At 70.1% G+C, this 57,671-nt stretch carries 46 protein-coding genes and 1 riboswitch (1 of these 47 running past the window's edge); of the genes, 31 read left to right on the top strand and 15 right to left on the bottom strand.

Annotation, left to right across the window (positions count from 1 at the left end; all coding sequences use genetic code 11):
• A protein-coding gene (locus AB0O76_RS09650) for a PspC domain-containing protein (protein ID WP_365487204.1) crosses the window boundary here: on the bottom strand, positions 1 to 1,143 show its 5' portion. The gene continues 198 nt to the left of window position 1, outside the view; 1,143 of the gene's 1,341 nt are visible here — the first part of the coding sequence; the start codon lies at positions 1,141 to 1,143; its stop codon lies beyond the left edge, outside the window.
• 184 nt (positions 1,144 to 1,327) lie between these two features.
• Here AB0O76_RS09650 and AB0O76_RS09645 point away from each other — a divergent pair, with 184 nt between their 5' ends.
• The 11 genes from AB0O76_RS09645 to AB0O76_RS09595 all read left to right on the top strand — a co-directional run bounded on the left by AB0O76_RS09645 (position 1,328) and on the right by AB0O76_RS09595 (position 17,086).
• The gene (locus AB0O76_RS09645) at positions 1,328 to 2,617 is read left to right on the top strand and encodes a PspC domain-containing protein (RefSeq protein WP_365487202.1); all 1,290 of its coding nucleotides are present in this window, start codon (positions 1,328 to 1,330) and stop codon (positions 2,615 to 2,617) included.
• Positions 2,614 to 3,444: a response regulator transcription factor gene (locus tag AB0O76_RS09640; RefSeq protein ID WP_365487200.1), complete on the top strand. Its 831-nt coding sequence runs from the start codon at positions 2,614 to 2,616 to the stop codon at positions 3,442 to 3,444. Before AB0O76_RS09645 ends, AB0O76_RS09640 begins: the two co-directional genes overlap by 4 nt.
• Before the next feature lie 66 nt (positions 3,445 to 3,510).
• A complete protein-coding gene (locus tag AB0O76_RS09635) occupies positions 3,511 to 4,770 on the top strand; it encodes an ATP-binding protein (protein ID WP_365487198.1) in 1,260 nt (419 codons plus the stop codon).
• A complete protein-coding gene (locus AB0O76_RS09630; RefSeq protein ID WP_365487196.1) occupies positions 4,770 to 5,480 on the top strand; it encodes an RloB family protein in 711 nt (236 codons plus the stop codon). Before AB0O76_RS09635 ends, AB0O76_RS09630 begins: the two co-directional genes overlap by 1 nt.
• A 98-nt stretch (positions 5,481 to 5,578) precedes the next feature.
• Positions 5,579 to 8,413 carry a class I SAM-dependent DNA methyltransferase gene (locus AB0O76_RS09625; protein ID WP_365487194.1) on the top strand — a complete coding sequence of 945 codons (2,835 nt, stop codon included), beginning with the start codon at positions 5,579 to 5,581 and terminating at the stop codon, positions 8,411 to 8,413.
• Complete coding sequence (locus AB0O76_RS09620) at positions 8,406 to 9,605, top strand: restriction endonuclease subunit S (protein WP_365487192.1); 1,200 nt, start codon at positions 8,406 to 8,408, stop codon at positions 9,603 to 9,605. Before AB0O76_RS09625 ends, AB0O76_RS09620 begins: the two co-directional genes overlap by 8 nt.
• A 592-nt stretch (positions 9,606 to 10,197) precedes the next feature.
• The gene (locus tag AB0O76_RS09615; protein WP_365487190.1) at positions 10,198 to 11,013 is read left to right on the top strand and encodes a helix-turn-helix transcriptional regulator; all 816 of its coding nucleotides are present in this window, start codon (positions 10,198 to 10,200) and stop codon (positions 11,011 to 11,013) included.
• Entirely contained in the window at positions 11,010 to 11,258 is a 249-nt protein-coding gene (locus AB0O76_RS09610; protein ID WP_365487188.1) for a DUF397 domain-containing protein, read from the top strand. The genes AB0O76_RS09615 and AB0O76_RS09610 overlap by 4 nt, the downstream gene beginning before the upstream one ends.
• A gap of 314 nt (positions 11,259 to 11,572) precedes the next feature.
• On the top strand, positions 11,573 to 12,505 hold the full coding sequence (locus tag AB0O76_RS09605; RefSeq protein ID WP_365487186.1) for a MarR family transcriptional regulator: 933 nt from the start codon (positions 11,573 to 11,575) through the stop codon (positions 12,503 to 12,505).
• 122 nt (positions 12,506 to 12,627) lie between these two features.
• A complete protein-coding gene (locus AB0O76_RS09600) occupies positions 12,628 to 16,284 on the top strand; it encodes a type I restriction endonuclease (protein WP_365487184.1) in 3,657 nt (1,218 codons plus the stop codon).
• A 4-nt stretch (positions 16,285 to 16,288) separates the two neighbouring features.
• The gene (locus tag AB0O76_RS09595; RefSeq protein WP_365487182.1) at positions 16,289 to 17,086 is read left to right on the top strand and encodes a SprT family zinc-dependent metalloprotease; all 798 of its coding nucleotides are present in this window, start codon (positions 16,289 to 16,291) and stop codon (positions 17,084 to 17,086) included.
• 33 nt (positions 17,087 to 17,119) lie between these two features.
• Here AB0O76_RS09595 and AB0O76_RS09590 read toward each other — a convergent pair whose 3' ends face one another.
• Positions 17,120 to 17,758 carry a hypothetical protein gene (locus AB0O76_RS09590; protein ID WP_365487180.1) on the bottom strand — a complete coding sequence of 213 codons (639 nt, stop codon included), beginning with the start codon at positions 17,756 to 17,758 and terminating at the stop codon, positions 17,120 to 17,122.
• Positions 17,759 to 17,805: 47 nt separating this feature from the next.
• Complete coding sequence (locus tag AB0O76_RS09585) at positions 17,806 to 18,858, bottom strand: NlpC/P60 family protein (RefSeq protein WP_365487178.1); 1,053 nt, start codon at positions 18,856 to 18,858, stop codon at positions 17,806 to 17,808.
• 317 nt (positions 18,859 to 19,175) lie between these two features.
• On the opposite strand from AB0O76_RS09585, the gene AB0O76_RS09580 reads away from it, so the two are divergent.
• Complete coding sequence (locus AB0O76_RS09580) at positions 19,176 to 19,529, top strand: hypothetical protein (RefSeq protein ID WP_360768696.1); 354 nt, start codon at positions 19,176 to 19,178, stop codon at positions 19,527 to 19,529.
• Positions 19,530 to 19,611: 82 nt separating this feature from the next.
• On the opposite strand, the gene AB0O76_RS09575 is transcribed toward AB0O76_RS09580, so the two are convergent.
• Positions 19,612 to 20,823 carry a C40 family peptidase gene (locus tag AB0O76_RS09575; RefSeq protein ID WP_365487176.1) on the bottom strand — a complete coding sequence of 404 codons (1,212 nt, stop codon included), beginning with the start codon at positions 20,821 to 20,823 and terminating at the stop codon, positions 19,612 to 19,614.
• A 7-nt stretch (positions 20,824 to 20,830) separates the two neighbouring features.
• Positions 20,831 to 20,987, bottom strand: a riboswitch (cyclic di-AMP (ydaO/yuaA leader).
• A gap of 243 nt (positions 20,988 to 21,230) precedes the next feature.
• Here AB0O76_RS09575 and pcrA point away from each other — a divergent pair.
• The gene (gene pcrA, locus AB0O76_RS09570; protein WP_365487174.1) at positions 21,231 to 23,714 is read left to right on the top strand and encodes a DNA helicase PcrA; all 2,484 of its coding nucleotides are present in this window, start codon (positions 21,231 to 21,233) and stop codon (positions 23,712 to 23,714) included.
• A 90-nt stretch (positions 23,715 to 23,804) separates the two neighbouring features.
• Here the strand turns inward: pcrA and AB0O76_RS09565 are convergent, their stop codons facing one another.
• Positions 23,805 to 25,391 (bottom strand): M23 family metallopeptidase, encoded by a 1,587-nt coding sequence (locus AB0O76_RS09565; RefSeq protein WP_365487172.1) that lies wholly within the window; start codon positions 25,389 to 25,391, stop codon positions 23,805 to 23,807.
• Between the two features lie 229 nt (positions 25,392 to 25,620).
• Positions 25,621 to 26,475 carry an alpha/beta fold hydrolase gene (locus AB0O76_RS09560; RefSeq protein WP_365487170.1) on the bottom strand — a complete coding sequence of 285 codons (855 nt, stop codon included), beginning with the start codon at positions 26,473 to 26,475 and terminating at the stop codon, positions 25,621 to 25,623.
• Between the two features lie 404 nt (positions 26,476 to 26,879).
• On the opposite strand from AB0O76_RS09560, the gene AB0O76_RS09555 reads away from it, so the two are divergent.
• A complete protein-coding gene (locus tag AB0O76_RS09555; RefSeq protein WP_365487168.1) occupies positions 26,880 to 27,296 on the top strand; it encodes a cobalamin B12-binding domain-containing protein in 417 nt (138 codons plus the stop codon).
• Positions 27,297 to 27,337: 41 nt separating this feature from the next.
• On the opposite strand, the gene AB0O76_RS09550 is transcribed toward AB0O76_RS09555, so the two are convergent.
• On the bottom strand, positions 27,338 to 29,098 hold the full coding sequence (locus AB0O76_RS09550) for a DUF5691 domain-containing protein (RefSeq protein ID WP_365487166.1): 1,761 nt from the start codon (positions 29,096 to 29,098) through the stop codon (positions 27,338 to 27,340).
• Between the two features lie 145 nt (positions 29,099 to 29,243).
• Positions 29,244 to 30,608: an SWIM zinc finger family protein gene (locus AB0O76_RS09545; RefSeq protein ID WP_365487164.1), complete on the bottom strand. Its 1,365-nt coding sequence runs from the start codon at positions 30,606 to 30,608 to the stop codon at positions 29,244 to 29,246.
• 155 nt (positions 30,609 to 30,763) lie between these two features.
• Between AB0O76_RS09545 and AB0O76_RS09540 the strand changes: the two genes are divergently transcribed.
• The 7 genes from AB0O76_RS09540 to sucD all read left to right on the top strand — a co-directional run bounded on the left by AB0O76_RS09540 (position 30,764) and on the right by sucD (position 40,613).
• Positions 30,764 to 31,888 carry an AAA family ATPase gene (locus AB0O76_RS09540; RefSeq protein ID WP_365487162.1) on the top strand — a complete coding sequence of 375 codons (1,125 nt, stop codon included), beginning with the start codon at positions 30,764 to 30,766 and terminating at the stop codon, positions 31,886 to 31,888.
• Between the two features lie 38 nt (positions 31,889 to 31,926).
• Positions 31,927 to 34,581 carry a DUF5682 family protein gene (locus AB0O76_RS09535; protein WP_365487160.1) on the top strand — a complete coding sequence of 885 codons (2,655 nt, stop codon included), beginning with the start codon at positions 31,927 to 31,929 and terminating at the stop codon, positions 34,579 to 34,581.
• Complete coding sequence (locus tag AB0O76_RS09530; protein WP_365487158.1) at positions 34,578 to 35,777, top strand: VWA domain-containing protein; 1,200 nt, start codon at positions 34,578 to 34,580, stop codon at positions 35,775 to 35,777. Before AB0O76_RS09535 ends, AB0O76_RS09530 begins: the two co-directional genes overlap by 4 nt.
• A gap of 137 nt (positions 35,778 to 35,914) precedes the next feature.
• A complete protein-coding gene (locus AB0O76_RS09525; protein WP_365487156.1) occupies positions 35,915 to 36,853 on the top strand; it encodes a hypothetical protein in 939 nt (312 codons plus the stop codon).
• A gap of 131 nt (positions 36,854 to 36,984) precedes the next feature.
• Complete coding sequence (locus AB0O76_RS09520; protein WP_365487154.1) at positions 36,985 to 38,064, top strand: hypothetical protein; 1,080 nt, start codon at positions 36,985 to 36,987, stop codon at positions 38,062 to 38,064.
• A 463-nt stretch (positions 38,065 to 38,527) separates the two neighbouring features.
• A complete protein-coding gene (sucC, locus tag AB0O76_RS09515) occupies positions 38,528 to 39,706 on the top strand; it encodes an ADP-forming succinate--CoA ligase subunit beta (RefSeq protein ID WP_365487152.1) in 1,179 nt (392 codons plus the stop codon).
• Positions 39,707 to 39,728: 22 nt separating this feature from the next.
• Positions 39,729 to 40,613: a succinate--CoA ligase subunit alpha gene (gene sucD / locus AB0O76_RS09510; protein ID WP_360768732.1), complete on the top strand. Its 885-nt coding sequence runs from the start codon at positions 39,729 to 39,731 to the stop codon at positions 40,611 to 40,613.
• Between the two features lie 92 nt (positions 40,614 to 40,705).
• Here the strand turns inward: sucD and AB0O76_RS09505 are convergent, their stop codons facing one another.
• Positions 40,706 to 41,857, bottom strand: a complete 1,152-nt coding sequence (locus tag AB0O76_RS09505) for a helix-turn-helix domain-containing protein (protein ID WP_365487150.1) — start codon at positions 41,855 to 41,857, stop codon at positions 40,706 to 40,708.
• A 158-nt stretch (positions 41,858 to 42,015) separates the two neighbouring features.
• Between AB0O76_RS09505 and AB0O76_RS09500 the strand changes: the two genes are divergently transcribed.
• On the top strand, positions 42,016 to 43,518 hold the full coding sequence (locus tag AB0O76_RS09500) for a DUF6350 family protein (RefSeq protein ID WP_365487148.1): 1,503 nt from the start codon (positions 42,016 to 42,018) through the stop codon (positions 43,516 to 43,518).
• A 106-nt stretch (positions 43,519 to 43,624) separates the two neighbouring features.
• Here the strand turns inward: AB0O76_RS09500 and AB0O76_RS09495 are convergent, their stop codons facing one another.
• Positions 43,625 to 44,482: a hypothetical protein gene (locus tag AB0O76_RS09495; RefSeq protein ID WP_365487146.1), complete on the bottom strand. Its 858-nt coding sequence runs from the start codon at positions 44,480 to 44,482 to the stop codon at positions 43,625 to 43,627.
• A gap of 269 nt (positions 44,483 to 44,751) precedes the next feature.
• Here AB0O76_RS09495 and purN point away from each other — a divergent pair, with 269 nt between their 5' ends.
• Together purN and purH are read left to right on the top strand one after the other, a co-directional pair.
• Complete coding sequence (purN, locus tag AB0O76_RS09490; protein ID WP_365487144.1) at positions 44,752 to 45,381, top strand: phosphoribosylglycinamide formyltransferase; 630 nt, start codon at positions 44,752 to 44,754, stop codon at positions 45,379 to 45,381.
• Positions 45,378 to 46,946: a bifunctional phosphoribosylaminoimidazolecarboxamide formyltransferase/IMP cyclohydrolase gene (gene purH / locus AB0O76_RS09485; protein ID WP_365487142.1), complete on the top strand. Its 1,569-nt coding sequence runs from the start codon at positions 45,378 to 45,380 to the stop codon at positions 46,944 to 46,946. The genes purN and purH overlap by 4 nt, the downstream gene beginning before the upstream one ends.
• Here the strand turns inward: purH and AB0O76_RS09480 are convergent.
• The 4 genes from AB0O76_RS09480 to AB0O76_RS09465 all read right to left on the bottom strand — a co-directional run bounded on the left by AB0O76_RS09480 (position 46,918) and on the right by AB0O76_RS09465 (position 50,274).
• Entirely contained in the window at positions 46,918 to 47,301 is a 384-nt protein-coding gene (locus AB0O76_RS09480) for a hypothetical protein (RefSeq protein ID WP_365487140.1), read from the bottom strand. The two genes, purH and AB0O76_RS09480, sit on opposite strands and share 29 nt — an antisense overlap.
• A 78-nt stretch (positions 47,302 to 47,379) precedes the next feature.
• Entirely contained in the window at positions 47,380 to 48,777 is a 1,398-nt protein-coding gene (locus tag AB0O76_RS09475) for a protein kinase (RefSeq protein ID WP_365487138.1), read from the bottom strand.
• Positions 48,774 to 49,529, bottom strand: a complete 756-nt coding sequence (locus AB0O76_RS09470) for an FHA domain-containing protein (RefSeq protein ID WP_365487136.1) — start codon at positions 49,527 to 49,529, stop codon at positions 48,774 to 48,776. Before AB0O76_RS09470 ends, AB0O76_RS09475 begins: the two co-directional genes overlap by 4 nt.
• Before the next feature lie 118 nt (positions 49,530 to 49,647).
• Positions 49,648 to 50,274: a hypothetical protein gene (locus AB0O76_RS09465; protein ID WP_365487134.1), complete on the bottom strand. Its 627-nt coding sequence runs from the start codon at positions 50,272 to 50,274 to the stop codon at positions 49,648 to 49,650.
• A gap of 265 nt (positions 50,275 to 50,539) precedes the next feature.
• On the opposite strand from AB0O76_RS09465, the gene AB0O76_RS09460 reads away from it, so the two are divergent.
• From AB0O76_RS09460 to AB0O76_RS09445, 4 genes are all read left to right on the top strand, one after another.
• Entirely contained in the window at positions 50,540 to 51,403 is an 864-nt protein-coding gene (locus tag AB0O76_RS09460) for a bifunctional methylenetetrahydrofolate dehydrogenase/methenyltetrahydrofolate cyclohydrolase (protein WP_365487132.1), read from the top strand.
• Between the two features lie 379 nt (positions 51,404 to 51,782).
• Entirely contained in the window at positions 51,783 to 52,262 is a 480-nt protein-coding gene (locus AB0O76_RS09455; protein WP_365488047.1) for a DUF3017 domain-containing protein, read from the top strand.
• Between the two features lie 255 nt (positions 52,263 to 52,517).
• Entirely contained in the window at positions 52,518 to 53,675 is a 1,158-nt protein-coding gene (locus tag AB0O76_RS09450) for a sensor histidine kinase (protein WP_365487130.1), read from the top strand.
• Entirely contained in the window at positions 53,676 to 54,353 is a 678-nt protein-coding gene (locus AB0O76_RS09445; RefSeq protein ID WP_365487128.1) for a response regulator transcription factor, read from the top strand.
• 99 nt (positions 54,354 to 54,452) lie between these two features.
• On the opposite strand, the gene AB0O76_RS09440 is transcribed toward AB0O76_RS09445, so the two are convergent.
• Positions 54,453 to 54,863, bottom strand: a complete 411-nt coding sequence (locus tag AB0O76_RS09440; protein WP_365487126.1) for a peptidase inhibitor family I36 protein — start codon at positions 54,861 to 54,863, stop codon at positions 54,453 to 54,455.
• 291 nt (positions 54,864 to 55,154) lie between these two features.
• Here AB0O76_RS09440 and AB0O76_RS09435 point away from each other — a divergent pair, with 291 nt between their 5' ends.
• From AB0O76_RS09435 to AB0O76_RS09425, 3 genes are all read left to right on the top strand, one after another.
• Complete coding sequence (locus AB0O76_RS09435) at positions 55,155 to 55,934, top strand: helix-turn-helix domain-containing protein (RefSeq protein WP_365487124.1); 780 nt, start codon at positions 55,155 to 55,157, stop codon at positions 55,932 to 55,934.
• Positions 55,931 to 56,803, top strand: a complete 873-nt coding sequence (locus tag AB0O76_RS09430; protein WP_365487122.1) for a helix-turn-helix domain-containing protein — start codon at positions 55,931 to 55,933, stop codon at positions 56,801 to 56,803. Before AB0O76_RS09435 ends, AB0O76_RS09430 begins: the two co-directional genes overlap by 4 nt.
• A 282-nt stretch (positions 56,804 to 57,085) precedes the next feature.
• Complete coding sequence (locus tag AB0O76_RS09425) at positions 57,086 to 57,580, top strand: helix-turn-helix transcriptional regulator (protein WP_365487120.1); 495 nt, start codon at positions 57,086 to 57,088, stop codon at positions 57,578 to 57,580.
• The last annotated feature ends 91 nt before the right edge of the window (positions 57,581 to 57,671 follow it).

The following is a 57,671-nucleotide window of genomic DNA, read 5'->3' as shown; positions in this document are numbered from 1 at the left end:
GCTGTCCTTCGGCAGGATCACCTTCAGCTGTCCGGCCCCCACCTCGGCACTCGTCGTCACCGTCCGGTCCTTGCCGGGGCCTGCGCGGCTCAGGTCGAGGGTGCCGATGCCCGTACCCAGTTCGTACATGGGCCGGACCTGCTCCGACGTGGCCGGTTTCCAGTCCGTGCGCGCCCAGGTGGTGCTGATGTCCTTGGGCAGCGCGGCCGCGCCCGCGAGCAGCGTGGCCGTGATCACCGCGAGGATGATCGAGCCCACCCCCGTGCGCCCGGCGAAGGCGCTGACGGCGATGCCGATCGCGAAGACGGCGAGCGCGCACGCGAGGCCGGTCTGCAGGCTGGTGCCGAGCGCTTGCTCCTCCCACGTCAGGCCCGTGCCGAGGCCGCCGGCGACCAGTGCCGTCAGGAAGACCGAGCCGCCGATCCAGCGCGGGCCGCGCGGCTTGGGCCGAGGGGCGGGAGCGGCGGGCTCGCCCTGCCGTATCCGACCGTGCGGGGGATCCGGCTGGTACTCGACGGTGACGCCCTCCGGCCCCCAGAAGTAGCCCGAGATCCCGTCGTGCGTGCCGTCCTTGACGATCGGGTCCCGCCACCACGAAGGGGCCCCGGCCACTGGCGGTGCCTTCGCCTCGGGCGGTGCGTCCGCGACGGTCTGCGCCGCCACCGGGTCGGGATCGGTCAGGCCGCGCTGCTGCGACCAGTACCCCGCACCCGCGAGGAGCAGGGCGAGCACGGCGGCGAAGGTCAGCGCACCGCCGTTGTTCAGCAGGGACAGGAAGACGCCGCAGCCGACGAGCGCGAAGAGCACGGCCGTCAGTGCCTGGCCGTCGACCCGGCCGGAGAGCAGCCTGCGCGCCTCGTTCTCCTCCTCGTCGTCGAAGGGGACGAACAGCCACGCGAAGCCGTAGAAGACAAGGCCGAGCCCGCTCGTGATGGAGAGGACCGCGAGACCGATCCGGAAGATCACCGGATCCATGTCGCAGTGCCGCCCGAGCCCCGCGCACACGCCGCCCAGCTTCTTCTGCCGCCGGTCACGGCGGAAGTTCCGCACGCCTGCGGGCCCGCCCGGCTCCTGCGCCGTGGCGGACAGCGGATCGCGCTGCGCGGCCTGCGGGCCCGTCGCGGCGGGCTGCTCGTCTGTCATGTGTCCATGGTGACGGGCGGGAGGCCGCGACGGCAGTCGGGACAACCCTGGCCGAACCCTGATATCACCCCTGACGCGCCCCTGCCCCGACCCGCTTCCACCGTCCGTCCGGGTCGGAGATCAGGGGAGTCTCGGGGGTCGACCCTGATGCCCGCACCCGCGTACGCGTGTGAATATCGGAGACATGCCGGAAGCCGCAGCAGTATCCATCGAAGACGAGCGGCCGCTGCGAAAGCTCTACCGCAGCGGTGACGGCCGTTGGCTCGGCGGAGTCGCGCGCGGCCTCGCCGGGCACCTCGGGCTGCCCGTCGTCTGGGTGCGGCTGATCTTCGTCGGCCTGTTCATGGCGGACGGGCTCGGCGCGCTGTTGTATGCGGCCTTCTGGTTCTTCGTGCCGCTGGGCGTCGGCGGTGTCGATGCACAGCGAGCGCCCTCCGCGGTCACCACCGAGACGACGGCCGACGGCCGCCGCAAGCTCGTGGCCCGCAAGCCGGACAAGGGTCAGCTCGTAGCGCTGCTCGCGATGGTCATCGTCGCCATGGTCTTCGTCGGCAATGTGGACCTGGGCAGTTCCACCAAGGCCTATCTCGTCCCGACCCTGCTCGTTGCCGCCGGTGTCGCCCTCGTCTGGCGCCAGGCCGACAACGCACGCCGGGCCCGCTGGATGGCGGTCGGCCGCCGTCGGCGCACGCTGACCATCGCCCGTGCGGCCGCCGGTGTGCTGCTCGTCGGTGCCGGTGTCTCCGGCATCGTCGTGCTGCAGGGCTCGACCTCGCACCTCAGCTCCGTGCTGCAGGCGGCGCTCGCCGTGCTCGTCGGCGTCGCCCTGCTCGCCGGCCCCTATCTCGTACGCATGATGCAGGACCTCTCCGAGGAGCGCCTGATGCGGATCCGCGCGCAGGAGCGGGCGGAGGTCGCCGCCCATGTGCACGATTCGGTGCTGCACACCCTGACCCTGATCCAGCGCAACGCGGAGAACGCCTCGGAGGTGCGCAGGCTGGCCCGCGCCCAGGAGCGCGACCTGCGGCAATGGCTCTACAAACCGGAGGGCACGGGCAAGGACGAGGACGACGAGCCCGACACCCTCGCCGAGGCGGTCCGGCGCAACGCCGCGGAGGTCGAGGACAAGCACGGTGTCCCCATCGAGGTCGTCATAGTCGGCGACTGCCCGCTCGACGACAGGTTGTCCGCGCAGATGCAGGCCGCGCGGGAAGCGATGGTGAACGCCGCCAAGTACGGTGGCGAGGGCGGTGCGGTGCAGGTCTTCGCCGAAGTGGAGGGGGAGACGGTGTTCGTGTCCGTCCGGGACCGTGGCCCCGGGTTCGATCTGGATTCCGTGCCGGACGACCGCATGGGCGTACGAGAATCGATCATCGGCCGTATGCAGCGCAACGGCGGCACGGCGCGGCTGCGCGCGGTGCCGGGGGGCGGCACGGAAGTCGAGCTGGAGATGGAGAGGACGGCGACGACATGAGCGACGCGAGTGAGCCCGTGGGGCCCAGGGGCGGATCAGAGGGTGCGGCCGAGCCGTCCGCGGCTCGACCGGACACGTCGGCCGTGCCGACCGCACCAGCCGGGGCGACCGAATCGGCTCAGCCCGCCGATGCGGCCGGTGCCGCCGTCGGTGGTGGCCAGGAGGGCCGCCGTGTGCGCGTTGTGCTCGTCGACGACCACCGGATGTTCCGTACGGGTGTGCAGGCGGAGATCGGCAGGACCACGATCACGGGCGTCGAGGTCGTCGGTGAGGCCGCCGATGTCGACCAGGCGGTCACGGTCATCACGACGACGCGTCCGGAGGTCGTGCTCCTCGATGTGCACCTTCCGGGCGGGGGCGGGGTCGAAGTGCTGCGCCGTTGCGCGCCGTTGATGTCCGACGCCGAGAACCCGGTGCGGTTCCTCGCGCTCTCCGTGTCGGACGCCGCCGAGGACGTCATCGGAGTCATCCGCGGCGGCGCCCGCGGCTATGTCACCAAGACCATCACCGGCACCGATCTGGTCGACTCCGTCTTCCGTGTGCAGGACGGTGACGCGGTGTTCTCGCCGCGGCTCGCCGGGTTCGTCCTCGACGCCTTCGCGTCGACCGACGCGCCTCCGGTCGACGAGGACCTGGACCGCCTCACCCAGCGCGAGCGCGAGGTGCTGCGGCTCATCGCGCGCGGGTACGCGTACAAGGAGATCGCCAAGCAGCTCTTCATCTCCGTGAAGACGGTGGAGTCGCATGTGTCGGCGGTGCTGAGGAAACTGCAGCTGTCCAACCGGCACGAGCTGACGCGGTGGGCGACGGCGCGGCGGCTCGTCTGATGTGACCGTCCGGTAGGCGCGTACGCGATCACGCGGTTACCCTGTGCGCGACGAGAGGAGGACGGTGTGCTGCTGAAGTTCCGCACGGCTAACGTACGGTCGCTGCGCGAGGAGCAGGAGCTGTCCTTTGTCGTCCCGCAGGGCGAGGAGTCGGACGCGGCGCGTGCGCTGGAGTTGTCCGACGGGAAATCGCTCCAGGTCTACCCGGTCCTCGGTGTCTTCGGTGCCAACGCATCCGGCAAGTCCAATGTCGTCACGGCGCTGAAGAAGATGAGGGAAGCGGTCCTTAGTTCCTACGGGCCTTGGACGTCATACACCGGAATTCCCCACCGCGAGCCGTTCGCCCTCGACCCAAAGACCGCCGCCGAAAGCACCTTCTACGAAGTCGATTTCGTGCTGGATGACGGTGTGCGATGGACGTACGGCTTCGAACTGGGTGACAAGCGCGTCGAGTCGGAGTGGCTCCACGCCTATCCCAAGGGGCGTCGGCAGGTGTGGCTCGACCGGGACGCGTCCCGCCAGAGCGTGTACGAGTTCCCCGGCGACCGGGTACAGGACCGTGCGCGCCTCGCCCGCACCACGCGCGCGAACGCCCTTCTCGTCAGCCGGGCGGCCAGCGACAATCACCCTCAACTGTCCAGGATCTACGGCTGGTTCAGGTCGAACCTCTGGGACATCACACCCGAGACCGAGCTGAGACAGCGCGAGGCGTACACCGCGGAGAGATTGCTCGACGAGACGACGCGGGATCGTGTCCAGGAACTCCTTCGGGTCGCCGACCTGGGGATCCAGGGTGCTGAAGTCAAGCGGCAGCCCGGAGACAACGCCCCGACCGTGAAGCTGCTTCACGGAGGCAGCGGCGACGAGCCGGTCGCCTTCGACTGGGCCAATGAGTCATTCGGTACGCGTTCGTGGTTCGCGCTGATCGGACCTCTGCTGCTGGCCCTGGACAGTGGAGCCGTGCTGCTGATCGACGAGTTGGACGCCAGCCTCCACCCGCGTTTCGCGGCCGAGGTAGTACGCCTTTTCCAGGCCCCATGGTCCAACACCAACCAAGCACAGCTGCTGTTCACGTCTCACGACGCGTCGCTGTTGAAGACTCCCAGGGGTGGCCGCTCGCTGGATCCGGGGCAGATCTGGCTCACGGAGAAGGACAAGAGCGGCGCCACGGAGCTGTATCCGCTGAGCGACATCGATCCCGGTCCAGATGAGGACCTTGCGGATTCCTACCTGGCGGGTGCTTTCGGCGGGGTGCCGAACGTCACCCAGGGGCAGATCGGACGAAAAGTGCTGACCGTACTGGCGGGGGAGGCAGAGCGTTCCTGATGGCGAGGGACAAGGGGCGGGACAATCCGGGGCGGAGCCGGAAGCCGAAGGTGCTGCGGCGTGAGGTGTTCGTCTTCACTGAAGGCGAGGTCACCGAGCCGGAGTTCATCACCTTCGTGACCGAGAACGGCACGCGCGCGGAGCCAGGACGAGAGCTCGTCTGCACGGTCGAGAACCGGAGCGCCCCGACCAAGCGCCGCAAGCCTCTGCCGCTGGTGGAAGAGGCAATCGACAAGTGGGTCGAGGTCGAGCGGGCCGCGAAGAAGGCGAAGCTGAAGCCGACGGACTGGAACTGGCCTCAGGTGTGGTGCCTCTTCGACCGCGATGAGCACAAGGACATCCCCACCGCCTTCTCGCGGGCGAAGCAGGCGAAGCTGCACGTCGCGTACTCCCACCCCTGCTTCGAGCTGTGGCGCCTGCTCCACTACAAGAACCACACGAGCTCCTTCGGCGGGGTCTGTGAAAGCGCTGCGGGCATTCTTCGGCAGCAGTCAGGCTTCCCCCAGACCTACGGCCCCACCATCCAGTCGGTTTCCAAGGAGCAGGCGAAGCGGGTCATGCCGGGCCAGCTCCGCGGGAAGTACGAGAAGGCGCGGCAGTACGCCAAAGCGCTCTCCCCCGAGTACACGGGCCCGGACCAGAATCGGTGGGATCCGTTCACGGACGTATGGCGCTTCGTCGAGGACGGCCTGGACGTCGTCGACTACTGACGGTGACTATCCGTGCGCGGTGATTCCTGACGTGCCGGAAGCCTTAGGCTTCCCGGTGCAACCGGACGAATCGCCAGTCATCTCAGGGAGTGCCGTACGTGGCCAAGCTCACGCTCGCGCAGCTGGAACGCCATCTCTTCGCGGCGGCGGACATTCTGCGCGGCACGATGGACGCCGCCGAATACCGCGACTTCATCTTCGTGCTCCTCTTCCTCAAGCGCGTCAATGACGAGTTCGAGGCGGCGCGCGAGGTCGTCATTCAGCAGCGTCTGGCCGCAGGCGAGAGTCAGGAAGATGCTGAGGACGACGCGGAGTCGTACGAGGAGTACGGGCCGCTCGGCGCCATCTTCGTCCCCGAGGAGGCCCGCTGGGAGAAGCTGGCCGGTGCCGTGGACAACGTGGCCACGGAGGCCCTACAGCCCGCCCTCGACGCCCTGGAACGACAGAAGGGCAACAGCGAGCTGCGCGGCCTGTTCGCGCACGTGAACTTCAACCGCATCGGTGGCGGTGGCAGCGGCAAGGGCTCGGCCGCGGCGCTGGCCGACAAGCGGCTCGCCGCGCTCATCGACCACTTCGGGAGCATCCGGCTGCGCGGTGAGGACTTCGAGTTCCCCGACATGATCGGTGCCGCGTACGAGTACCTGATCAAGGACTTCGCCGACTCGGCCGGCAGCAAGGGCGGCGAGTTCTACACCCCGCGTGCGGTCGTCCGGATGATGGTGGAGTTGGCCCGCCCGCACGGTGGCATGCGCGTGTACGACCCGTGCGTGGGCTCCGGCGGCATGCTTATCCACGCCATGGAGTACGTGGACGAGCACGGCGGCGACTCCCGCAATCTGGGCCTCGCCGGGCAGGACGCCAACAGCGGTTCCTGGGTCATGGCCACGATGAACATGCTCTTTCACGGGGCCAAGAAGTTCTCGCTGCGGACCGGCGACACCCTCACGAACCCGCTCCATCCGGAGAGCGACTTCGATCTGGTTCTCAGTAATCCGCCCTTCTCCATGGACTACAAGATGGAGGAGGTGCCGCGGCTGACTGAGCGCATGCCATACGGCCAGACGTCCGAGCGGGGCAAGGCCGACCTGATGTTCCTCCAGCACATGCTGGACATGGTGAAGCTGAAGGCCGGAGCGGTCTTCACCGTCATGCCGCACGGTGTGCTGTTCCGTGGCGGTCAGGAACAGAAGATCCGGGCGGAGCTGCTGAAGCACGACGTCGTCGAGGCGGTGATCGGACTCGCCCCGAACCTCTTTTACGGGACCGGTATCCCGGCCTGTGTGATCGTGCTGCGTCCGGCGAGCGAGAGGCGTCGGGATCGACGCGGGCAGGTCCTCTTCATCAACGCCGACCGCGAGTACCACGCGGAGCGTGCCCAGAATGTGCTCCTCCCCGAGCACATTGAGAAGATCGTCTCCACGTTCCATGCGTTCCAGGACGACGAGGTCTTCGAAGACGTGGATGGCTTCGCGCGGGCTGTGGGGCGGGAGGAGCTGGAGGGCAACGACTTCAACTTCAACATCCGCCGGTACGTCGACAACACTCCGCCGCCGGAGCCGCAGGATGTGCGGGCGCATCTGGTGGGTGGCGTACCTGTCGCCGAGATCGAGGCGAAGAAGCTCCTTCTGGACGCGTACGACATCGGGGTGGGCGACCTCTTCGCGGTGCGGGAGAACGACTCCCAGTACGTCGACTTCCTGCCGGAGGGGGAGCGGCCGGACGCGCCGCGTCTCGCTGCGTTGGCGAGTGGGCGTGAGCGGGAGCTGTGGGACGCCTTCGATGAGTGGTGGGCTTCCGAGACGGAGCAGATCGCTTCGCTGGAGCCGGTCGAGGGCGACGACCGTACGGAGCAGGAACGTAAGGCCCAACTGGCGCGGCTGAGGGGTGACTTGATCGGATCGTTCCGGGAGCGGCTGCTGGCTGTGGGCTTGCTGGACAGGTACGCGCTCGCGGGCGCGGTCGCCGGGTGGTGGCACGACGCGAAGAACGAACTCAAGGCGTTGTCGGTCAACGGCTTCGCGGGAGTCGTGGACGGCTGGGTCGAGACGGTGGAGACGTTGCTGGCGCCGGAGCCGGATCCGCGTACGGGTGGGGCGCGGGACCGTACGGCGGCGGAGCGGCGGCAGGCGTACGACCACAAGGTGGTCGCGGCGATCGCCCCCGACTTCCTGGAGGAGCTGGCCTCTGCGGACCGGACGTACGCGGAGCTGGACGCGAAGGTGAAGGCGGCGCAGGAGGCGGAGGCGGCGGTTGCCGCTGCGGCCGCGCTGGCTACGGGGGACGACTCGGATGGGGCTGATGGTTCGGACTCCGGTTCGGAGGCGGGGGTGGCTCCGGAGGTTGACCCCGAGCTGGTCAAGGCGGTGCTCAGCAAGGCTCAGATGCGGGACCTGACGAAGAAGCGGGCCGAGGCGAAGAAGGCCATCGAAGAGCTTGAGGACGACTTCTGGCCGGTGCCGGCGGTTCAGCGGAAGCGGGATGCGGAGCGGGAGAAGGCGGCGAAGGAGGCGGCTGCCGGTGCCGCTGGGGCCAAGGGGGGCTCGGCTTCGGGGAAGGGGCGGGCTCGGGCTGCGGAGCAAGTCGCTTCGGGGCAGGGGGCGTTGATGGAGCATCCGGGTGTGGAGTCGGTGCCTGTTGAGGATGACGCTCCTGTGGCTGACGGCCGAGCCGGTGCGGTGAAGAAGGCGCGACTCACTCGGGCTCGGGAGGAGCTGGCCGAGGCGAGTGGGGAGCGGGACGTGGTGCTCGGCATCCTGCGGGAGGACTTGTCCGGGAAGCTGGGTGGTCATGTGGTGCGGCGTCAGCGGGAGTTGGGCGAGTCGTATCGGGTTTGGGAGGGGAAGTACCGGGTTTCTTTGCGGGAGATTGAGGGGCGGCGGGCTACTGCGGCGGAACAGTTGGGTACCTTTCTTGGGGAACTGGGCTATGCGTAACTCGCAAGTGCCGCCGGGGTGGTCGGAATCAAAGGTTGGCGAGCACTTTGATATGACGCTCGGAAAGATGCTCAGCAAGGCGGCTGGGGAAGGACGCAAGCAGTTCAAATATCTGACAAATAGAAATGTCCAATGGGGGCGTTTCGACCTTCGCGATCTTGAGAGCATGCACTTCTCCGAGAGTGAGCAGAGGCTCTATTCCTTGCGGCCTGGAGATCTCCTGGTTACGGAAGGTGGGGAGATTGGGCGCACCGCCATGTGGGAGGGGATTAATGCGGAACTCTTCTTTCAGAAGTCACTGCACAGGCTAAGGGCTACTGGGGCAATTGATCCTTGCTACCTGCTGCACTACATGAGTTTCGCCGCAAGGCGGGGTCTATTTAGTCACTTGGCTGGTCAGACGAGTATCGCCCATTTGACTAAAGAGAAGCTAGCTAACTGGACCATTCTGCATCCAGATGATCTCGGAGAGCAGCGGCGTATCGTCGAAGTCCTCGCGGCGCTGGCTGAGGAAGAGAAGTCGATTGAGGCGCTGATCAAGAAGAGCCATCTTGTTCGCGGCGAGATCGCGCGCGACGCGCTGTTCGGGCAGCAAGTAGCGAGCGTTGCTATCCGAGACATGGCTGCCGTCTCGTCAGGCAGTACGCCGTCGCGCTCACGCGGAGAGTATTGGTCTGGTGGCACCGTTCCTTGGGTGCGGACCGCAGAGATCAACTTCAACGTGATTACAGCGACTGGCGAATGCGTAACGCCGAAGGCGGTCGCTGATACAGGATTGCGCGTTTATCCGCGTGGGACTGTACTGCTTGCCATGTATGGCGAGGGAGTCACTCGCGGTCGTAGTGCTGTCCTGGGGGTCGAAGCAACCGTCAATCAGGCCGCAGCAGCTATTGTTTGTGACCCTCAGCAGCTCGATCACCAGTACCTCCACTATTGGCTTGAGAGCAGTTACGGCGAGATCCGGAAGATTGGTCAAGGGTCTAACCAGACCAACTTGAACGGTTCGCTCGTCGGGGCGATTCGGGTGCCGCTCCCTTCGCTGGACGAGCAGCGTCGTCTCGTGGCCCCCATTGAGGCATTCGACCGCAAGTTGGCGGCCGATGCTTTGGAACTGAGCAAGCTCAGAACGTTCAAGCAGGGGCTGACCGATGACCTGCTGTCTGGGAAAGTGCGGATGCGTGGGGTCGCCTAAAGCTATGTCGGAGGCATGAGGTGTAGTTCGAACCACACCGTCTTGCCGATGCCGCCGCCCCCGCGTGGCTCCGTGCCCCAGTCATCTGCCACTAGTGCCACCAGTGCCAGGCCCCGGCCCGTCTCGTCATCGAGCGAAGCCTGGCGCGGCACCGGGAGTGTGGCGTTCGCGTCTGTCACCGAGATGCGGAGGCAGTCCTCCCTCGTACGCAGCGGGCCCAGAGCTCGCGGCCCGGGGAGGTCTTCGCGTGGCGGTACGCGTTTGTCATCAGTTCGCTGAGGAGGAGTACCGCCGTTTCCGTCAGGTCGTCAGGGAGTTTCCATGAAGTGGCCTGTTCCGTGAGGAGAGTTCGGGCCCTGCTCACGCTTCGGGCGTGACGCGGCAGGCGCCACTCGATGTCCTGCGGGAGCGTGGGTGGGGTGAGCTGCTGCTGGGTGGAGCCGGGCGGCGTCGGCATGCGTGGTTCGGTCCTTGCGTGTGAGCTTTCGTCGTTTGCCGAGTTCACCGTCGTGGCTCGCGCGTAGTCTCAGGAGGAGCGGCGCGGGTACAGAGGGTGGTTGTACCCGGCTTGGACCCCGGGGAGGTGAATGCGGTGGGCACCACAGGCTCTGAGCCGCCTATGACGTGGCGTTACTGCGGCAATCAGGTCAAGCTCTGGCGCACGCGCGCCGGTTTCACTCGCGAGGCGCTGGCTGTCGAGTCCGGGTACGACTACGAGTACGTGAAATCCATGGAGCAGGGGAGGCGGAAGCCGACGCTGAGGTTGCTTCAGGTTGCTGACGAGATGTGTGAAGCCCACGGACTTCTGCTGGCGGCACAGGATTACCTCAAGCCGGACAGGTTCCCCTCGTACTCCAAGGACTACGCCGAGGCCGAGTCCCGAGCCTCGGCTCTGCACTCGTACCAACCACTCTTCGTTCCAGGACAGTTGCAGACCGAGGGCTACATGCGGGCACTGCTTGGTGCGAACTGTCCTCCCCTGGACGACGAGACGATCGAGGCTCGGGTGGCCGGTCGGCTCCAGCGGCAGGAGAGGTTGGTGCGCTGCCCCACGGTCCTCTTCGGGTTCGTGATCTACGAGGCCGCTTTGCATGAGCCTGTTGGCGGACGCGACTGCATGCGTGAGCAGTTGAACTACCTGCTCAAGATGGGAGCACTCCGCAACATTTCCGTCCAAGTGCTGCCCGTTGGTCAGGGCGCGCACACGGGACTCAATGGTCCTCTCGTGCTGTTGGAGACGCCTGACCACGAAACTCTTGCGTACGAGGAGGGGCAGTCGACTGGAGTTCTCCATTCCGAGCCGGACAAGGTCACCCTGCTTGCCCAGCGCCATGGCATGATCCGCATGCAAGCCCTCAATGCCGAGCAATCGGCACAGTTCATTAGGAAGGTGGCGGGGGAGTTATGAGCGAGGGGCTGGCGTGGTTCAAGTCCAGCTACAGCAATACCGAGGGTGGCGATTGCCTCGAAGTCGCCCTCGACTGGCGCAAGTCCACCTACAGCAACGACTCCTACAACGCCTGTGTTGAAGTCGCCCCCTGCCCCCACTCCATCCACGTCCGAGACTCGAAGCTCGGGCCCCGAAGCCCTCGCTTCGCCGTCCCCGCGACGGCCTGGGCCGCCTTCATCTCGTACGCAACGCGCGGCGCCTGAGCCGAGCCCCGAGCTTCGGGTGTCAAGCTCCGTGCCCCGAGCTCCTTTTGTGAGGAATGGGTGGTGGGTTCAACCCGCCCTCCCGCCCAACCTTCCCGCGCGGGCCCGCTCAACTGCCTCCCCACGCAGCGCACATGACTTTTCGTGACCGGCTTGCCACGCCCCGTTGCCACCCTCTAGCGTTCGCAGCAATAAACAACCCCGACAGGTGTTACCAGCACCCGCCGGGGTCTCACCCCAAGATCGAAACCGAATCGAGCGATCTCGTGGCTTGCGAAAACTCTAACGCCGCCCTGCCTGCCCCCGCACACCCCATGGCCAACCCCGGCTACGGCAAACGCTCCGTCCCGGCGGATTCCGCCGACGGCCCCCGCCGTTCCGTCGACTTCAGCCACCTCCCCGCCCGCGAGAGCCACCTCGCCGCCCTCATCGACCGGCTCCCTGACGGCGCTGCCATGGACGCCAAGACCCTCGCCAAGGCCTCGCCCCTCTACGGGCAGCAAGCCGTACGCACCGCCCTCAACGAACTCTCCCGCGCCGGGCATCTGCGCCGCGTCCGGTGCCTCGCCGAAACGAGCGCCAACGGCACCCGATGGATCTTCCGCACCCACTGGTCCAGCACCGCACGTGACAGCGAATGGTGGGCCCGCTTCCTCGCCGGTGACGGCGTAACCGGGGGTGTCCCCATTGACGTACAACCCGAGCCTGAGCAGCCGACATCGGACCCGAACTCGAACCGTGAACCTCAGCCCCACCCCACCACCGCCTACCAAGCCCTCGCCCAACTAGGCCTCGCCGACCACCGAGTGACCCTCTCCGCAGCCGACTGCACCGCCCTCGAACCCCTCGTCGCCGAATGGTTCGCCCGGGGTGCCACCGGCGCCCAGCTCACCGGCGCCCTCACCTCCGGCCTCCCGGAATCCGTCCACGCACCCCGCGCCTTCCTCGCCCGTCGGCTGCGTGACAAGCTGCCGCCCGAGCCAGAACAGGCGCCCCCCGCTCAGCGCGTGCCGCGCCTCATCCTGGAGTGCACTGACTGCGGCGTCCCCGGACGCCCCGAGGCGCTGCCAGAGGGCTTGTGCAGGGCGTGCACAGGGGTCCCGCTCCCTGGCGTCGGTGTCGGTGTCGACGGCAACCGCATCGACGTACGCCGCCACGCGGCAAACCTGCGCACCACCCTCGCCGCCCACCGCACCGCATCCCAGCCGCCCCCGGCTCACCCGAACTCGACTTGCCTGAACCGCTGATATTCGCCCCGCATCCGTCACGACTCGCGCAAAATAGAACAACAGTCGAAGCGGCCACCGCCGGAGCGCGTCGACGTACGGAGAACGTGGGATCACGTCATCGCGGGGAAAGGCGCCAGCACATGCAACGCGGCACGGCCGAGCTCGACGAGGTGGAGCACCCGATCATCGACCAGCTGAAGTCGATGGGCTGGCAGCATGTGCACGGGCCTGACCTCAGCAAGCCGGGCCCGGAGGGCGACGAGCGCGGCTACGGCGACGTGCTGCTCACCAAGCGCCTCCGTCGCGCCGTGCAACGCATCAACCGCGTCGCCGGTACCGGGGAGACGTGGATGGACGACCCCGACGCCCACGCCGCCATCGACGGCCTGAGCCGAGCCGCTCGCAACGTCGCCACCGCGTCCCTCAAGGACGTCAACAGCGATGTCACCAGCCTGCTCCTGAGCGGCACTCCGGCCACCGGCCACGAAGTGCACCACCAGGGCAAGACCGTCCACGTGCAGTACATCGACTGGGAGCTGGAGGGGATCGATGACAGCGAAATCCTTCGCCGGAACGAGTTTCTGGTCGTAGACCAGCTGCGGGTGCGTACTCCCGACGGGGCGGAAGCCGTCCTCGACCTCGTGCTGTTCGTGAACGGCATTCCCGTCGCCGTCATCGAGTGCAAGAGCCCCGACCGCAAGGACCCTGTCGGTTCCGCGATCCGTGATCTGCGGGCCTATGCAGGGATGCCGCTCGACGACGACCCCAGAGAGCCGCACGAACGGCCCGGCGGCGTGCCGGAGTTCTTCGCGCCCGTGCAGCTTCTCGTCGCGGCCGCCGGTGGCAGCGGTGCGGCCCTCGGCACCATCACGTCCAGCGAGGAGCACTTCGCCGCCTGGCGGAGTGTGACCCCCGACTACAAGGACAGCGAGGCGCTCGGCCGCGTGCTTCAGGCGGTCAGGCGAGAGAACGGCGAGCGGCTCGTCGAGCCGGGACAGTCGCCCACCGATCAGCACAAGCTCGTCGCGATCGTCCTCAAGCCGCGCAACTTGCTGAACATCATCCGGCACTACGTCTTCGAGCTGCCCGTGAAGACGAAGGAGGGCGAGCCGCCGATCACCGTGAAGGCGGTCTGCCGGCACCAGCAGTACCGGGCTGTAGAGAAGATCGTGCGGAAGCTGCGCACCGGGCGGACTCTGGAGGATCCCGCAGCCGAGGCCGATGAGCGCGGTGGTGTCATCTGGCACACCCAGGGCTCCGGCAAGAGCCTGACCATGGCATTCCTCGCCCGTAGGCTCCAGACCAGCCGTGATCCGGAGCTGAATCGCTTCACCGTGCTTGTCATCACCGACCGCAAGCAGCTGGAGCAGCAGTTGTCGGCGGCGGTGCGGGTCAGTGGTTGTGCGGTTCGGGTCGCCAAGTCGCAGGCGGACGTGGAAGGCATGCTGGGGCGTGCCGGGAAGCCTGGCGGGCGGGCGGTCATCTTCGCGATGATCCAGAAGTACCTGGGGCGGATTCCTGGGGTCGTGGGCGAGACCACGAGCAGCGACGAGCGGGACCCCAGCGCCGAGTTCGCGGCCGCCCAGGCCCGTATCGAGAAGGGCGGGAACGCAGAGGAGGCAGCGGATCCCACGCCTGACGCCGAGACCATCGAAGCAGTCCGGCGCCGGTTCACCGAGTGCAGTACGTCACCGCACGTCTTGGTGCTCGTGGACGAGGCGCACCGGTCGCACACCTCCGTGCTGCACGCGTGCCTGCGGGACGCGGTGCCGAACGCCGCCCGGATCGGCTTCACCGGTACGCCGATCATGAAGGGTCGACTCACCGACACGGGGCGGATTTTCGGCCTTGAGCCGGACGACAAGTTCCTCGACTTGTACCTGATGGACGAGGCGGAGCGGGACAAGGTCGTCGTGCCGGTCCGCTATGAAGGGCGGACCGGGTCGGCCGAGGTGCGGGACAAGCCCGAGCTCAACCAGAAGTTCGAGGACCTGATCGCGCGGCTGCGGGACGAGCAGAAGGACCGGGTCCGCAGCAAGCTGAAGCCCACCAGCCGTGCCGTCGCCGAGTCCGTCTCGATGATCCGGGCCAAGGCCGTGGACATGCTGGAGCACTATGTCACCGGGCCGCTGACCGGCGGCTTCAAGGCGCAGGTGGCGGCGGTGAGTCGGCGAGCGGCCGTGCTCTACCGGCACATGCTCAACGACGCCCGTGCCGAACTCCTCGCCCGGGTACGTGAATTCGATCCGGCGACGCTGCGGCACAAGGACCTGAAGGACTACACGTGGGACGACCTGGTGCTGCTGCGGGCGTGGCAGTACCAGGAGGTGCTGCGGCGCATCGACTTCGTTCCGGTGATCTCCGCCGGTGACGAGCAGAAGCGAGGGCTGTGGCGGGAGTGGACCGATCCGCTGCGGCAGCAGGAGAACATCGACCGGTTCCTGGAGCCGTTCCCGGAGCTGCCGCCGGACAACCCATGGGTGATCACGCACGCTCCTGAGCCCGATCCGGTGCCGGGTGGCACCATCGCGATGAATCCGTGGAGCGGCGCGGCCGTGCCCGTCGTCGAGGAGAAGCGGCCGGTCGCTTTCCTCATCGTCAAGTCCATGCTCCTCACCGGGTTCGACGCCCCCATCGAGCAGGCCCTGTACTTGGACCGGCCCATCCAGGACGCCGAACTGCTCCAGGCCATCGCACGCGTCAACCGGCCGCGCCACAACAAGCACGAGGGGCGCGTCGTGGACTACTACGGCGTACTGAGCGATCTGGCCGTCACGCTGCCCGCGTACAAGGGCGACGGGCCTACCCTGCGTACGGTGCGCAGTCTCGCGAGTGAGGTCCCGGACATGCGGGCGGCGGCCGTCGAGATGGAGCAGTTCCTCGCCGGGATGGGGATCACGGGACTGGATACGCTCGGAGGGCTCGGGCGTGGAATGCTCCTGCTCGGCGACATGGAGGCGCGCGCCGACTTCGACGCGAAGCTGGGTGTGTTCCTGGGTGCTTTGGAACGCGTACTCCCGCATGAGGCGGCCTTGGGACAGGTCGCGAATGCGCGGTACTGGACGGCGCTGCAGAAGCGGGTACGCAGGCACTACCGGGACGCCGAACGTGGGGACTTCTCCATGAGGGCGTACGGGCGCAAGGTGCGGGCCATGGTCGCCGACCATCTGGTTCTGCCCGAGATCACGCAGGTCATCGCGCCGGTGTCCATCCTCGCGCCCGACTTCGACGAGGTCGTGGACCGCATTCCTGATGTGGAGGAGGCCGCGGCGGAACAGGTGCAGGCGCTCCGCTACCACTTGGAGGAGCGACGGGAACACGGAGAGCGGCCCGTCCATCGGACGTTGTCGCAGGAGTTGGAGCAGATCCTTGAGGAGTTCGATGGGCGCTGGGATGAGATCAAGGTGCGTATCGGCCCTCTGATCGACAGGGCGCGGAAGGCGGAGGAGGCTGATCCGGCGGTCGCGGACCTGACGCCCGTCGAGCAGCAGTTGTACACGAAGGTGTCGGACCTGCTGACCGAGTCCCCGGCCTTCGACGTGCCTGATGTGGAGTTTCTGCGTCAGGTGACGGTGGATCTCGCCTCTCTCATCGCCGGCCACGTCACCAGTGCCTCGTGGTCCGGGAACGAGGCGAGCCTGGACGAGCTGCAGGTCGGGATCTGGCATCTCCTGCGTGAGCAGGGCCTGAAGCCGAAGGAGCGTGACCGACAGGCGCTGCGGAACCTGTCGGAGTCGCTCACCGGGCACGCTCAGCGGCACGCCGCCTCCTTCCGGGCGAAGGGGAGGGGAGAATAGGGGCGTGCCCGCCGCCCTACCGCTCTCCAACGCCATGCACACCCGCCGTACCGCCTTGGCGGACGGTCAGACGGTTGTGGCCAATGGCAGGAGATTCCTGGTGACGGTCAGTGCCCGGCGTAAGAGGCTTGGCCTGACCGTAGAGCGGGACGGCTCGCTGACCCTCCGTGTCCCGCCGGACTGTGAACCCGGCAGGGCCGAGGATTTCGTACGGCAGAGCGAGGACTGGATCGCTGCCAAGCTCCGGCTGCGGGAGGAACACCGCCCGGCACATCCGGTGCGGTCCTTCAGGGATGGCGAGAGCTTCTTCTATCTGGGGCGCGAATACCGGTTGCTCTTGGTGGACGGAGACGGCACGGCGCCCGTCCGCCTCGTCGGGGGGAAGCTGAGGCTGGATGCGGCACGTGCTGGAGATCCGAGACAGGCCCGTCGCGAGGTCATCGCCTGGTACCGGAGGGCTGGGCTGCGCTGGTCACAGGGGCGGTTGCAGCCGTGGGGGGCTCGCATGGAGGTTTCCGAACCTGATGTGGTTGTCCGGGACGTAGGGAATCGGTGGGGTACGTATCGGGCAGGTGTGGGTGAGCGGGGGCAGATGGCTCTGCACTGGGCTGTCTTTCAGCTGCCCGCGCATCTTGTCGACTACGTAATCGCCCACGAGCTGGCGCACGCCCGTGTCTCTGGCCATGGGCCGGACTACTGGGCCTTGCTCAGACGAGCCATCCCTGATTGCGAGCACCGTAAGGCTGAGCTGGATGATCTCGGGCGGCGGTTGTGGCTGGGAGAGACGACCGCGCACGGTTGAGAGTGGTAAGCCACGCACTAACCGGTCAAGTGCTCAGCGGTGCGCGCCGCCCGCACCCGGGGCCGGGACCAACTTCCGTACCGCCCAGCGGTAGTGGCCGACCGCCTTGGTGACGCCGATCAGGCCCGTCAGCCACAGGACGAGGCCGGCGCCCATGCCGAGGACGACATCGCCGTACGAGTCGCGTCCCGGCTCGGCGTACGCGGCGGCGGCGAAGGAGGCCCACAGGCCGAGGGCGCACATGAGGAAGGAGCCGAGGAGCCAGCAGAGGCTGAGGCCGGGGGAGCGGAGGGCGGAGTCCGATGGTGCGTGGCTGTCCAATGCCAGCCAGCTCTCGGTGAGTTCGCGCATCCGGCGGTCGCGGCGCATGCCGAGGACGACGCCTATCACGGAGGGGGCGAGCGCCCCCAGACCGAGGACGGCACAGACCGGGCCGAAGACTATGACCATCGGCTCCTTGTCCTCGACCATCTGGATCGGCAGTGCGAGCAGCGACCAGCCGATGACGCCGCCGAGCCCCAACAGCCAGAGCAGCAGCAGCCGGTGCACTCCCAGGCTCCGCCTGCGCAGCTCTTCGAGTGCCATGCCGCGGTCGGCGAGCAGCGCGTTCCGGTCCGGCCAGGTGCGCAGGTGGACGGGCGGCGGAGGGGGCGGCAGCGTACGGCGGGGCATGAGCCAGAACAGTACCTTCGGGCTGCTCGGACCCTTCGTGAGGCCCCTCACGCCACCCGCGTGGCCCCCGCGAACGGCATCTGGCTGATCGGCGCCAGGCGCACCGGCGCGCTCGGGTTCGGGGCGTGGACCATCTGCCCGTTGCCCACGTAGATGCCGACGTGACTGATGCCCTGGTAGAAGAAGACCAGGTCTCCCGGCTGCAGTTGGGAGCGCGAGACCCGGTTGCCCGCGGCGATCTGCGCGTACGTCGTACGGGGAATGGAGACCCCCGCGGCGCGGTACGCGGCCTGGGTGAGCCCGGAGCAGTCGAAGGCGTTGGGGCCCGTGGCGCCCCATACGTAGGGGCTGCCGAGCGCTTCGTAGGCATACGAGACGGCCGTTGACGCGCGGGCGTTGGGGGCCTTCGCCGGGGCGGCCAGGGAGGCGTCGCGGCCGGCGGCGCGGGAGGCCCTGTTCTGATCGCCGTCGCCGGTGAGCCGCGCACGTTCTTCGGTGGTCAGCCGGGCGAGCAGCCGCTTGGCGGCGTCCAGCTTTCCGTTGACCGTCTTCTTGTGCTTCCTCAGCTCCGCCTGCCGGGACTCGAGGCGGTCGAGCGTGCCGTCGGCCTCGCTGTGCAGCTGGTCGATCTCCTGGAGCTGTTTGCGTACGCCGCTGACGGCCGAGGCCTGGCGGCTGCCCGCACGGTCGGCGAGCGCGGCGCGCTCCAGGAACTGGTCGGGGTCGGAGGAGAGCGCGAGCTGGACGACAGGATCGATGCCGCCGCTGCGGTACTGCGCCGTGGCGATCGAACCGAGGCCCTCGCGCGCCGAGTTGAGCTTCTCCGTCTTGCGGGCCGCTTCGTCGCGCAGCTCGCCCAGGGACTTCTCGGCCTTGTCCGCCTTCTCCTCGGCGCCGTTGTACTTCTCTGTGGCGATCTCCGCCTCGCGGTAGAGCGCGTCGACCTTGGACTTCACCTCGGCCGGGCTGAGCCGCGGGTCCGCGTGACCCGTCCCGTCGAAGGCGGTCGCCGTGGCGGCCCCGGCGAGGGCGAGGGTGACGGCGGTACGGGCCGTACCGCCGCTGAGCGCGCGCTGTCTGGGCTTGCGGTGAGCTGCCACGAAGGGGCTCCTTAGGTCCGGCGACGGCCCGCACAGGGGGAGCGGACCGCCGCCGGTTTCTCGGCGGTGGTGTCCGACTGCCGCCCCTGGTCCGGGCGGCGGTGGGGAGCCGGTCACCTGACGAAGGACGCTAAACCTGACCGTCACGGGTTGGTGACGGAATGTACGCAACTGACGGAAGTGCTCCAGCCGGTGACCGTATGTGGCCGCGCGGATCGCGTGGCCACACAGCCTTCGCACAGGCCCCTGACCGATGCGGCGCTTGTGGCTCACCTGGGTGCCGAGCGGTGGTAAGGCCCCGGCTAGGCTCCGGAACCATGGACGTACTCACCCATGTCTTCGTCGGCCTGCACATCATCGGTATCGCCTCCCTGCTGGGTGGCTTCCTCACCCAGATGAAGCAGATGGGCCAGGGCACGGCCCGGTTCAACCCCGCGATGCTGCACGGCGCGCTGACCATGCTGGTCACCGGAGTGATCCTGGTGGGCCTCAACCAGGCGGACGACAACCCGGTCAACAACCTCAAGATCGGCATCAAGATGGCCGTGCTGATCGTGATCCTCGCGCTGGTCTATGTGAAGCGGGACGAGGAGAAGGTCGACAAGGGCATGTTCGGCGCGGTGGGGCTGCTGACCACGGCGAACATCTTCATCGCGGTGCTGTGGACCTGACCAGGACCGCAGGAAAACGGCCCTCCACGCGCGTGTGGAGGGCCGTTTTCCTTTGCGTGTGACGGTTACGCGTGCGTGACGGTTACGCGGGGCGCACCACGCTGTGGATCGGCATGTAGTAGATCGACTCGACGCGGACGTTCGTGCCCGGCTTCGGGGCGTGGATCATCTTGCCGTCGCCGATGTAGATCCCGACGTGGCTGATGTCGTCGTAGAAGAACACCAGGTCACCCGGCTTGGCGTCGGCCGTCTTCACCGTCGTGCCGACCTTCACCTGGTCCCACGTGGTGCGCGGCAGGGAGATGCCCGCGGCCTTCCACGCGTCCTGGGTGAGCCCGGAGCAGTCGTAGGAGTCGGGGCCCGTGGCACCCCACACGTACGGCTTGCCGATCTGCGCCTCCGCGAAGGCGATGACCTTCGCGGCCTTCGTCGCGTAGCCGCTGTCGGTGTCCCCGGAACCGGTGCCGGTACCAGTGTCGGAACCGGTGTCCGGGGTCTCCGTGTTCTCGTCGGTCCCGTCGTTCTGCTGCTCTTCCTCGCGCTCCTTGGCGGCCGCCTCTTCCGCCGCCTTGCGCTTGGCCTCCGCCTCGGCCTCCTGCTTGCGGGCCAGCTCCGCCGCCTTGCGCTTGGCCTCTTCTTCCTTCTTCTTCTCGATCGCCGCGAGCCGCGCCTTCTCCTCGGCGGTCAGCTCCGAGAGCAGCGTCCGCGCCTTGGTCAGCTTCTCCTGGACGGCCTGCTTGCTCGTCTTCAGGTCGTCCCGCGAGTCGCTCAGCGTCTCCAGGGACTTCGCGGCCTTCGTGCGCTGCTTGGTCGCCGACGCCTGCTGCGTCTGGTAGTCGTCGACGGCCTTCTTCTGGCGCGCGGTCAGCCGGTCCGAGAGGTGGTTCTGGTCGAAGTACCCCTGCGGGTCATCGGCGAGCATCATCGTGGCGGTCTCGGAGACGGCGCCGGTGCGGTACTGGGCCGCGGCGAACGAGCCGAGCTCCTGGCGGGCCTCGTTCAGCTTGTCCGCGCGCTTGGCCACATCGTCCAGAAGAGTGTCGACCTTCTTGCGCTGCTTCTCGGTGCGCTCCTTGGCCGAGTTGTACTTCTGAGTGGCGACGCCCGCCTGCTGGTAGAGGTCGTCGACCTTCTTCTGGACCTCTTCGAGGCTGGGCTTCTGCGGCGCGGAGGGTGCCGCTTGGGCGCTCTGCGACAAGAGGGCCACGGAGGTGAGGGCCGCCGTCGTGATGCCGATGGCGGGAGTGGTGCGTATTCCGGCAATGCGGGTCCGCGGCTTGCGGTGCGACGCCAAGGGAGGCGACTCCTTCCGTAGACCGCCTACCGGGTTAGCTGTCGGGTTCGGGCGGATGATCCGGAAGGTTGCCCTACAGTCCCGTACTTCGTACGGGACCGATTCACCCCAAGGTCTTGGTGGGTCCCCGGCTCCGAGGAGATCGGACTCGGCGGAGGCCACCCGTTCCCGGCGGGGTTCGCCGGTGGAAGTACGAGCAGCCCGCGGAGCACGCTAGCCAACTCGTGTGCTCCGTGTGAAGGTTGATGTTCGATATGCCCGATACATTTTCGTGACTTTACGAAGCTCTTGACGCGGGCACGCCGTGCCGTAGCGGAGCGTCACCGTCCGCGGGCGGGGCGTAGGCGAGTGGAGGTGGCCGGAACCCGGGGCGGGTTGTCAGTGGGGCCGCCTAGACTCGGGAGGCGATGAGCAGCCTCTTTGATGACAGCTTCCTGGCGGACCTCAAGGCCTCGCGGCCCTCGGAGGAAGAGCACCCGCCGCCGCCCGAGGACAGCGCGCCGGAACCCGTTCCGGACGACCTGTTCGACGGGAAGTTCGACGCGCCCACGCCCCGGGACGCGCACTACCGCGGCGGCGCCCCCCGCCCGGTGATCGACCCGGCGGCGCTGCTCGACGGTCTCAACGAGAACCAGCGCGCGGCCGTCGTGCACGCGGACTCCCCGCTGCTCATCGTCGCCGGCGCCGGCTCCGGCAAGACCCGCGTCCTCACGCACCGCATCGCGTATCTCCTCGCCGAGCGGCATGTGCACCCGGGACAGATCCTGGCGATCACGTTCACGAACAAGGCCGCGGGCGAGATGAAGGAGCGCGTCGAGCAGCTCGTCGGGCCGCGGGCGAACGCGATGTGGGTGTCGACCTTCCACAGCGCCTGCGTCCGCATCCTGCGCCGCGAGTCGAAGAAGCTGGGCTTCACCTCCTCCTTCTCGATCTACGACGCCGCCGACTCCAAGCGGCTCATGGCGCTGGTCTGCCGCGACCTGGACATCGACCCGAAGAAGTTCCCGCCGAAGTCCTTCAGCGCCAAGATCTCGAACCTGAAGAACGAGCTGATCGACGAGGAGACCTTCGCAGGACAGGCCGCCGACGGCTTCGAGAAGACCCTCGCCCAGGCCTACGCGATGTACCAGTCGCGGCTTCGCGAGGCGAACGCACTCGACTTCGACGACCTGATCATGACGACAGTCCACATGTTCCGCGCGTTCCCGGACGTGGCCGAGCACTACAGGCGCCGCTTCCGGCACGTGATGGTCGACGAGTACCAGGACACCAACCACGCCCAGTACGCCCTCGTGCGAGAGCTGGTCGGCCCCTCCGGAGGCGAGGGGGACGATCCCGCCGAGCTCTGTGTCGTGGGTGACGCGGACCAGTCGATCTACGCCTTCCGCGGCGCCACGATCCGCAACATCCTCCAGTTCGAGGAGGACTACCCGAACGCGACGACGATCCTCCTGGAGCAGAACTACCGCTCCACGCAGACGATCCTGACCGCCGCCAACGCGGTCATCGAGCGCAACGAGAGCCGTCGCCCCAAGAATCTGTGGACCAACGCGGGCGCGGGCGCGCGCATCACCGGCTATGTCGCCGACACCGAGCACGACGAGGCGCAGTTCGTCGCCGACGAGATCGACCGCCTCACCGACGCGGGCGACGCGAAGGCCGGGGACGTCGCGATCTTCTACCGGACGAACGCGCAGTCGCGTGTCTTCGAAGAGATCTTCATCCGCGTCGGCCTGCCCTACAAGGTCGTCGGCGGCGTCCGCTTCTACGAGCGCAAGGAGGTCCGGGACGTCCTCGCGTATCTGCGCGTGCTCGCCAACCCCGAGGACTCCGTACCGCTGCGGCGCATTCTGAACGTACCCAAGAGGGGCATCGGCGACCGCGCGGAGGCGATGATCGACGCGCTCTCGCAGCGCGAGAAGATCTCCTTCCCGCAGGCGCTGAAGCGCGTCGACGAGGCGTACGGAATGGCGGCCCGCTCGGCGAACGCCGTCAAGCGTTTCAACACGCTGATGGAGGAGCTGCGGACCATCGTCGAGTCCGGCGCGGGCCCGGCCGTCGTCCTGGAGGCCGTGCTCGAACGGACCGGCTATCTGGCCGAGTTGCAGGCCTCGACCGACCCCCAGGACGAGACGCGCATCGAGAACCTCCAGGAACTTGCCGCCGTGGCCCTGGAGTTCGAGCAGGACAGCGGTGCGGGAGAGGGTGAAGGCGAAGGCGAGGCAGCCGGTGTCGCCGGTTCGCTCTCCGAGTTCCTGGAGCGCGTCGCGCTCGTCGCCGACTCCGACCAGATCCCGGACGAAGAGGACGACGGCTCCGGAGTCATCACGCTGATGACCCTGCACACCGCCAAGGGCCTGGAGTTCCCCGTCGTCTTCCTGACCGGCATGGAGGACGGCGTCTTCCCGCACATGCGCTCCCTCGGCCAGGTCAAGGAGCTGGAGGAGGAGCGGCGTCTGGCGTACGTGGGCATCACGCGCGCGCGGGAGCGGCTGTATCTGACGCGGTCCTCGATGCGCAGCGCCTGGGGCCAGCCCTCGTACAACCCGCCGTCGCGCTTCCTGGAGGAGATCCCGGACGCCCACCTCGACTGGAAGCGCACCGGTTCCGTCGGCGCGCCGGCGTCCTCCGGACCCGCGGCGGGCATCACGTCCTCCCTGTCGTCGTCGCGCTCGCGCGCCGGGGGCGCGCAGGGCTTCGCCACCCGCCGCGCCACCGAGAAGCCGGTGGTCTCGCTGGCGGTCGGGGACCGGGTGACGCACGACCAGTTCGGCCTCGGGACCGTGGTCGGAGTGAAGGGCTCGGGTGCGAACGCCGAGGCGACGGTGGACTTCGGAGAGCCCAAGCCGAAGCGCCTGCTGCTGCGGTACGCACCGGTGGAGAAGCTGTAACGCCGGGGGCGGCGGCCGGAGTTACGCCGGGTCGCCGCCGCGGGGCGCGGCCGGAGTTACGCCGGTCGAGGTCGCGGGGCGCGGCCCGAGTTACGTCGGGTCGAGGTCGTGGCTGCGCAGCCACGGCAGGGGGTCGATCGCCGAGCCGCCGCCGGGACGCACCTCGAAGTGCAGGTGCGGTCCCGTGGAGTTGCCGGAGTTCCCGGAGAAGGCGATGACGTCGCCCGCCTTGACGGGGCCGCTGGAGATCTTGTGCGTGGAGAGGTGGCAGTACCACGTCTCCGTGCCGTCCTTGGCGGTCACGATCGCCATGTTTCCGTAGGCGCTGTTCCACTTCGTGGAGACGGTGCCGTCGGTGGCGGCCATCACTTCGGTGCCGTACGACACCGGGAAGTCGATTCCGGAGTGCGCCGACATCCAGTTGATGCCCGCCTGGCCGTAATAGGCGCTCAGCCCCTGCTGCTTGACCGGCAGCGCGAACTTGGGGCGCAGCCGCTCCTTGCGCGCGGCTTCCTCGGCGGCCTTCTTCTCGGCGGCCACCTTCTGCGCCTTGAGGTCGATGCGTTCCTGGGTGCGGCTGGCCCGGTCCGCGAAGTCGCCCGCGTCCGCCGAGAGGTTCTCCAGCTGCGTGTCGAGCTTGTTGTTGGCCGCGGAGGGCTGTACCGACGTCGGGTCCGGGGCCGTGGCGGCCTGGGTCTCCTTGCCGTCGTCACCGCTGAAGTTGCTCACGGAGGCGGCGGCGATACCGGCGACGCCCATCACACAGGCCGACGGCACGGCCACCGTGAGCAGGGCGGAGCGCTTGGCGGGGGTGCGGCGGCGGGTCCGCGAACGGGAGCCGCGGGAGCGGTCCATGACCGGCGGCTCGTCGTCACCGGCGTCGCGTCCGAAGCTCGGCTCGATCGGGCCGAGCGGCTCCGCGGGCGCCTCGTCCGGGATGAACTCGTGTTCGGCGGGGGCCGGTTGGGCGTACGCATCGGATGCGTAGGACTCGACCGGCGCGTCGGCCGAGTACGCCGTGTGCTCGTAGGCCTCGACGGGTTCGTACGGATCCGGGGTTCCGTGCTCCTCGACGAGCGCGGTCGTATGCGTGGCCTCGGTCGCCCCGTACGTCTCGTGTGTCCCGGTCGCTCCGTATGTCGCCTCGTGGCCGCCGGAGTTCCACGCGGTCGCGTCGTACGCGCCGGTGTCGAAGGGCTGCGCCTCCCACTGGCTGGTCTGCTGCGGCTGGTTCCAGGCGGTGGTGTCCCACTGGTCGCCGGCGTCGGGGCCAGGCTGGGCGGGGATGTCCGTGGCGAGTGTCTGGTAACCGCCTGTCGACCACGCGGCGCTGGTGTCGTAGCTGCCCGTCTCGTAGCCGTTCGCGTCGTACGCGACCTGGTGCTGCGCGGCGTACGGGTCGTAGCCGAGTGTCTGCTGCGTACCCGTGGTCGACCACTGGCCGGTGTCGTACTGATTGCCGGGCATGTCGCCGAAGAGCGGGTCGGAGGCGAAACTTCCGGTGTCGGGGCTCGCCGTGTCGTAGCCGCCGGTGGTAGCGAACGAGCCGGTGGAGTAGCCGTCGTACCCGGTGTAACCGCCGTGCTGCGTGCCCTGGTCGTACGACGCATAGGGCGCGTAGTCGGCGGGTGCCGAGGCCGGGGGAGTGGAGGTCCCCGACGGGTGACGGTCGTTCACCAACTTCTCTTTCGCCTCGGCAGCAAGGGCGGAGCAGTGCGGTGACTGTACCCGGCGGTACGCGGGCGCGACAATCTTCGGCAGGTTTCCCGATCTCAGGAAACGGGCATTCGGCCGCCTTTCGGCGGACTGTGGGCACAGCTTTGGCTCTGCGTTCGAGAGACGTTCGACGAATCGTGGTGAACGCGGGGCGCGGGAGCCGCTTCTCGGGCCACCGCGCCTGCCGCTTTCACGCCACCGTCAGTCCGTTCAGCTCGCCCGCGCCCCGATCTCCCGTGGCCGGCTGGTCGATGGCCTGGCGGATTCCGGTGGCGACCGCGGGATGCACGGGCAGGGCGAGGTGGCCGATGCCGGAGACGCGTACGTTCTGCGCGATCAGGTCGGGATGGTCGATGCAGGCCGTTTCCAGGGGAACCATCAGCTGGTCCAGATCGCTCCAGAAGCTCACGAAACGTGTGCGGCACTCCGGCGCGGGTTCGCGCAACTCCTCGATCACATCCGAGCCGGGGCGCATCTGGCGCACGATCGGGTGCGCGTCGGCAAGCCGCACCACGCGCGTGCCCGAGTGCGGTGTGCCGAGGGTGACCAGCGTGCGCACGCGCTTGTCGCCGCCCAGGCGCTGCGCGTAATAGCGGGCGATGAGACCGCCGAGGCTGTGGCCGACGATGTCGACCCGGTCGTGGCCCGTGCGCTCGCAGATCTCCTCTATGTGGCGGCCGAGCAGTTCGGCGGCGGTGCGGATGTCGCAGGTGAGAGGGGAGTAGTTGAGGGACTCCACGTGCTGGCGGCCGTGCTGGGCCAGGGAGCGGCGGAGCAGGACGAAGACGGAGCGGTTGTCGATGAAGCCGTGCAGCAGGACGACCGGCGGCCTGCTCCCGGTGGGGAGCCGGGGGGCTTCGGGGGGTGACGGCGCGGGGACGGTCCTGCGTTCCGGCGTGATGCCCGACGGGTAGAGGAGGAGGTGCCCGGTGAGAATCGCCAGCTCGAGTGCGGTCGCTTTCAGCAGGGTCAGGGAGAGTCCCGCCAGTCTGGCGGGGAGCAGGGAGCAGAGCGGGCGAAAGGGCAGGACCCTCGTGACGGTCATGGTCGACCTCCCGGTCGGCACGCGGGAGGACAACTCTGTCCCCCGTGTGCCCGTAGTGGGGAGGCGCGGCGGAGGGCGGGCGGCGGCGCGTGGTCGGCGCCGGTGGCCTGCCCACCGGCGGCGCGATCGCCGATGCGCCGCATCACCACGCCGCGCGGCTGACTGCGCGGTGGTGCGGCGTCCTCCTTGCGGCTCCCCTTGCGCCGTCCCGAATACGGTCCGTATACCGACGGATACGGGAGTGGCGCGCAGCGAACGTGTCCCTTCGTGTGATTTCCCCCTCGCTCTCCACCGTGAAACTGCCGGGTGAGAGATGCTGGAGATAACGTTCGTTCACTTCCCCGGCCGGTGCGGCACGGGGTGCCAGTGCTTGGACAGATGGATATCGGTACATGGAGGCAGTGATGGGTGTGGCAGCCGGTCCGATCCGCGTGGTGGTCGCCAAGCCGGGTCTCGACGGTCATGATCGCGGGGCCAAGGTGATCGCGCGGGCACTGCGTGACGCCGGTATGGAGGTCATCTACACCGGGCTGCACCAGACGCCCGAGCAGGTCGTGGACACCGCGATCCAGGAGGATGCCGACGCGATCGGTCTCTCCATCCTCTCCGGTGCGCACAACACGCTCTTCGCGCGCGTGATCGAGCTCCTCAAGGAGCGCGACGCGGAGGACATCAAGGTCTTCGGCGGCGGCATCATCCCCGAGGACGACATCGCCCCGCTCAAGGAGAAGGGCGTCGCGGAGATCTTCACACCCGGGGCGACGACGGCTTCGATCGTGGACTGGGTCCGGGCGAACGTGCGGCAGCCTGCGGGCGCCTGAGCGGTTCGCCCCCTCGGGGGTGCGGGCGGGGGTGCCGGATTTCATGGCGCCCCCGGTTTTGCTTGCCCTGGCGCTCGCGCCGACGTGCTCGGTGGGGTGGCTTGCGCTGCCGTGCCTGCCGGGGCTGTCTGTTCCGGTGGCCCTGAGGCCGTGGCCGCCGCCGTTGTCGCACACGGCTCCACCCCCAGCTCCGCCCGCATCGCCGCGCGCAGGCGCAACGTGCTGACCAGGCGCTGGAACGCCTCCGACCAGTAGCCGCCCGCGCCGGGCGACGCGTCCTCCGGCTCGTCCGGGATCGCGGTGAGCACGTCGAGCCGGACCGCCTCCGCCGGGTCCAGGCAGCGCTCCGCCAGGCCCATCACGCCGCTGAAGCTCCACGGATAACTCCCCGCGTCCCGCGCGATGTTCAGCGCGTCGACCACGGCCCGCCCCAGGGGCTCCGACCAGGGCACCGCGCAGACACCGAGCAGCTGGAACGCCTCCGAGAGGCCGTGCGCCGCGATGAACCCCGCGACCCAGAAGGCCCGTTCCCCGGCGGGCAGCGCGGCCAGGAGCTTCGCGCGCTCGGCGAGCGACGCCGCGCCCGGTCCCGCCGCGTCGGGCGATGCGGGGGCGCCGAGGAGCGCCCGGGACCAGGTCGCGTCGCGCTGCCGCACGGCGGCCCGGCACCACGCGGCATGCAGCTCGCTCCGCCAGTCGTCGGCCACGGGCAGCGCCACGATGTCGGCAGGGGTGCGCCCGCCGAGCCGATCCGGCCAGCAGGAGAGAGGGGTCGCCTCCACCAACTGGCCCAGCCACCACGACCGTTCGCCCCGTCCTGCGGGCGGCTTCGGGACGACGCCGTCGCGCTCCATGCCCGCGTCGCACTCGTGCGGGGCCTCGACCGTGAGCGTCGGTGTGCTCTTTGTGCCGTTCGCATGGTCGATGGCCACACAGGAAGCGGCCCGGGCCGCCATCCGCGCGGCGAGGGCGGAGGAGGGGAGCGCGGAGAGGAGCTCGGCCGCCGTGGCGCGGACGTTGCGACTGCGGTCGGCGAGTGCCTGTTCCAGGAACGGCTCGTCGGCGTCGCAGAGCCGCGTACGCAGGGAGTCGAGGAACATCAGGCGGTCCTCCGCCCGTTCCGCGCTCCAGGTGGTGGCGAGCAGGTCCCGCGCGGCGGCCGGGTCGTGGGCCCGCACCGAGGCGAGCAGGGCGACGCGCTCGGCGAACAGGCCCTCCTCCCACAGCTCTCGGACCTGCGCCGTCTCCTCCGGGGCGGGCAGGGCCACGCCGCCGCCCGGAGTGGAGCGCAGCGCGAACTTCCAGTCGGGGTTGAGCCGTGCGAGCCACAGCGCGCGCGGGCCCGCGAAGGCGAGGGCCTGCGGCCGGAGGTCCGTACGCCCACGGGCCGCGTTCAGGAGCGCGGGCAGCAGTTCCGGGGGTGCCGCGAAGCCCCGTTCGTTGGCCAACGCCAGCCACTGCGGCAGCAGTTCCATCAGATCGGGCACCGCGCCGCGGCGTCCTCCGCTGCCCGCGCCGGGGTGGTCGGTGAGCAGGGTGGCAAGGCGCTGCCGGGCCGTGGGCGGCACGGTGGGCCTGGGGTCGTCGGCTGCGAGCTCGGGCGGCGCGGCGGCGGGCGCGGGACGCAGGCCCGCTCTGCGCCGGAGGGTCTGCACGGCGGCCGCGTCCAGGAGCGCGGCCGGGGCGTCCTTGCCCGGTGTGCGCACGGGGGGTGGGCGGCGGTCGGTGCCGAGGAGGGCGGCGGTCACCAGCTCCTCCCAGGGGGTGGCGGCGGCCTCGTCGAGCGGGGTGGTGCCGGTCATGAGGTCTCTTCCTTTGAAGTACGCGTCCTTGGGATGCGCCCTTCTGGGGTGCACGCCTTCGGAGTGCGAGCCTTTGAAAGACGCGCCTGTGAAAAGCGCGTCTTTGGAGTACGCGATGCTGCGAGGGCGGCGGCGCGAGGTGAGGTCAGCACAGCGGCACCGCTTCTCCTGTTCCTTGCGGCCAGGCCGTCAGGGGAGTGAAGCCCTGGTGGCCACATTCGCCGAACACCGTCACCGGAGCGCCTCCGGAGAGTGCGACCAGGCGCCACAGCCCAGGTCTGGACGTCGCGGACGGGGTGACGGGCAGGGCCAGACCGCCTTCCGCGTCGGCCAGTTGCCAGCCGTCCGCGTGCGGGGTCGGTATCACCTCGCGCAGCGTCACCGGCCAGGAATCCAGCCACGGGTCCATCCGCAGCGCTTCTCCGTAGCGGGAAGTCGCCTGCGCCGTGCTCACACCGGGCGGCCGGGCCGCGGTGGGAGCCGGCGCCGCGAACTGCTCGCCCAGGTCCGTACGCAGCTGGCCGGCGCCCGGGTGCGCGGTCAGCTCGGCGTCCAGCGCAAGGCCGACCGGAAGCGAGAGCGCCGGGACGCGGCCCGCGGCTCCGTACGAGAGGAGCAGGGCCGTGCGCCCGCACTCCGTGCCGTGCAGCCAGATGCGGCGGGTGGTGAGCTTGCTGTCCGCAGTGTCGTACTGCGCGAGCACCAGCCAGCGGTCCCGCACCGGTGGGCCCTGCGCGGGCGTGGGCAGGCCCACGCGGGAACGGACGGTGCCGGCCAGCGCGTCCGGCAGCCGCTCACGGTGCAGCCAGCCCTGGTCGAGGAGGTGGAGCAGCGCGCACTCCTCCAGCATCCGCACCGGCCAGCCGGGCCCGGAGGACGGTATGGCCCCCAACTCCCGCACCCGCGCGGCAAGTCCGGGCGCCTGCGCGTCGACCATCCGGGCCGCCGTCTCCTCCCACAGCCCGTACCCCGTCTGCTCGGCGGCCGCTATGCCGCCGCGCAGCAGATCGGAGAGGCGCTGCTCAAGCTCCGTCGCCCCCGCCGTGACCCGCTCGGCCCGCCGCTCCGCCCTGCGGCGCGCGGCCTCGGGATCGGCGGGCGCCGACGGGCCCGGCTCCGCGTCCGGGCCCTGCTTCGACTCCGCTCCTTTACGGCGCGCCGAGAGCCACTCCCGCGCCCATTCCGGAGGCTGCGCAGCGGGCACCCTTCCATCCGCCCCCGTCCAGAGCAGCAGCAGCCCGAGCGCGTGCTTGCACGGGAACTTGCGGCTCGGACAACTGCACTTGTACGCCGGTCCCGCCGATCCGGTGATGTCTGCGATGTCCACGACCGTCTGATACGGCGTGCTGCCACTGCCCTTGCACAGCCCCCACACAGCCCCCTCGCCCGAACTGCCTGCCTCCGACCACGGCCCGGCGATGCCGAGCCTGCTTCCCGCCTTGCGTGACGGGGTATCAGGCGCCAGCGCAAGCACCTGATCCGCCGTCCAGCGCACCCCCTGCTGAGTCATGTCTTCGACGGTAGATCCCGCCACTGACAATCGACCTGAGGCCTTGTGTTTGTGCAGGTCAGAGGCGATCCAGGGGCGATTGTCAGTGGCGTGGTGCACCGTTGGAATCACATCCGGGCCAGACGTGTCCGGACGAGCTGGAGGGGGATCGCTCCATGACCGTTTCCGTCGACGGGACGACGACCGACAACGAGTCCGACAGTGAGGTGCTGCGGCCGCACGCCGAGCACGCCTTCGCGGCCGAACTCGCCGCGCTGGCCGCGCAGGACGACCGGACCCGGCCCGCCCGCTGGCGGCTTTCGCCCTGGGCCGTCGCGATGTATCTGCTCGGTGGCACGCTGCCGGACGGAACGGTCATCACGCCGAAGTACGTGGGTCCGCGCCGCATCGTCGAGGTCGCCGTCAGCACCCTTGCCACCGACCGTGCCCTGCTGCTGCTCGGTGTGCCCGGCACGGCGAAGACATGGGTGTCCGAGCATCTGGCGGCGGCCGTCAGCGGGGACTCGACGCTGCTCGTGCAGGGCACGGCCGGTACGCCGGAGGAGGCGATCCGCTACGGCTGGAACTACGCGCAGCTGCTCGCGCACGGCCCCAGCCGCGACGCGCTCGTGCCCAGCCCCGTCATGCGCGCCATGGCCGACGGCATGACGGCGCGGGTCGAGGAGCTGACCCGCATCCCCGCCGACGTACAGGATTCGCTGATCACGATCCTGTCGGAAAAGACCCTGCCCATACCGGAGTTGGGCCAGGAGGTGCAGGCCGTGCGCGGTTTCAACCTCATCGCCACCGCCAACAACCGCGACCGCGGGGTCAACGACCTGTCGAGCGCGCTGCGCCGCCGCTTCAACACCGTCGTCCTGCCGCTGCCGGAGAGCGCGGACGCGGAGGTCGACATCGTCTCGCGCCGCGTCGACCAGATCGGGCGCGCACTCGATCTGCCGGGCGGGCCCGACGGGATCGATGAGATACGCCGCGTCGTCACCGTCTTCCGTGAGCTGCGGGACGGCGTCACGGCCGACGGGCGTACGAAGGTCAAGTCGCCCAGCGGCACGCTCTCGACGGCCGAGGCGATCTCCGTGGTCACCAACGGCCTTGCCCTGGCCGCCCACTTCGGGGACGGCGTGCTGCGGCCCGGCGATGTCGCCGCGGGCATCCTCGGCGCGGTCGTCCGCGACCCGGCGGCGGACCGGGTGATCTGGCAGGAGTACTTGGAGGCGGTGGTCCGTGAGCGTGACGGCTGGAAGGACTTCTACCGCGCGTGCCGCGAGGTGAGTGTGTGACGGATGCAGGCGGGGCCGAGGTGAGAGGGGGTGCGGACATGAGTGACGAGGCGCGCGGGGGCGTGCAGCCGGGCGGGGGCGCGGAGTTGGGCACTGAGGCGGAGGCGGAGGCAGGGGTGGAGGTGGAGGTGGAGACTGAGTCGGACTATGGCGCGGAATCCGTCGAGGCCGCCGGGGCGCGGGGGCGTTCGGGGGAAGGGCCGCTGCTGCTCGGAGTGCGGCACCACGGACCGGGGTCGGCGCGGGCGGTGCGGGCCGCGCTCGAGGAGGCCGCTCCCCGAGTGGTGCTGATCGAGGGGCCGCCGGAGGCCGACGCGCTGGTGCCGCTCGCGGCGGACGAGGGGATGCGGCCGCCGGTCGCGCTGCTCGCGCATGTGGTGGACGAGCCGGGCCGCTCGGCGTTCTGGCCGCTCGCCGGGTTCTCTCCGGAGTGGGTCGCGATCCGGTGGGCCGCGGGGGCGGGCGTTCCGGTCCGGTTCATGGATCTGCCGGCGGCGCATTCGCTGGCGCGGGCGGAGGACGCGGCGGATGCGGATGCGGATGCGGACGTGGATGCGGACGCCGACGTGGACGCGGTGCGGATCGATCCTTCCCCAAGCTCTCAACTCCGTTCGAGCAGGGGCGACCCCATCGCCGTGCTCGCCGAGACCGCCGGATACGACGATCCCGAGCGGTGGTGGGAGGACGTCGTAGAACACCGGGGGACGGGCGATGACGTGTTCGCGCCGTTCGAGGCGCTCGGCGAGGCCATGGGGGTGCTGCGCGAGGAGTACGGGAGCGGCGGGCACGACCGCGACCTGGTCCGCGAGGCGTACATGCGGATCCAACTCCGGTCGGCCCAACGGGAGTTCGGTGCTGAGCGGGTCGCCGTCGTGTGCGGGGCCTGGCATGTGCCCGCGCTGCGGCAGAAGGTGACCTTGGCGGCCGACCGGGCGCTGCTCAAGGGGTTACCCAAGGTGAAGGTCGACATGACCTGGGTTCCCTGGACGCACCGCCGACTGGCCCGGGCGAGCGGGTACGGTGCGGGGATCGCGTCGCCCGGCTGGTACGGGCATCTGTTCAGCGTGCCCGACCGGCCCGTCGAGCGCTGGCTGACCAAGGTCGCGCGGCTGCTGCGCGACGAGGACAGGATCGTGTCGTCCGCGCACGTCATCGAGGCGGTGCGGCTTGCGGACGCGCTCGCCGTGATGCGGGGGCGTCCGCTGCCGGGGCTCACCGAGACGACGGACGCGGTCCGGTCGGTGCTGTGCGAGGGCTCCGACGTACCGCTTTCCCTCGTGCACGACAAGCTCGTCGTCGGGGACATCCTCGGGGAGGTGCCCGACTCGGCGCCCGCGGTGCCGTTGCAGCGGGACCTCACGCGGTTGCAGCGGAAGCTGCGGCTCAAGCCGGAGGCGCTGGAGCGGGAGTTGGAGCTCGACCTGCGCAAGGAGACGGACGCGGCACGCAGCAGGCTGCTGCATCGCCTCCGGCTCCTGGGGATCGGCTGGGGCGAGCCGGCCGAGTCGCGGGGGAGCACGGGTACGTTCCGGGAGACCTGGCGGCTGCGGTGGGAGCCGGAGCTTTCCGTGCGGGTGGCGGAGGCGGGGGTGTGGGGGACGACAGTGCCGGCCGCGGCGACCGCCAAGGCGGAGGCCGAGGCGGTGGGGGCCGGGGCGCTGGCCGATGTGACGGCGCTTGCCGAGTGGTGTCTGCTGGCGGAGTTGCCGGATGCGTTGCCTGTGGTGATGCGGGTGCTTGGGGATCGGGCGGCGTTGGATGCGGATGTCGGGCACCTTGCGGAGGCGTTGCCTGCGTTGGTTCGGGCGCTCCGGTACGGGGATGTTCGGGGTACGGGGACGGCTGCGTTGGGTTCTGTCGCTGTGGGGCTTGCTGAGCGGGTGTTTGTGGGGCTGCCCCCTGCGTGTGCGGGGCTTGATGATGACGCGGCCTTTGTTATGCGGGGGCACGTTGATGCGGTTCACCAGGCGGTGGGCCTGTTGGGGGAGTTGGAGTCGGCGCCTGGTGGATCGGTGCCCGGCACTGGGGCGTTGTGCCCACCCTTCCCCAAGCTCTCGGCTCCGCTCGAGCAGGGGAGACCCCACTCGCCGTGCGGAACGCCTGCCCACAACGCGGGCGGGGGTCCGGGGCTCGGTCACCGGTGGCGGGGTGTTCTGCGGGTTTTGGGGGAGCGGGAGAGTGTTGCTGGGGTTGTGCGGGGGCGGTGTGTGCGGATCCTCGTGGACTGTGGGGAGTTGGGGGACGACGAGGCCGCTCGGTTGATGGGGCTTGCTCTGTCTCGGGGGAATGAGCCCGCTGAGGCCGCTGCCTGGATCGAGGGGTTCGTGGGGGGTGGGTCCGGGGGCGGCATGTTGCTCGTGCACGACGAGCGGTTGCTCGGGCTTGTCGACGAGTGGTTGAGCGGGGTTTCTGACCAGGCCTTCACTGATGTGCTGCCGCTGCTGCGGCGTACGTTCTCCGCTTATGAGCCGGGCGTGCGGCGGACGTTGGGAGAGCTGGTGCGGCGCGGGCCCGCGGCGGCGGGTGGTGGCGGGCCGGCGGTGGACGGTGGGATACCCGGCTTCGGGGCGGATCTTGATGCGGAGCGTGCAGATGCCGTTCTGCCGGTGGTGAACCTGTTGCTCGGGGGCGGGGGAGTCGAAGTCGGGGCCGGGGTCGATGGCAGTGGCGAGCTTGTGGGGGTAGGTCGATGACACGGGGCGCGGCAGCAGGAAGCGTGGAGCAGGGCGCGGATCCCGGGGCCGAGCGGTTGCGGCGGTGGCGGATGGTGCTCGGCGGGGAGTCGGCGGACGGCACGGGGTGTGCGCTCGGCGGGCGGGACGCGGCGATGGACGGGGCGCTCACCGCGCTGTACGGCGGTGGGGAGGAGAAGAAGGGCCGGGGGCGGGAGCGTTCGGCGGGGCTCGGGGCGTCCGCGCCGTCCGTGGCGCGCTGGCTCGGGGACATCCGGACGTACTTCCCGTCGTCCGTAGTCCAGGTCATGCAGCGTGACGCCATCGACCGTCTCGGGCTCTCCACCCTGCTCCTCGAACCGGAGATGCTGGAGGCCGTCGACGCGGACGTGCACCTGGTGGGCACGCTGCTCTCCCTCAACAAAGCCATGCCCGAGACGACCAAGGAGACCGCGCGGACCGTCGTGCGCAAAGTGGTCGAGGACCTGGAGAAGCGGCTCGCCACCCGCACCCGCGCCACCCTCACCGGCGCGCTCGACCGCAGCGCTCGCGTCAGCAGGCCGCGCCACCACGACATCGACTGGAACCGCACGATCGCGGCCAACCTCAAGAACTATCTGCCGGAGTACCGGACGGTCGTGCCCGAGCGGCTCATCGGGTACGGGCGGGCATCGCAGTCCGTGAAGAAGGAGGTCATCCTCTGCATCGACCAGTCGGGATCGATGGCGGCGTCCGTCGTGTACGCCTCGGTGTTCGGCGCCGTGCTCGGGTCGATGCGGTCCATCAACACCAGGCTCGTCGTCTTCGACACGAATGTGGTCGACCTGACCGATCAGCTCGACGATCCGGTGGACGTTCTCTTCGGTACGCAGCTCGGTGGCGGTACGGACATCAACCGGGCGCTCGCGTACTGCCAGTCGCAGATCACCCGCCCCGCGGACACGGTCGTCGTCCTCATCAGCGACCTCTACGAAGGGGGCATACGCGACGAGATGCTGAAGCGGGTCGCGGCGATGAAGGCGTCCGGAGTGCAGTTCGTGACGCTCCTTGCGCTGTCCGACGAGGGGACCCCCGCGTACGACCGCGAGCACGCGGCGGCGCTCGCGGCGCTCGACGCACCGGCGTTCGCGTGCACCCCGGATCTCTTCCCGGAGGTGATGGCAGCGGCGATCGAAAGGCGCCCTCTTCCCATACCGGACATGAATGCGCATCGGTAACAGGGGACTTGCGCGACAGCGGGCGGCCCGTGCGAGGATCGGCGCTCACCCCGGAGCTCCGCTCGCAGAACTCCGCCCCCAACTCCGCCCCCTCAACTCCGCTCCTGGAACTCGCCCCGCAGAGGACCTTCCCCGTCTTGACTTCCGCAGCAGTCGTTCTGCCCGATGCCGCTGTGCGCCTGGTGCGCGCGGTGGCCGGGCGGCGTGCGCTGCAAGTGGTGCTGCTGCTTGCGGGGTTGCTTGCGCTCGGCTTCCTCTGCGGTGAGCGGGCGCAGGCGGCGGACGGAATGCCGGCCCCGGATCGCGTGGAGTCCACGCGGTCGGCCGACACGGCGGTGCGCGAGGGGTCGGCCGCAGCGGCGGGGCGTGACGGCTCCGCCGAGCCGGTGCGTAAAACGGCCCGGGCCGCGCACACGACGGTGCGCAAGGCTCCGGGCGAGCTCGCCGCCGGCGCCCGTGCCGGTGTCGATGACGCCGAGCCCGTCGTCCGTGGCGTACACGATGTCGCCGTGCACGGGGTCGTGCGTCCGGTCGCCGACGAGGTCACCGGGCTTCTCGGCGGCGCCCCGGAGCGGGGGTTGCCGCAGATGCCCGAGCTGCCGCGGCCCGGCACCGGCACCGGCACCGGTCTCGGTGACGGCGAGGATGCCGACGGCGGTACCGGGCCCGATGCGCCGGACGGCGCCGCCGATTCGCGCGGCGGCCGGAGCGAGGCGAGTGCCCGGGCGTACGAGGGGTCCAAGTCGCACGGGGAGCGGGCCGAATCCTCGGACGGCGCCGGTGATGCGTACGCGTACTCCGTCGGCCTGCTGACGCGCGGCGACGGTTCCTGGGGCGGCGACGCCTCGGGAAGCACGCACCACCCAGGGCAGCGGCCCCTCCCCGTACCCGGTGATCCGGCGCGGACGCTGGGTGGTCCGTCGGCCGGTGACGGAAGTTCGACGCGGCACGGCGATCCGTGCGCCGCCTCGGGCGACAGCCGTGCGCCGGTGCGGCTCCTGGCAGGCGCCGGGTCCTCTCAGGGCTCGGCGTCGATCCGCGACAGACACCGGGACATTCCCGAATTCCCTGGCTAGGGCAGCCCTTTCCCCGCGATGACCTGCCGCGCGGGGGCGGAACAGGTCTGCCCGCCGGTCCCCGGATGGTTCTGAACATCTCCGGGCCGGATCCATAGCCAGAGTTCGAATTCGAAGGATCTGACGCAAGCATGAACAAGAACATCCGCCGTTCCATCGTCATAGCCGCCGGTGTCACGGGTGCCTGGGCGCTCGGCTCCGCCGTCGCCAGCGCGGACGAGCTGCCGCAGCACTCCATCGCCCTGCCGGACCAGGCGTCCGACGCGGTCGAGGACATCACGGCCGAGGACGTCACCGTCGACGACGTCACGGTCGAGGGCGTCAAGGGCGACGCCGCCGAGGTAAAGGCCGAAGCCGAGGCCAAGGCCAAGGCCAAGATCAAGGCCAAGTCGACCGTCGCGGGCGCGAAGTCCACCGTCGCCGACGTGCGCGCCACCGCCCCCCAGGCCGACCTCCCCCAGGTCGACGCCCCCACGGCCGACGTCCCCGCAGTCGACGCCCCCGTCGGCACCCCGGACGTCAGCACCCCCGAGGACTCCGTCGACTACCTCTTCGGCCCGCTCTCCGCCTTCGCCCCGGAGCTGGAGAACACCACCGCGACGGCCACCGCGACGGTCACCACGACGGCCGCCACCGCCACAACCACCGCCACCCCGATCGTCGACGAGACGGCCACGGCCGTCCTGCCGCCCGTCGCCGCCACCGCAGTTGAGGGCGTCGTGCCGGTCGCGGGCCAGGCGGTCAACGACGTCACGTACCTGGCGCAGGGCGTCGTCGGCGACGTGCAGCCGTTCGCCGGCGGTGTCGTCGGTGAGGTCGGGCCCTTCGCGCAGGGTGTCGTCGCGGATGACGTGCAGCCCTTCGCGGGCGGTGTCGTCGGCTCGGTCTCGCCGTTCGTGCAGACCGTCACCGACCAGGTGCAGCCCGTCGTCCAGGGCGTCGGCGGCAGCGCCGACCAGCTCGCGTACGGCGTGACGGGCGACGTGCAGCCGTTCGCCGGTGGCGTCGTCGGCCAGGTCTCGCCCTTCGCGCAGGACCTGACGGGCACCGTCGCGCCCGACGCGCAGGCGCTCGGCGGGAACGCCGTCACCGGCGTCCAGGGCGTGGCCGACTCGGTCGCGCCGAGCTACCTGCCGACGTACGAGCAGGCGTACAACGCGACGTACAACGCGACGTACAACGCCACCCAGGGCGCGACGTCCGGCATCTGATGCGCGGAACCGGAAGCGACTGATGCGCCGAACCGGAAGCGACTGAGGCGCCGAACCGGAAGCGACTGAGGCGCGGAACCGGAAGCGACCGGCTGATCGCGGGAGCGACAGCCGTACGGCGGTATCCGTGCCACCACTGGCCTTACCCGTCGTACCAGCCGTAACAGGCGCAAACGGGCGGCCCCTGGAACCACAGGGGCCGCTCACCTCCGCGTTCGGGCGGCTGTGAGGGCGAGGCGAGGGCTCGATCTGTGACAGTCATCACCGCCCAAATGTGATCCGCGATTTAGGGACCCGCCTTCCTCGGCGATAACCTGCGAGACGGACATGCCGCGTACCGGACTCCGTCCTACGCCTCCCTTGTGACAGCGCAGTCACGTTGCCCTCCGCGGCACGCCCACGCAGACAGCTGACACCAAAGCAGCGAGATCGCAGCGAGATCACGGAAAAGGGACGGACGCGCGTGGACCTGTTCGAGTACCAGGCGAGGGACCTCTTCGCCAAGCACGGTGTACCGGTGCTGGCCGGTGAAGTCATCGACACGCCTGAGGCGGCGCGCCAGGCCACCGAGAAGCTGGGCGGCAAGTCGGTCGTCAAGGCGCAGGTGAAGGTCGGTGGCCGCGGCAAGGCCGGCGGCGTGAAGCTGGCCGACAACCCGGACGAGGCCGTCGCTCGCGCGACGGACATCCTCGGCATGGACATCAAGGGCCACACGGTCCACAAGGTGATGATCGCCGAGCTGTCCCCGGAGATCGAGGCGGAGTACTACGTCTCGTACCTCCTCGACCGCACCAACCGCACCTTCCTGGCCATGGCCTCGGTGCAGGGCGGCATGGACATCGAGGAGGTCGCGGAGAAGACCCCCGAGGCCCTCGCGAAGGTCCCGGTCAACGCCGTCGAAGGCGTGAACATCGAGAAGGCCCGCGAGATCGTGGCCCAGGCGAAGTTCCCGGCCGAGGTGGCCGAGGGTGTCGCCGAGGCGATGGTGACCCTGTGGGACACCTTCGTCGCCGAGGACGCGCTCCTCGTCGAGGTCAACCCGCTGGTGAAGACCAAGGACGGCCGCATCCTGGCCCTCGACGGCAAGGTCTCGCTCGACGAGAACGCCGACTTCCGCCAGCCCGACCACGAGGCGCTCGAGGACAAGGACGCAGCCAACCCGCTCGAGGCTGCTGCCAAGGCCAAGAACCTCAACTACGTGAAGCTGGACGGCGAGGTCGGCATCATCGGCAACGGCGCCGGTCTCGTCATGAGCACCCTCGACGTCGTCGCGTACGCCGGTGAGGCGCACAACAACGTCAAGCCGGCCAACTTCCTCGACATCGGCGGCGGCGCTTCGGCCGAGGTCATGGCGAACGGCCTGGAGATCATCCTCGGCGACCCGGACGTCAAGTCCGTGTTCGTCAACGTCTTCGGCGGCATCACCGCGTGCGACGAGGTCGCCAACGGCATCGTCCAGGCCCTGGAGCTCCTCAAGTCCAAGGGCGAGGAAGTCACCAAGCCGCTGGTCGTGCGCCTCGACGGCAACAACGCGGAGCTGGGTCGCAAGATCCTGAGCGACGCCAACCACCCGCTCGTGCAGCGCGTGGACACCATGGACGGCGCGGCCGACAAGGCCGCCGAGCTCGCGGCTGCGAAGTAAGGGAAGAGGTTAAGACACCACCATGGCTATCTTCCTCAACAAGGACAGCAAGGTCATCGTCCAGGGCATGACCGGTGCCACGGGCATGAAGCACACCAAGCTCATGCTGGGTGACGGCACGAACATCGTCGGCGGCGTGAACCCGCGCAAGGCCGGCACCGAGGTCGACTTCGACGGCACGTCCGTGCCGGTCTTCGGCACGGTCAAGGAGGCCATGGAGGCGACGGGCGCCAACGTCTCCGTCCTCTTCGTGCCGCCGGCCTTCTCCAAGGCCGCTGTCGTCGAGGCGATCGACGCCGAGATCCCCCTCGCCGTCGTCATCACCGAGGGCATCGCCGTCCACGACTCCGCCGCCTTCTGGGCGTACGCGAAGTCGAAGGGCAACAAGACCCGCATCATCGGCCCGAACTGCCCCGGTCTCATCACCCCGGGCCAGTCGAACGCCGGCATCATCCCGGGCGACATCACGAAGCCGGGCCGCATCGGCCTGGTCTCGAAGTCCGGCACGCTGACGTACCAGATGATGTACGAGCTGCGTGACATCGGCTTCTCGTCGGCCGTCGGCATCGGTGGCGACCCGGTCATCGGTACGACGCACATCGACGCCCTCGAGGCGTTCGAGGCCGACCCCGACACCGACCTGATCGTCATGATCGGCGAGATCGGCGGCGACGCCGAGGAGCGCGCGGCGGACTACATCAAGGCCAACGTGACGAAGCCGGTCGTCGGCTACGTCGCCGGCTTCACCGCCCCCGAGGGCAAGACCATGGGCCACGCCGGCGCCATCGTCTCCGGCTCTTCCGGCACCGCACAGGCCAAGAAGGAGGCCCTTGAGGCCGCCGGCGTCAAGGTCGGCAAGACGCCGACCGAGACGGCGAAGCTTGCGCGGGCGATTCTGGCCGGCTGAAGCTTGACCTAGCTGTTGAAGGTGGGCCCGCATCTCTTCTGAGGTGCGGGCCCACTTTTGTCTGCGGCCCTGACGGGGCGCTCCTGACGGGGCTACTTCGACTGCGGGCTCAGGCGTTCCGGGCCGCTCGACAAGCCCTCGCGGAGCTTCTTGTGGAGGGACCGCTCCTCGTACGACAACGGGCCCGGGCCCATTCTCGGCGGTACGCCGCTGATGGCCTTGCCGGGGGACTGCGGGGGCTCGTAGTGGGTGGGGGCCGTGCGCAGGGTCAGGGCCGTCGCGCCGATGATCAGGGCCGTGAAGGCGATCGCGGCGCGGGTCCAGAAGAGGGCGCGGTGTTCGCTTCCCGTGCGGACGCGGTCCGCCTTCGGGGGCTGCAGCCTCTCCGCGGTGCAGAGTTCGCTCAGGCGCCGGTGCAGGGCGTCCGGGGTCGCCGCGAGCTCAGGGATCTTCTCGATGATCGTTTCGTGCGCGCGCAGCAGCCGGTTGGCCGCCGCGGGCGTGCTCGACTCTGTCTCGGCCGCCGTCTCGGGCAGGTCGAGGCCGACGCCGTCGTAGAGCAGCAGGGTGCGGCGCTGGGCGGGCGGCAGGCTCATCAGTACGTCGAGGAAAGCGCGGTCGGCCGGTTCGGCGGGCGGGGCGTCCGGGTGCCGGCGGGCGGGGCGCAGGCGGTGCCAGGGCGACATGGCGTACTCGTACGCCGCCGCGCGGACCCAGCTCGCGGGGTCGCGGTCGATCGCCACCTCGGGCCAGCGCTGCCAGGCGAGCTGGAAGGCGCGTTCCACGGACTCCTGGGCGAGGGTTCGGCGGCCGGTGAGGAGGTAGGTCTGGCGGACCAGGGCGGGGGCGCAGGTCGCGCAGAGCTTGTCGAAGGCTTCTGCGGGGGTCAGGGTCTTGGCGGGCGGTGCTTCTGGCGTGGCTGCCGCCACTGCGTGGGGCGACGGCCTGCTGTTGCTCTTGGCGGTGCTCGGAAGTGTGCGTTGTGCCCGCCTGTTCCGCGGTGCGGAACGGGCGGACACAACGGGTGCGGCAGGCTTCTGTTCCTCTGCGAACGCCGCCAGGAGTTTGGCGTAGATCTCACGTCTGCGGCCGCGGGGGGTGGTGCGGCCTGATTCCCAGGAGCGGACTGTTTCCCTGGTGACGCCCACCTTTGTGGCGATCTCCGCCTGGCTCAGGGACTTTGCCTCGCGCAGTCGCCGGCGTTCCTTGGGGGACGGCAACGGGGTAGCAGGGCTCTGGGTCATGTCGGACTCTCCGCGCCGGGGGCCGTGTGCCGTCGTGCGGCGGGCAGCCGGGCGCAGCCGATCCGCCGTACGAAAAAGTACATAAACGTATCTTGAGCGACACATCGGGTATTCGCCTGTTACGGGGAGAAAGCGCGTGTCGTTGGGAGCATGGCGGCGTGACTCAAATCACCCACCGCAGCTCTTCGTTGCCGCCCCTGAAACCGCTGTTGGAGCGGGCGCGCGGCCGCTCACCCGGCCTTGCGACCTGCCTGTTCGGCGGGGCCGTCGCGGCCGGGCTCGGGCTCGGTTCGTGTGCCGTCCTGGTGATGGTGCTGTGGATCAGCTCGCCGTATCCGGACAGCGGCCCCAGTGGGGCTCTGCATGTCGCGGCCTCGCTCTGGCTGACCGCCCACGGCACGGAGCTGATCAGGACGGACACCTTCTCCGGGGTGCCCGCGCCGGTCGGTGTGACGCCGCTGCTCCTGGTGGTGCTTCCGGGCTGGCTCGTGCACCGGGCGGCGCGGGACGCGGCCGATCCGGAGGGGCGGGGGATGGCGGTGCGGACCGCGTGGTGCGGGGTGGTCGGCGGCTATCTGTTGGTGGGTACGGCGGCGACGCTGTACGCGGCGGGGGGTGAGCTGCGGCCGTCGTGGGTGAGCGCGGCGGTGCAGGTGCCGCTGGTGGCGGCCGTCGCGGGGGCGGTGGGCGTGTGGACGGCGCACGGGCGGCCGCAGCGGCCGTTGCCGGGCGTGGTGGCGCGTGCGGTGGGCGCCCTTCCCGAAGGGGTACGTCCCTTCTTCGTACGCCGATATCTGCTGGCCGTCACCCGGGCCGCGGCGGCGGGGACGCTGGCGCTCGTCGGCGGTGGGGCACTGCTCGTGGCGGTGTCGCTCGTGCTGCACGGAGGGTTGGTCCGGGAGTCGTTCGCGCAGGTCACGGACGTGTGGCCGGGGCGGTTCGCGGTGCTGCTCCTCGCGGTGGCGCTGGCGCCGAACGCGGCGGTGTGGGGTGCGGCGTACGGGCTCGGGCCCGGCTTCGCCCTTGGTACGGGGAGCGTGGCGGGGCCGCTGGCCGTGGGCGCGGGGCCGCTCCTTCCGCCGTTTCCGCTGCTGGCGGCGGTGCCGGCGGAGGGGCCGGGGTCGCCGCTGACGTGGGCGGCGGGGGCGGTGCCGGTGGCGGCGGGGTGTGCGGTCGCCTGGTTCACCGTGCGGGCGGCGGCGCCTGCGTACGGGGAGCGGGGCGAGGCGTGGTCGCTGGGGTGGACGGCGCTGGTCGCGGGGGCGGCGGCGGTGCTGTACGGGGTGGCTGTGGCGGTGCTCGCTGCCCTGGCGGGCGGGCCGATGGGGGTGGCTGTGCTGGCGGACTTCGGGCCGGTGTGGTGGCAGGCGGGGGGTGCGGCGGTGGCTTGGAGCGCGGGGATCGGGGTGCCGGGGGCGTTGGCCGTGCGGGCGTGGCGGTTGCGGGTGCGGAGGGCTGCGCCGCGGTGGGTTCGCCTGCCTCGCGTGCGGTTGCCGCAGCGCAGGGCCGCCCCTGCCCCGGAGGTCGCAGCTCCGCCGGCGGCGGAGTTCGAGCCGTACGACTTCCTGCCGGGCGGCGTCGACTGGCACGACGAGGCGGCCCGCGAGACACGGTGGGCGGCGCTGCGGGATGGGGGGGAGGGGTCTCCCCCTGCCCCTTGAGTCATCGACCCCCGGCAACTGGGTCTGTGCCCACCTGTCCCGCCCTGCGGAACGCCTGCCCACAGCGGGGGGGGGGAGAGAGAGAGGGCCGGTTGCCGGGAGGGGTTCAGTCCTGCTCGCCGAGCAGCGGCCGCAGCTCCTTCGGCAGGAGATCCTCGCAGGACTGCTTCGACGTGGTCGTCAGCGCGTCGTCCACGCACGTGTAGTAGTCCCGGTACACCAGCTGCGCGGCAAACGTCGCCGCCACCATCGCCAGCGCCAGCGAAGCCGTCACCAGACCGCTGATCGCCGCGGTCGTCTGCGGCTTCGTGCTCGTGCTCGCGGAGTCGGCGGGCTCCTGCTTGGCGGGAGCCGGAGCCGTCGGGTCCGGAGCCTTCGGCTTCGCCCGCAGCGAGCTGATACCCCAGTTCAGCGCCAATGCGCCAAGGAGCAGGGCGACGTACCGCCAGCCGAAGAGCGCGAAGAAGAAGGCCCACATGCCGGAGAGCAGGGCGTAGCGCGCGCGGCGCTGGGCCGGGTCGGTCGGGTCCCAGCGCATGCCACCGGAGCCGGAGCCGGAGCCGGAACCCGAGCCGGAAGGACCGTCGGGTCCTGACCCCTGCTGGCCGGGCCGCTCGCCGAAGCCGCCCTGGGAGCGGCCGGGCTGCCGGTCGCTCCACTGGCTGCCCCACGGGGAGTTCCCCTGGTCGGGAGCGTCACCGCCGTTGCCGGGGCGCGGCCGCCACGGCTGGTCGGGCGCACCCTCGGGCGGCGGCGCGAAGGGGTTGTCGTCCTTCTTCTCACCGGGGGAGTCCGACGACCCCGAAGAGCCCGAGGACCCCGACGAGTCCGAAGAGTCGGAGTCCTGGGAGTCCTGCGGCGGGGACGACGGGCGGCCGTCGCGCAGCAGCGTCGAGCCGCGCTCCCCTCCTTGCGTCAACCCGAACGCGAAGGACAGCGGGAGGCGGAGGCTACGGTCCGGCATCAGGTGTGCGTCTTCCCCTTGGTCGAGCGAGCTGTGTACGAGCTTCAGTAGCGGCATGGCGCCTTGGCACAGACGCTACCTCCCGGCCGCGCCCCCGTCCCGTGAGGGGCGCCTCCGTGTGCCGGTATCGTTGCTGACGGTCGGCCGCTTCGTAGAGTTCCCCGTATCGCGGGGCACGAAGCCTTTGTATGACCGTACAAAGCTGCCGTACGAAGCTGCCGTACAAAGCCGCCCTACAAAAGACGCACCTCCCGAGAAAGGGCCCCGCTGTGGCCAAGAGCCCTGTGGCCAAGCGCCTCGTCGTGCTGGTCTCCGGATCAGGCACGAATCTGCAGGCTCTGCTCGACAAGATCGCGACGGACGGGACGGCGGGCTACGGAGCCGAGATCGTCGCCGTCGGCGCCGACCGCGAGGGCATCGAGGGGCTCGAGCGCGCCGAGCGCGCCGGGATCCCCACGTTCGTGTGCCGGGTCAAGGACCACGCGACCCGTGACGCGTGGGACGCGGCGCTCGCCGAGGCCACGGCCGCCTACGAGCCCGACCTGGTCGTGTCGGCCGGGTTCATGAAGATCGTGGGGAAGGAATTCCTCGCACGGTTCGGCGGCCGGTTCGTGAACACGCACCCCGCCCTGCTGCCCAGCTTCCCCGGAGCCCACGGTGCGCGCGACGCGCTCGCGTACGGCGTGAAGGTCACGGGATGCACCGTCCACTTCGTCGACGACGGCGTCGACACCGGCCCGATCATCGCCCAGGGCGTGGTCCCGGTCGGGGATGAGGACGACGAGAGCGCTCTGCACGAGCGCATCAAGGAAGTCGAGCGAAGGCTGCTCGTCGATGTCGTGGGGCGTCTGGCCCGTAACGGCTACCGCATTGAGGGACGAAAGGTACTTATCCCGTGACCGCCGAAGGTACGCACGGTTCGCAGCGCCCGATCAAGCGCGCGCTCATCAGCGTCTATGACAAGACCGGGCTCGAAGAGCTCGCGCACGGGCTGCACACGGCCGGCGTCGAGCTCGTCTCGACCGGTTCGACCGCCGCGAAGATCGCCGCCGCCGGGGTGCCCGTCACCAAGGTCGAGGAGCTGACCGGCTTCCCCGAGTGCCTGGACGGCCGGGTCAAGACGCTGCACCCGCGCGTGCACGCCGGGATCCTCGCCGACCTGCGCCTTGAAGATCACCAGCGGCAGCTCGCCGACCTCGGCATCGAGCCGTTCCAGCTGGTCGTCGTGAACCTCTACCCCTTCAAGGCGACCGTCGCGTCGGGCGCGACGCCCGACGAGTGCGTCGAGCAGATCGACATCGGCGGCCCCTCGATGGTCCGCGCCGCCGCCAAGAACCACCCTTCGGTGTCGGTCATCACGAGCCCTTCCCGGTACGCCGACGTGCTCGCCGCGGTCCGTGACGGCGGTTTCGACCTGAGCGCGCGCAAGCGCCTCGCCGCCGAAGCGTTCCGGCACACCGCCGAGTACGACCTCGCGGTCGCCTCCTGGTTCGCGGAGGACTACGCCGCCGACGGCTCGCCGTTCCCCGAGTTCCTCGGCAGCGCCTACGGCCGCAAGAACGTCCTGCGCTACGGCGAGAACCCGCACCAGAACGCGGCCCTCTACGTCGACGGCAAGGGCGGCCTCGCCGAGGCCGAGCAGCTGCACGGCAAGGAGATGTCGTACAACAACTACACGGACACGGACGCCGCGCGCCGTGCCGCGTACGACCACGCCGACCCCTGCGTCGCGATCATCAAGCACGCCAACCCGTGCGGCATCGCGATCGGCGGGAACGTCGCCGAGGCGCACCGCAAGGCGCACGCCTGCGACCCGCTCTCCGCGTTCGGCGGTGTGATCGCCGTGAACCGCCCGGTCACCAAGGAGATGGCCGAGCAGGTCGCCGAGATCTTCACCGAGGTCATCGTCGCGCCCGAGTACGAGGACGGCGCACTCGAAGCCCTCACCAAGAAGAAGAACATCCGCGTCCTGCGCGCCCACCGGGCGCCGTCGAACGCGGTCGAGGTCAAGCAGATCGACGGCGGCGCGCTGCTCCAGGTCACCGACCGGCTGCAGGCCGACGGCGACAACCCGGCCAACTGGACGCTGGCCACCGGCGACGCCCTGAACCCGGGCGAGCTGGCCGAGCTGGAGTTCGCCTGGAAGGCGTCCCGCGCGGTGAAGTCCAACGCGATCCTGCTCGCCAAGGACGGCGCCTCGGTCGGCGTCGGCATGGGTCAGGTCAACCGCGTCGACTCCGCGAAGCTCGCCGTCGAGCGGGCGGGCGCCGAGCGCGCGCACGGCGCGTACGCCGCGTCCGACGCGTTCTTCCCGTTCCCCGACGGCCTGGAGATCCTCACCGACGCGGGCGTCAGGGCCGTGGTCCAGCCCGGCGGTTCGGTCCGTGACGAGCTGGTCATCGAGGCCGCGCGGAAGGCCGGAGTGACGATGTACTTCACGGGTACGCGGCACTTCTTCCACTGAGCCCGCTGAGCCCACTGAGCCCGCTGAGCCCGCTGAGCCCGCTCTGTTCTGAATGGTGGCCGCGCCCTTCCCCCAAGGGCGCGGCCACCGTCGGTCCGCAGGCGGCCAGTGTGTTCGCGTAGCGGGCGCGTCCCTCGCGGGACAGGCGTGCCGGGTAGTCCGGGTCGGCGTGGTCGTGGCCGCGCGCTGCCATGCAGAGCGCGATGTACAGATCGGCCGGCGCGACGCCCGGGTCGGCAGGGCGCGCGCCCTGCGGCCGTTGCGTGTCCCCCGTGGACGGCCCCGCGCACCCGGCCGCGGCGAGCATCGACAACGCCGCCGCGGCCGTGCACGCCAGCGTGAGCGTGCGCTTCATGTGGTGCTTCCCCCCTGCTGTGCTGTCCCCCTCGGCAGCACGTGACCCACCATGGCGGGGGCGAAGGATCGGGGGAACCTATGACTTCAGAGGGTCGGCCCCGCACTCCTCCACCCAGCGGTGCGAGAGGACCACGTAAGTCCCCGTCAGATTGCCCTGCTGGCCGACGGATGTGCAGCCGACCGGATCGTGCTCGTCGCGGTAGAGGTCCTTCCACCGGAACCGCCAGTCGCGGCCCACGTAGTACGCGACGTCATGGGCGGGCGAGTTCGCGTCGCCGTTGTTGAAGATCGACTGCACCTTCGTGGTGCGCGTCCACGGGCAGGTGCGGCCCCCGGCGAGCCAGTCGCGGTCGTCGCCCTCCCACGCGCACATCTCCCCGTTGCCGTACTTCTCACTGAAGAAGCAGACCGAGAGCTTCGGGCAGCGGTGATAGCCGTACGTGATCCGGTCCTCCCGCAGCGCCTCCGCGAGCCCCACCCCCAGCGCCGCGGCGGCCACCGCGGCCAGGGTCCCGATCACCACGGGCCGCCCCGGCCGCCGGACGCCGGGCCTGCGGTGGAACCGCCGCGAGGGCGTGACCCCCGCCGCCCGCTCGACCCGCCGCAGCAGCGTCCCCGTGTCGTGCGCGGCCCGCACGGCGTGCGTACGGGCCAGACAGTCCGTGATGATCTCCCGCCATTCCGGGGGCAGTTCGGGCGACAGACGCAGTTCGTCGTCGCCGCGCGCGTAGCGCACCGCGGCGTCCCTGCGGACCGGCGCCGTGCCGCCGGGCAGCGGAAAGGTCCCGGTCAGGACCTGGTGAGCGAGGACGCCGAAGGCCCAGATGTCGCCCGTCTCGCGGATCTGTCTGCCGCGCTCGCCGATCTCGGACCAGAGCAATTCCGGCGGCGTGTAGTCGGGCGTCGAGAAGGCGGGGGAGTAGGCGTGGGTGCCTTCCAGCTCGGCGGCCATGTTGAAGTCCGCGAGCCGGGCCGAACCGTCCTTCATCAGCAGGACGTTGGCGGGCTTCAGGTCGCCGTGCACCCAGCCCGAACGGTGCAGCTGCTCCAGGCCCGCGCAGACGTCGGTGAGCAGCGCGGGCCCGTTCGGCGGCGGCACCGGAGCGTCGAGCAGCCCGGCGAGCGAGCCCTCGGCCTTCTCCAGTACGAGGACGGTGGCGCCGTCGAGTTCGGGGTGCTCCGGGTCGTCGACCGTCAGCGTTTCGTACAGCCGGATCAGCCGCGGTCCGCGCAGCCGGCGCAGCAACTCGGCCTCGCGCTCGGCCAGTTCGCGCAGATGGCTGAGCTGGCGCGGGGTGCGCAGACCGGTGGGCAGGAACTTCAGGGCGGCCGTGCGGGGCAGCTCGTCGGCCGGGGCGGTGCGCCGCGCCTCGTAGACACTCCCGAAGGCGCCACTGGCCAGCGGCTCATGGACGACCCAGGGGCCGACGCGGTAGCCCTTCGGCACGTCGACGGCGTACGCACCGCTGCTCATCGGCGGATGCCTTCGCCGGTCGGCAGGAGGACCACCAGATCGTCTTCGCGTACGAGATCGAAGCGCAGCGCGAGCGAGACGATGGACTCCTTCTTGCCGTTGAGGCGCGGACCCGAATCCGCCCTGTCCGGGCCGGGTTTGAGGCGCAGCTTGATCGCCAGGTAGTCGATGTTCCACTGCACGGCGGCCCGGTTCGCCGACGGCCAGCAGGGCCGCAGCCGCTCCACGACCTGTTCGACGGTGGGCAGCGGCGCGTGCGGGGCGCCGCGCAGGCGTGGCTCGCACAGGGCGGCGAGCACCGCGAAGTACCGCTTGGCTCGGTCGACGGAGAAGGCGGGGTGGGTCGTCGCGCCGCCGAGCACCGCGCGGTCACCGGCCGGCAGGTAGTCGTGGCGGGGCGCCCACACATCGAAGTGCAGGAGCTCGCCCGCGGCGGGCAGCACGATCCGGGAGAACTCGAAGGGGACGGGGGCGTCCAGGCGGCCGGGGCCGACCTTGATGTGCTCGCCGGCGCCCTCGGGGTTCTCCACCACGTACGTCTGGCGGGCGCTCAGGTTGCTCAGTATCCAGAAGGCGCCGTGCGCGGTGATCTCACCGGCGGCGCGGGAGACTCCGTCGTGGTCGATGGGCAGGTCGTTGGCCTCGGCCGATCTGCCGAAAGTGAGCCTTTCGCCCGGGGCGAGGCGGAGTTGACCCCCGGCGTCCCGCGGCCCGTCCGCTGTCCGCGGCGGCACGACGATGATGCTGTACACGGCACGTCCCCCTCACGCCCGACCTGGTCAGAGTAGAGCGACAACCCACGGGCCGTGCCCCCCTCGTGAGGGTGACACGGCCCGTGGGTGTTGGTGCTGTGCGCGGTGGCCGCTCGCCTCAGTAGCGGGGGCGGGCGAACCAGGCGGTGCCGCTGGGGACGACCGGGGCGATCGTGATGATGACGGCGAAGGTCACCCAGATCAGCGGGCCGATGATCGCGGTCGCGAATCCGGAGTCGAGGCCGACGAAGAGGCCGATCAGACCGACGATGCCGCCGAGCGCGCCATAGATGACCGTGGTGATCCGGACGCCCTGGCCGCCGCGGCTGAACTTCACGCCGAGCGTGATGGACAGGGTCCCGAGGGCGGCTGCGATGAGAGCGGCGATGATCGCGATGCCGGCGACCGCGTCACCGGCGTCGCTCATGCCGCTGAGGCCCAGGTCCTCGCCGTTGTCGCCGGCGTCACTCGCGATCGCACCCAGGTAGAGGTAGACGATCGCCATGATGATCTGCACCGCGGAGATCAGGAACAGGAACACACGGGCCGTCACGAGGAGCCCGGGCATCGACTGCTGCATCGCGTTGCCGCCCGGGTAACCGGGGTACGCCGGCTGCTGCGGATAGCCGTAGCCCTGCTGCGGCGGGACGCCCGGAGGGGCCTGCTGGGGGTAGCCGTACCCGGGAGCGGCCGGGGGCTGCTGGGGCGGCTGCCCGTAAGGGTTGTTCGGGTCGCCGTAACTCATGGCGGTCTTCCTCCGTCGGGTAGTGCGGGGACGACGCGGCACATCACGGAGGAAGTTCTACAGATGCGGTCCGTCCCCCCGACACTGCCCGCGGCACTGTGCCGCATATCGTTCTTTAGCGCGGGCTTATTTGTCCAGCCGCATTCCGTATGTGTTGTGCAAGTGCAACAGAGCTGGTCAGGTCTCGGGACACAGCTGGGACACAGGCGGGGTGCGGGGGCGCCCTGATTGGTACCGGGCGGGCCTCATCCGGGAAGATGGGGTCATGACCGCCCAGATTCTCGATGGCAAGGCCACCGCAGCCGCGATCAAGTCCGATCTGACCGTCCGCGTGGCGGCCCTGAAGGAGAGGGGCTTCACACCCGGCCTCGGCACCGTCCTGGTGGGTGACGACCCGGGCAGCCAGAAGTACGTCGCGGGGAAGCACCGCGACTGTGCGCAGGTCGGCATCGCCTCCATCCAGCGTGAACTGCCCGCCACCGCGACGCAGGACGAGATCGAGGCCGTCGTCCGCGAGCTCAACGAGGACCCCGCGTGCACCGGGTACATCGTGCAGCTCCCGCTGCCCAAGGGCATCGACGAGAACCGCGTCCTCGAGCTGATGGACCCGTCCAAGGACGCCGACGGCCTGCACCCGATGAACCTCGGCCGCCTCGTCCTGAACGAGCCGGCCCCGCTGCCCTGCACGCCGAACGGCGTGATCACGCTCCTCCGCGAGCACGGCGTGGAGATCAACGGCGCCGAGGTCGTCGTCGTCGGCCGCGGTGTGACGATCGGCCGCTCGATGCCGCTGCTGCTCACCCGTCGCTCCGAGAACGCGACGGTGACGCAGTGCCACACCGGCACGCGTGACCTGGCCTACCACCTCAGGAAGGCCGACATCATCGTGGCCGCCGCGGGCGTCCCGCACCTGATCAAGGCCGAGGACGTGAAGCCGGGCGTCGCGATCCTGGACGTCGGCGTCTCGCGCGACGAGACCGGCAAGATCGTCGGCGATGTGCACCCCGACGTCCGCGAGGTCGCCGGGTGGATCTCGCCGAACCCGGGCGGCGTCGGCCCGATGACGCGGGCCCAGCTGCTCGTCAACGTCGTCGAGGCGGCCGAGCGCGCCGCCGCTGCCACGAGCTGACCGGGAAGAGAGCGAGCCCATGAGCGTAGGCGCGAAGGGCGGGAACGGAGCGGCGGCGTCGTCGTCCGGGCCGGACGACGCTGACGAGAGCGGGGCCGCGGAGTCCGCACCGGAGGACTTGGCGTCCGCACGGGAGGACTTGGCGTCCGCACCGAAGGCCGCCGAGTCCGAGCCGGGGGCCGGGGCGTCCGAACCGCAGACCGGGCCGCAGTCCGAGGGGCAGGCCGAGGGCCGGACCGAGGGGCACGTCAGCGCGGTCGGCCTGGATGGGCAGGCCGAGCGGACTTCGGGGCGCCCCGAGGCGCGGGGCGGGGCATCGGAGCCGCAGGCCGCAGGGCGGGCAGAGGGCCAGGTCGAGGGGCACGTCAGCGAGGCCGGGCTGGACGGGCAGGCCAAGCAGGCCTCGCGGCGCCCTGAGCCGCGGATCGAGGGGCGCGTCAGTGCGGCCGGTGCCGGTGGGCAGGGCAAGCGGGCCTCGCGGCGCTTCCCGCTCTTCACGCGCGACACCGCGCGGCCCGAGGGCGGCGGCCGCGCCGCGAGCGGTGACGCGCCCGCGCCCGCACGCCAGTGGCCGCTGCTCGCCGTGATCGCGACGGTGGCGATCGGGCTGCTGCTCACCGCACTCGACGTGTTCCGCGTCGGCACGATACTGATCGGCGTCGCGCTGATCGCGGGTGCCGTGCTGCGCTGGGCGCTCCCCGACGTCGGCATGCTGGCGGTGCGCTCGCGCTTCACGGACATGGTGACGTACGGCGTCCTTGGCGTCGCCATCGTGCTGCTCGCGCTGATGGCGCAGCCGAGGCCGTGGCTGGAGATCCCGTTCCTCAGCGACACGCTGCACCGCACGATCACCACCTGAGGCATCACAGGCATCACAGGCGTCACAGGCACTTAAGGCGCCGCAGGCGCACGCGGCGGCCCGCGCTCTCCCCCTCTGAGTGCGGGCCGCCGGTGTGTCCCGTACCGGAAACTACCGGCGGCGCGGCTGCCCTGTCGTCCCGTCACGGGTTGACGTTCGGCTGCGCCCCCCGCGGTACTCCGCCGGTTCCTGCAACTTTCGCTGTACCGCGGAAGTTTGACGTTCGGCCGCCCGCCCCGGAGCTACGCTGCGGCGATGCGGATCCGCCCTCTCGTCGCCGACGCGGCGATCGCGGTCGCCCTGACCACGGTCGCCGTACTGCTCGGGCAGGAGTCGGCACGCCAGGGGTGGCCCGAACTCGACGCACCGGGCTATGCGTTGGTCGCCCTCGCCAATGTTCCCGTCGTCTTCCGGAGCAGGGCGCCGCTCGCGGTCCTGCTTCTCGTCCACGGGGTGTGGATCGGGTACGTCACCGCCGGCTACTGGCCCGTGGTGAGCACCTTCGCGCCCATGCTCACCGTCTACACGGTCGCCTCGCTGCGGCCCGCCCGGGTCTCCGTGCCCTGCGCCGCGCTGATGAGCGCCGTCTGGATCTACGCGGGCCTGGTCAGCGACGGCGCGTCGATGGCGTCCGTCGTCGGGCAGGCCGTCGGATTCGCGCTGGTGATCTGGCGGTTCGGACATGTGGCGCGGCGGTCCGCCGAACTGGCCCGCCAGTTGAAGCGCGAGCAGGACGAGCGCGCGCGGCGCGAGGTCGCCGAGGAACGCGGGCGGATCGCACGGGAGTTGCACGACGTCGTCGCCCACCACATGTCGGTGATATCCGTGCAGGCGGGCCTCGCGAAGTTCGTCTTCGCCTCCGACCCGGCCACCGCGCACGCCGCGCTCTCCACCATCTCCGGCACCAGCGGCGAGGCGCTTGAGGAGTTGCGCCGGATGCTGCGGGTGCTGCGGGCGCAGGAGGACGGCGAGGAACCGCCCGACGCGCCGATGCCGGGGCTCGCGCGGCTCGGCGAGATGGTCGAGCGGGTGCGGGCGGCCGGGGGAGTCTCCGTCGAGCTGCGCATCGAGGGGACGCCGCGGCAGCTCGCGCCGGGCATCGAACTCTGCGCGTACCGCGTGGTCCAGGAGGCGCTGACCAACGTACTGAAACACGCTCGGGGCGCCGCCGTGGTCGTCGAACTCCGTTATCAGCGGCACCATGTGACGGTTTCGGTCACGGACGACGGGGAGGGGGTGATTCTGGACAGAGTGGGCGCGGGGAGCGGCCACGGCTTGATTGGGATGCGGGAGCGGGCCAAGCTCTACGGCGGGACGATCAGCATCGGCCCGCTGAGCGAGGGAGGGTTCGCCGTGCGGCTTACCCTGCCGACCTCCGCGCAGGCCGCATCGCAGGGGGACGACGCGACTTAAATGACCAGGGTTCTCGTCGTCGACGACCAGTTCCTCATCCGGGCAGGACTGGTGGGGCTGCTGCGTGCCGCGCCCGGCGTCGAAGTCGTCGGCGAGGCGGGCGACGGCGCCGAGGCCGTCGAACTCGCCGCGGAGACCCGCCCCGACGTCATCCTGATGGACATCCGCATGCCCGGCATGAGCGGCATCGTGGCCACCGAGAAGATCCTCGCCGAGGCACCCGAACCGGCCCCGCGCGTCCTGGTGTTGACCACCTTCGATCTCGACGAGTACGTGTACGGGGCGCTGCGCGCGGGAGCCTCCGGGTTCCTGCTCAAGGACTCGGGGCCCGAGCGGCTGCTCGCCGCGGTGGCCGCGGTCGGCGGCGGCGACGCGCTGTTCGCGCCCAGCGTCACCTGCCGCCTCGTCGAGGCGTTCGCCCGGCAGTCCCGCGCGGACGACGCGTCGTCCCAACCGCCGCCGGATCTGGAGGCGTTGACGCTGCGCGAGGTCGAGGTCCTGAAGCTGATCGCGCGCGGCCTTTCCAACGCGGACATCGCCGACCGCCTCTACATCAGCGAGGCCACCGTCAAGACCCACCTCAACCGCACGATGAGCAAGCTCGACCTCGACAGCAGGGCGCAGGCCGTGGTGGTGGCGTACGAGACGGGACTCGTCACGCCGGGCGGCGGCCGCTGAATCCCGTACCGCTGAGCCCGGACGCACGCGTGAAGCGGCGCCCGTCCTCTCCCCCGATGAGGGCGGGCGCCGCTGTGGTGGTGTGGGACTGCCGTGGTATCAGCGGCAGTTGACCCACTTGTTGGAGAGGATCTTGAGCTTGTGGGACGAGTTGCCCTTCTCGCCACGCGGCTGGGTCCCGATGTACTTCGTGTAGTTCTTGCCCGCGTACACCGCCACGTCGCACTTGCGGCCGTTGTTGTAGCCCGACCAGGAGCCGCCCGCGAACACGGCGAACCTGGACAGGTCCTTGTTGTTGTACTGGACCTTCTGCATCCGCCCGGTGAAGTTCTTCCCGGACCAGACGCACAGCCAGCCCTTGGGACAGGCCGACGCGCCCTTCGCCTCGACACCGGCGGAAGCCGCGGTGCCCCCGCTGCTCGCCATCGCCACGCCGCTCGCGGAGCCGCCCATGAGGGCGAGCGAGGCGATGCCGATGCCGACGGTCCTGCGCGTTGCCGTGATGTTCATGTCTTCCCCCGAAGATTCACGGTGATTCACGGTGATCTGGAGGGCGGCGCGGGGTGGACCGCGCCGCCCGTTGTGCACTGATGACGATGCGGGACGGCGGGTGCGGACCGCCAGATCTGCCGGGACGATCAGGCACGCGCGGGACGTCCCGGGCGCTGACCTGCGCGTCCCTGGCGCGTGGGACGGCTTGGGCGGGACGGCTCGGACCGGCCGGATTCCACAGGACGCAGGAACTGCCGCCGAGCGTTCGGGCATCCTCTACTTCAGGGACTGAAGGACATGGGGTGGAACATGTCTCGATGGAAGGAGCTGCCCGACTCGCTTGACCCGCGGGTACGGCAGTTCGTCGTAAGGCTGCGCAGGCTCAAGGACCACAGCGGTCTGGGCCTTGCGGCGTTGGCGTCCCGGACGGGGTACAGCCGTTCGTCCTGGGACAGGTATCTCAACGGCAGGTCACTGCCTCCTGCGGAGGCGGTCGAGGCGCTCGCGCGGGCCTGCGACAGCGAACCGGCGCCGCTCCTGGCGCTGCGCGAAGTGGCCGCGGAGGGCTGGGAGTCGGACGCCGACACGGGCGCCGCGGTGGGGGAGACCGCCCCGGCCGCGTCGGGCGCGGCGGTCGCGCGCCGCCCGGTCCCCTGGCTCGCGATCGTGCTGTCGAGCGTGTGCACGGCGCTGTTGATGCTGGCGGTGTTCGCGCTGCTCGCGCCCTGGGAGAAGGAGAGCGAGGACAAGGGGGACGACAGACCGTTCACGGGTGAAGCCCACCCGGAATTCGGCGAGTTCGAGTACAAGCCGGGCAAGACCTACGAGTGCGAGGTGCGGCGCGACGACGACGGTCGGCTGTACGCGGGCTACAGCCGCACGCGCACGGAACTGATCGAGCGGTTGTCCACCCGGTGGTCCGTGGTGGAGGCGCAGTGCCTCCTTGAGCACCGCGAGGCATCGCCCGGAGTCGCCGACGGCGCGTTCGGCAACAACACCGAGCGCGCGGTGAAGCGGATCCAGGACAAGGCGAACATCGCTGTCGACGGCAAGATCGGCCCCGACACGTGGAAGGTGCTGCGCAAGTGACCAGGCAGGAACCGCCGTTGGAGTGTGTACGTCTCGCCGAGGCGCTCCGCGAACTGCGGGCCGCCGCGGGGTTGAGCCTGGCCGCGCTCGCGGCGAAGACGCCGTACAGCAAGTCGTCGTGGGAGCGCTACCTCAACGGCAAGACGCTGCCGCCCCGGCAGGCCGTCGAGGAGCTGTGCACCCTCGTGGGGGAGCGGCAGGACCGGCCGCTCGCCTTGTGGGGCCTCGCGGAGTCCGCGTGGAGCGGCCGCGCGGGCGTGGGCGCGGCGGGGCCCGGCGGAGCGCGGCGCGAGGAGCCGCGTGACGTGGCCGACGCGCCCCCGCCGGAGGCAGCCGGGGAGCCGGCTCCTGCCGAGCGCGGGCGCTGGCGGTCCACCGGGTTCCTCGCCGGGGCGCTCGGCGGTCTCGCCGCCGTCGCGGCCGGGGTGCTCCTGGTCGTCTGGGGCTTCGGCGGCAGTGGCACCGACGCGGAGGGCGCGCCGACCACCGCCAACTCGGGGCCTGCGCCCGGCTGTTCTGGCGACTCCTGCACCGGCAAGGACGCGGAGGCCACCCGCTGCTCGGGTGCGGCGAACCCGCCCGGCACGCTGGCCGAGCACCGCTTCGGCGGCGGCACGGTCGTCAAGGTGCGGCGCTCCGTGGAGTGCGGGGCGGTGTGGGCCCGGATCGACCGGGGGCGGGTGGGCGACCGGGTCGAGATCGTCGCGCCGGGCATCGGCACCCAGCAGGCCGAGGTGCGGGACCGGTTCGACGAGGAGGGTTCGCTGTCGACGCCGATGGCCACCGCGCGCCGTGCCGCGCTGCCGGACGTGCGGGGCTGCCTGGTGCGGGGCGGTGAGCGGCAGTGCTTCGGGGTGGCTGACGAGTAGGGCCCGGTCACGCTGACAAGCAGGACCCGGGAAACAAGACGGCGCCCGTCCTCTCCCCCGTGGGAGGACGGGCGCCGCCGGTCTGTGGGGGCCGCTTTCAACGAGTTCCAGCGTCATGCCCGCGCCAATTGCGTTCAAGGGATGCCTTGCCCCTGTGGCACGGAGGTGACCATTCCGCAATGGTGTGCGAAGCCCGCAACAGGTGCTGACGGGTGCGGAGGGAACCAATTCGGGCCGTACGACCGTCATGTGGGCAAACTGGGCACATGCTGGGGGTGAAGCATGAGTGCTGCCTGGCGGCCGCTGCCGGAGGGACTTCCCCCGGAAGTGCGGCACTTCGTGGAACAGCTGAGGCTGCTCAAGGACCGCACCGGCCTGAGCCTGGTCGCGCTCGGAAAGGAGACCGCGTACAGCAAATCCTCCTGGCAGCGTTACCTCAACGCACAGCAGCCCCCGCCCCGCCAGGCGGTCACGGCGCTGTGCAGGGTGGCGCAGGAAGACAGCGAACGGTTCTGTGCGCGCTGGGAGTTGGCGGTCCGCGTGTGGCCGCGGGGCGGGGCGGGGGGAGCGGATTCAGCCCCGCGCGTCGTACTGAGCAAGGCGGGCGAGCACGCGAAGGACGGCGGGCGAAGAGCGCGGCCCTCCGCCCGGCGGAGCGGGCCACGGCGGCCGTCGCGCAAGCGCCCGGCATGGACGTGGCGCTCCATCGCCGGTCTCACCGCGCTCCTCATCCTCATGGCACTGCTGGAAGGCCTGCTGAGGAATCTCATGGGCTAGGGCCTGTCCGATGGGTCAGGCCGGTCTTCGCGCCGGGTGCCGGTTCAGCAGGGCCGAGCGGGCCCTGGTGCGTGCAGCTGCAAGGCGGAGG

The sequence above is a fragment of the Streptomyces sp. NPDC086554 genome, assembly GCF_040686095.1.
GTDB lineage: Bacteria > Actinomycetota > Actinomycetes > Streptomycetales > Streptomycetaceae > Streptomyces.
Note: the sequence above shows the minus strand (reverse complement) of the source record. Positions and strands in the feature narration are given on the sequence as shown.

Excerpts from the sequence above, each read along its gene's own strand:
- AB0O76_RS09645 (WP_365487202.1), top strand. The coding sequence starts at position 1,328 with ATGCCGGAAGCCGCAGCAGTATCCATCGAAGACGAGCGGCCGCTGCGA.
- AB0O76_RS09640 (WP_365487200.1), top strand. The coding sequence starts at position 2,614 with ATGAGCGACGCGAGTGAGCCCGTGGGGCCCAGGGGCGGATCAGAGGGT.
- AB0O76_RS09630 (WP_365487196.1), top strand. The coding sequence starts at position 4,770 with ATGGCGAGGGACAAGGGGCGGGACAATCCGGGGCGGAGCCGGAAGCCG.
- AB0O76_RS09620 (WP_365487192.1), top strand. The coding sequence starts at position 8,406 with ATGCGTAACTCGCAAGTGCCGCCGGGGTGGTCGGAATCAAAGGTTGGC.
- AB0O76_RS09610 (WP_365487188.1), top strand. The coding sequence starts at position 11,010 with ATGAGCGAGGGGCTGGCGTGGTTCAAGTCCAGCTACAGCAATACCGAG.
- AB0O76_RS09605 (WP_365487186.1), top strand. The coding sequence starts at position 11,573 with ATGGCCAACCCCGGCTACGGCAAACGCTCCGTCCCGGCGGATTCCGCC.
- AB0O76_RS09600 (WP_365487184.1), top strand. The coding sequence starts at position 12,628 with ATGCAACGCGGCACGGCCGAGCTCGACGAGGTGGAGCACCCGATCATC.
- AB0O76_RS09590 (WP_365487180.1), bottom strand. The coding sequence starts at position 17,758 with ATGCCCCGCCGTACGCTGCCGCCCCCTCCGCCGCCCGTCCACCTGCGC.
- AB0O76_RS09580 (WP_360768696.1), top strand. The coding sequence starts at position 19,176 with ATGGACGTACTCACCCATGTCTTCGTCGGCCTGCACATCATCGGTATC.
- pcrA (WP_365487174.1), top strand. The coding sequence starts at position 21,231 with ATGAGCAGCCTCTTTGATGACAGCTTCCTGGCGGACCTCAAGGCCTCG.
- AB0O76_RS09560 (WP_365487170.1), bottom strand. The coding sequence starts at position 26,475 with ATGACCGTCACGAGGGTCCTGCCCTTTCGCCCGCTCTGCTCCCTGCTC.
- AB0O76_RS09555 (WP_365487168.1), top strand. The coding sequence starts at position 26,880 with ATGGGTGTGGCAGCCGGTCCGATCCGCGTGGTGGTCGCCAAGCCGGGT.
- AB0O76_RS09550 (WP_365487166.1), bottom strand. The coding sequence starts at position 29,098 with ATGACCGGCACCACCCCGCTCGACGAGGCCGCCGCCACCCCCTGGGAG.
- AB0O76_RS09545 (WP_365487164.1), bottom strand. The coding sequence starts at position 30,608 with ATGACTCAGCAGGGGGTGCGCTGGACGGCGGATCAGGTGCTTGCGCTG.
- AB0O76_RS09540 (WP_365487162.1), top strand. The coding sequence starts at position 30,764 with ATGACCGTTTCCGTCGACGGGACGACGACCGACAACGAGTCCGACAGT.
- AB0O76_RS09535 (WP_365487160.1), top strand. The coding sequence starts at position 31,927 with ATGAGTGACGAGGCGCGCGGGGGCGTGCAGCCGGGCGGGGGCGCGGAG.
- AB0O76_RS09530 (WP_365487158.1), top strand. The coding sequence starts at position 34,578 with ATGACACGGGGCGCGGCAGCAGGAAGCGTGGAGCAGGGCGCGGATCCC.
- AB0O76_RS09520 (WP_365487154.1), top strand. The coding sequence starts at position 36,985 with ATGAACAAGAACATCCGCCGTTCCATCGTCATAGCCGCCGGTGTCACG.
- sucD (WP_360768732.1), top strand. The coding sequence starts at position 39,729 with ATGGCTATCTTCCTCAACAAGGACAGCAAGGTCATCGTCCAGGGCATG.
- AB0O76_RS09505 (WP_365487150.1), bottom strand. The coding sequence starts at position 41,857 with ATGACCCAGAGCCCTGCTACCCCGTTGCCGTCCCCCAAGGAACGCCGG.
- AB0O76_RS09495 (WP_365487146.1), bottom strand. The coding sequence starts at position 44,482 with ATGCCGGACCGTAGCCTCCGCCTCCCGCTGTCCTTCGCGTTCGGGTTG.
- AB0O76_RS09480 (WP_365487140.1), bottom strand. The coding sequence starts at position 47,301 with ATGAAGCGCACGCTCACGCTGGCGTGCACGGCCGCGGCGGCGTTGTCG.
- AB0O76_RS09475 (WP_365487138.1), bottom strand. The coding sequence starts at position 48,777 with ATGAGCAGCGGTGCGTACGCCGTCGACGTGCCGAAGGGCTACCGCGTC.
- AB0O76_RS09465 (WP_365487134.1), bottom strand. The coding sequence starts at position 50,274 with ATGAGTTACGGCGACCCGAACAACCCTTACGGGCAGCCGCCCCAGCAG.
- AB0O76_RS09460 (WP_365487132.1), top strand. The coding sequence starts at position 50,540 with ATGACCGCCCAGATTCTCGATGGCAAGGCCACCGCAGCCGCGATCAAG.
- AB0O76_RS09450 (WP_365487130.1), top strand. The coding sequence starts at position 52,518 with ATGCGGATCCGCCCTCTCGTCGCCGACGCGGCGATCGCGGTCGCCCTG.
- AB0O76_RS09445 (WP_365487128.1), top strand. The coding sequence starts at position 53,676 with ATGACCAGGGTTCTCGTCGTCGACGACCAGTTCCTCATCCGGGCAGGA.
- AB0O76_RS09440 (WP_365487126.1), bottom strand. The coding sequence starts at position 54,863 with ATGAACATCACGGCAACGCGCAGGACCGTCGGCATCGGCATCGCCTCG.
- AB0O76_RS09435 (WP_365487124.1), top strand. The coding sequence starts at position 55,155 with ATGTCTCGATGGAAGGAGCTGCCCGACTCGCTTGACCCGCGGGTACGG.
- AB0O76_RS09425 (WP_365487120.1), top strand. The coding sequence starts at position 57,086 with ATGAGTGCTGCCTGGCGGCCGCTGCCGGAGGGACTTCCCCCGGAAGTG.